At 72.7% G+C, this 53,130-nt stretch carries 60 protein-coding genes (2 of these 60 cut by a window edge); 24 read left to right on the top strand and 36 right to left on the bottom strand.

Annotated elements, in window-relative coordinates:
- The 7 genes from ACP7BI_RS10230 to ACP7BI_RS10200 form a co-directional block, all read right to left on the bottom strand.
- A protein-coding gene (locus ACP7BI_RS10230) for an ABC transporter permease (protein WP_425845833.1) crosses the window boundary here: on the bottom strand, positions 1-578 show its 5' portion. Its footprint begins 358 nt before the window's first position; only the first 578 of its 936 coding nucleotides appear in the window; the start codon lies at positions 576-578; its stop codon lies beyond the left edge, outside the window.
- 4 nt (positions 579-582) lie between these two features.
- Complete coding sequence (locus ACP7BI_RS10225) at positions 583-2,232, bottom strand: TIGR04028 family ABC transporter substrate-binding protein (protein ID WP_425846044.1); 1,650 nt, start codon at positions 2,230-2,232, stop codon at positions 583-585.
- A gap of 93 nt (positions 2,233-2,325) precedes the next feature.
- On the bottom strand, positions 2,326-3,609 hold the full coding sequence (locus ACP7BI_RS10220) for an O-acetylhomoserine aminocarboxypropyltransferase/cysteine synthase family protein (protein ID WP_425845831.1): 1,284 nt from the start codon (positions 3,607-3,609) through the stop codon (positions 2,326-2,328).
- A complete protein-coding gene (locus tag ACP7BI_RS10215) occupies positions 3,606-4,787 on the bottom strand; it encodes a MalY/PatB family protein (protein WP_425845830.1) in 1,182 nt (393 codons plus the stop codon). The genes ACP7BI_RS10220 and ACP7BI_RS10215 overlap by 4 nt, the downstream gene beginning before the upstream one ends.
- A 424-nt stretch (positions 4,788-5,211) precedes the next feature.
- Positions 5,212-5,739, bottom strand: coding sequence for a DUF6328 family protein (locus ACP7BI_RS10210; RefSeq protein ID WP_425845827.1), 528 nt, complete (start codon positions 5,737-5,739; stop codon positions 5,212-5,214).
- Positions 5,740-5,766: 27 nt separating this feature from the next.
- Positions 5,767-6,024: a DUF7218 family protein gene (locus ACP7BI_RS10205; protein WP_425845824.1), complete on the bottom strand. Its 258-nt coding sequence runs from the start codon at positions 6,022-6,024 to the stop codon at positions 5,767-5,769.
- A gap of 54 nt (positions 6,025-6,078) precedes the next feature.
- Positions 6,079-7,017 (bottom strand): DMT family transporter, encoded by a 939-nt coding sequence (locus tag ACP7BI_RS10200; protein ID WP_425845821.1) that lies wholly within the window; start codon positions 7,015-7,017, stop codon positions 6,079-6,081.
- Between the two features lie 47 nt (positions 7,018-7,064).
- On the opposite strand from ACP7BI_RS10200, the gene ACP7BI_RS10195 reads away from it, so the two are divergent.
- Genes ACP7BI_RS10195 through ACP7BI_RS10180 form a run of 4 tightly spaced genes read left to right on the top strand, consistent with a single transcriptional unit; the run spans position 7,065 to position 11,101 of the window.
- On the top strand, positions 7,065-7,841 hold the full coding sequence (locus ACP7BI_RS10195; RefSeq protein ID WP_425845819.1) for an EI24 domain-containing protein: 777 nt from the start codon (positions 7,065-7,067) through the stop codon (positions 7,839-7,841).
- A gap of 29 nt (positions 7,842-7,870) precedes the next feature.
- Positions 7,871-8,959, top strand: coding sequence for a lipid II:glycine glycyltransferase FemX (locus tag ACP7BI_RS10190; protein ID WP_425845817.1), 1,089 nt, complete (start codon positions 7,871-7,873; stop codon positions 8,957-8,959).
- The gene (locus ACP7BI_RS10185; RefSeq protein ID WP_425845814.1) at positions 8,956-10,008 is read left to right on the top strand and encodes a lipid II:glycine glycyltransferase FemX; all 1,053 of its coding nucleotides are present in this window, start codon (positions 8,956-8,958) and stop codon (positions 10,006-10,008) included. Before ACP7BI_RS10190 ends, ACP7BI_RS10185 begins: the two co-directional genes overlap by 4 nt.
- A 25-nt stretch (positions 10,009-10,033) precedes the next feature.
- On the top strand, positions 10,034-11,101 hold the full coding sequence (locus ACP7BI_RS10180) for a lipid II:glycine glycyltransferase FemX (RefSeq protein ID WP_425845812.1): 1,068 nt from the start codon (positions 10,034-10,036) through the stop codon (positions 11,099-11,101).
- A gap of 15 nt (positions 11,102-11,116) precedes the next feature.
- Here the strand turns inward: ACP7BI_RS10180 and ACP7BI_RS10175 are convergent, their stop codons facing one another.
- A complete protein-coding gene (locus tag ACP7BI_RS10175; protein ID WP_425845810.1) occupies positions 11,117-11,581 on the bottom strand; it encodes a hypothetical protein in 465 nt (154 codons plus the stop codon).
- Between the two features lie 34 nt (positions 11,582-11,615).
- Here ACP7BI_RS10175 and ACP7BI_RS10170 point away from each other — a divergent pair, with 34 nt between their 5' ends.
- Positions 11,616-12,131, top strand: a complete 516-nt coding sequence (locus ACP7BI_RS10170; protein ID WP_425845808.1) for a hypothetical protein — start codon at positions 11,616-11,618, stop codon at positions 12,129-12,131.
- Here ACP7BI_RS10170 and ACP7BI_RS10165 read toward each other — a convergent pair.
- A complete protein-coding gene (locus ACP7BI_RS10165; protein WP_425845805.1) occupies positions 12,089-13,141 on the bottom strand; it encodes an FUSC family protein in 1,053 nt (350 codons plus the stop codon). The genes ACP7BI_RS10170 and ACP7BI_RS10165 overlap by 43 nt on opposite strands.
- A gap of 59 nt (positions 13,142-13,200) precedes the next feature.
- Between ACP7BI_RS10165 and ACP7BI_RS10160 the strand changes: the two genes are divergently transcribed.
- Positions 13,201-14,382, top strand: coding sequence for a phosphotransferase family protein (locus tag ACP7BI_RS10160; protein WP_425845802.1), 1,182 nt, complete (start codon positions 13,201-13,203; stop codon positions 14,380-14,382).
- On the opposite strand, the gene ACP7BI_RS10155 is transcribed toward ACP7BI_RS10160, so the two are convergent.
- Genes ACP7BI_RS10155 through ACP7BI_RS10135 form a run of 5 tightly spaced genes read right to left on the bottom strand, consistent with a single transcriptional unit; the run spans position 14,379 to position 19,674 of the window.
- Positions 14,379-15,416, bottom strand: a complete 1,038-nt coding sequence (locus ACP7BI_RS10155) for an LLM class flavin-dependent oxidoreductase (protein ID WP_425845800.1) — start codon at positions 15,414-15,416, stop codon at positions 14,379-14,381. The two genes, ACP7BI_RS10160 and ACP7BI_RS10155, sit on opposite strands and share 4 nt — an antisense overlap.
- Before the next feature lie 58 nt (positions 15,417-15,474).
- Positions 15,475-17,067: a cytochrome b gene (locus ACP7BI_RS10150; RefSeq protein ID WP_425845797.1), complete on the bottom strand. Its 1,593-nt coding sequence runs from the start codon at positions 17,065-17,067 to the stop codon at positions 15,475-15,477.
- Entirely contained in the window at positions 17,064-18,176 is a 1,113-nt protein-coding gene (locus tag ACP7BI_RS10145) for a Rieske 2Fe-2S domain-containing protein (protein ID WP_425845794.1), read from the bottom strand. Before ACP7BI_RS10145 ends, ACP7BI_RS10150 begins: the two co-directional genes overlap by 4 nt.
- A gap of 30 nt (positions 18,177-18,206) precedes the next feature.
- Positions 18,207-19,022, bottom strand: coding sequence for a c-type cytochrome (locus tag ACP7BI_RS10140; protein WP_425845791.1), 816 nt, complete (start codon positions 19,020-19,022; stop codon positions 18,207-18,209).
- Positions 19,023-19,029: 7 nt separating this feature from the next.
- Positions 19,030-19,674 carry a cytochrome c oxidase subunit 3 gene (locus ACP7BI_RS10135; protein ID WP_425845788.1) on the bottom strand — a complete coding sequence of 215 codons (645 nt, stop codon included), beginning with the start codon at positions 19,672-19,674 and terminating at the stop codon, positions 19,030-19,032.
- Positions 19,675-19,743: 69 nt separating this feature from the next.
- Here ACP7BI_RS10135 and trpD point away from each other — a divergent pair, with 69 nt between their 5' ends.
- Positions 19,744-20,799, top strand: coding sequence for an anthranilate phosphoribosyltransferase (gene trpD, locus ACP7BI_RS10130; protein WP_425845785.1), 1,056 nt, complete (start codon positions 19,744-19,746; stop codon positions 20,797-20,799).
- Positions 20,800-20,806: 7 nt separating this feature from the next.
- Positions 20,807-21,748 carry a hypothetical protein gene (locus ACP7BI_RS10125; protein WP_425845782.1) on the top strand — a complete coding sequence of 314 codons (942 nt, stop codon included), beginning with the start codon at positions 20,807-20,809 and terminating at the stop codon, positions 21,746-21,748.
- 60 nt (positions 21,749-21,808) lie between these two features.
- Here the strand turns inward: ACP7BI_RS10125 and glpK are convergent, their stop codons facing one another.
- Positions 21,809-23,320: a glycerol kinase GlpK gene (gene glpK, locus ACP7BI_RS10120; RefSeq protein ID WP_425845779.1), complete on the bottom strand. Its 1,512-nt coding sequence runs from the start codon at positions 23,318-23,320 to the stop codon at positions 21,809-21,811.
- 76 nt (positions 23,321-23,396) lie between these two features.
- On the bottom strand, positions 23,397-24,128 hold the full coding sequence (locus tag ACP7BI_RS10115) for an MIP/aquaporin family protein (RefSeq protein WP_425846042.1): 732 nt from the start codon (positions 24,126-24,128) through the stop codon (positions 23,397-23,399).
- 222 nt (positions 24,129-24,350) lie between these two features.
- Between ACP7BI_RS10115 and dhaK the strand changes: the two genes are divergently transcribed.
- The 3 genes from dhaK to dhaM are packed head-to-tail and all read left to right on the top strand — an operon-like array spanning position 24,351 to position 26,682.
- Positions 24,351-25,355 carry a dihydroxyacetone kinase subunit DhaK gene (dhaK, locus tag ACP7BI_RS10110; protein ID WP_425845776.1) on the top strand — a complete coding sequence of 335 codons (1,005 nt, stop codon included), beginning with the start codon at positions 24,351-24,353 and terminating at the stop codon, positions 25,353-25,355.
- Positions 25,356-25,369: 14 nt separating this feature from the next.
- Complete coding sequence (dhaL, locus tag ACP7BI_RS10105) at positions 25,370-25,990, top strand: dihydroxyacetone kinase subunit DhaL (protein WP_425846041.1); 621 nt, start codon at positions 25,370-25,372, stop codon at positions 25,988-25,990.
- On the top strand, positions 25,987-26,682 hold the full coding sequence (dhaM, locus tag ACP7BI_RS10100; protein ID WP_425845773.1) for a dihydroxyacetone kinase phosphoryl donor subunit DhaM: 696 nt from the start codon (positions 25,987-25,989) through the stop codon (positions 26,680-26,682). The genes dhaL and dhaM overlap by 4 nt, the downstream gene beginning before the upstream one ends.
- Positions 26,683-26,685: 3 nt before the next feature.
- On the opposite strand, the gene ACP7BI_RS10095 is transcribed toward dhaM, so the two are convergent.
- Entirely contained in the window at positions 26,686-26,967 is a 282-nt protein-coding gene (locus tag ACP7BI_RS10095) for a GNAT family N-acetyltransferase (RefSeq protein WP_425845770.1), read from the bottom strand.
- Positions 26,968-27,031: 64 nt separating this feature from the next.
- On the opposite strand from ACP7BI_RS10095, the gene ACP7BI_RS10090 reads away from it, so the two are divergent.
- Positions 27,032-27,925: a LysR family transcriptional regulator gene (locus ACP7BI_RS10090; protein ID WP_211449276.1), complete on the top strand. Its 894-nt coding sequence runs from the start codon at positions 27,032-27,034 to the stop codon at positions 27,923-27,925.
- A 2-nt stretch (positions 27,926-27,927) separates the two neighbouring features.
- On the opposite strand, the gene ACP7BI_RS10085 is transcribed toward ACP7BI_RS10090, so the two are convergent.
- Positions 27,928-28,620: a lysoplasmalogenase family protein gene (locus tag ACP7BI_RS10085; protein ID WP_425845766.1), complete on the bottom strand. Its 693-nt coding sequence runs from the start codon at positions 28,618-28,620 to the stop codon at positions 27,928-27,930.
- Positions 28,621-28,909: 289 nt separating this feature from the next.
- Between ACP7BI_RS10085 and ACP7BI_RS10080 the strand changes: the two genes are divergently transcribed.
- Positions 28,910-30,625: a thiamine pyrophosphate-binding protein gene (locus tag ACP7BI_RS10080; RefSeq protein WP_425845763.1), complete on the top strand. Its 1,716-nt coding sequence runs from the start codon at positions 28,910-28,912 to the stop codon at positions 30,623-30,625.
- Positions 30,626-30,629: 4 nt separating this feature from the next.
- Here the strand turns inward: ACP7BI_RS10080 and ACP7BI_RS10075 are convergent, their stop codons facing one another.
- Both ACP7BI_RS10075 and ACP7BI_RS10070 read right to left on the bottom strand, forming a co-directional pair.
- Positions 30,630-32,837, bottom strand: a complete 2,208-nt coding sequence (locus ACP7BI_RS10075) for a protealysin inhibitor emfourin (protein WP_425845760.1) — start codon at positions 32,835-32,837, stop codon at positions 30,630-30,632.
- Positions 32,838-32,901: 64 nt separating this feature from the next.
- Complete coding sequence (locus tag ACP7BI_RS10070) at positions 32,902-33,189, bottom strand: DUF1905 domain-containing protein (RefSeq protein WP_425845757.1); 288 nt, start codon at positions 33,187-33,189, stop codon at positions 32,902-32,904.
- Positions 33,190-33,250: 61 nt separating this feature from the next.
- Here ACP7BI_RS10070 and ACP7BI_RS10065 point away from each other — a divergent pair, with 61 nt between their 5' ends.
- Positions 33,251-33,913, top strand: coding sequence for a DsbA family protein (locus ACP7BI_RS10065; RefSeq protein ID WP_425845754.1), 663 nt, complete (start codon positions 33,251-33,253; stop codon positions 33,911-33,913).
- 27 nt (positions 33,914-33,940) lie between these two features.
- On the opposite strand, the gene ACP7BI_RS10060 is transcribed toward ACP7BI_RS10065, so the two are convergent.
- Positions 33,941-34,309 carry a DUF2255 family protein gene (locus tag ACP7BI_RS10060; RefSeq protein WP_425845752.1) on the bottom strand — a complete coding sequence of 123 codons (369 nt, stop codon included), beginning with the start codon at positions 34,307-34,309 and terminating at the stop codon, positions 33,941-33,943.
- Positions 34,310-34,343: 34 nt separating this feature from the next.
- Here ACP7BI_RS10060 and ACP7BI_RS10055 point away from each other — a divergent pair, with 34 nt between their 5' ends.
- Entirely contained in the window at positions 34,344-35,216 is an 873-nt protein-coding gene (locus ACP7BI_RS10055; RefSeq protein WP_425845749.1) for a hypothetical protein, read from the top strand.
- 12 nt (positions 35,217-35,228) lie between these two features.
- Here the strand turns inward: ACP7BI_RS10055 and ACP7BI_RS10050 are convergent, their stop codons facing one another.
- The 3 genes from ACP7BI_RS10050 to ACP7BI_RS10040 form a co-directional block, all read right to left on the bottom strand.
- The gene (locus ACP7BI_RS10050; RefSeq protein WP_425845746.1) at positions 35,229-36,725 is read right to left on the bottom strand and encodes an alanine/glycine:cation symporter family protein; all 1,497 of its coding nucleotides are present in this window, start codon (positions 36,723-36,725) and stop codon (positions 35,229-35,231) included.
- Positions 36,726-36,819: 94 nt separating this feature from the next.
- On the bottom strand, positions 36,820-37,617 hold the full coding sequence (locus ACP7BI_RS10045; protein ID WP_425845743.1) for a thioesterase family protein: 798 nt from the start codon (positions 37,615-37,617) through the stop codon (positions 36,820-36,822).
- A gap of 17 nt (positions 37,618-37,634) precedes the next feature.
- Positions 37,635-38,153 (bottom strand): hypothetical protein, encoded by a 519-nt coding sequence (locus tag ACP7BI_RS10040; protein ID WP_425845741.1) that lies wholly within the window; start codon positions 38,151-38,153, stop codon positions 37,635-37,637.
- Between the two features lie 40 nt (positions 38,154-38,193).
- Between ACP7BI_RS10040 and ACP7BI_RS10035 the strand changes: the two genes are divergently transcribed.
- Positions 38,194-38,727: an ASCH domain-containing protein gene (locus ACP7BI_RS10035; protein WP_425845738.1), complete on the top strand. Its 534-nt coding sequence runs from the start codon at positions 38,194-38,196 to the stop codon at positions 38,725-38,727.
- Positions 38,728-38,915: 188 nt separating this feature from the next.
- Here the strand turns inward: ACP7BI_RS10035 and ACP7BI_RS10030 are convergent, their stop codons facing one another.
- Complete coding sequence (locus ACP7BI_RS10030; RefSeq protein WP_425845735.1) at positions 38,916-39,398, bottom strand: pyridoxamine 5'-phosphate oxidase family protein; 483 nt, start codon at positions 39,396-39,398, stop codon at positions 38,916-38,918.
- Between the two features lie 65 nt (positions 39,399-39,463).
- On the opposite strand from ACP7BI_RS10030, the gene ACP7BI_RS10025 reads away from it, so the two are divergent.
- Together ACP7BI_RS10025 and ACP7BI_RS10020 are read left to right on the top strand one after the other, a co-directional pair.
- Positions 39,464-39,880 carry a GNAT family N-acetyltransferase gene (locus ACP7BI_RS10025; protein WP_425845732.1) on the top strand — a complete coding sequence of 139 codons (417 nt, stop codon included), beginning with the start codon at positions 39,464-39,466 and terminating at the stop codon, positions 39,878-39,880.
- A complete protein-coding gene (locus ACP7BI_RS10020; RefSeq protein ID WP_425845729.1) occupies positions 39,877-40,626 on the top strand; it encodes an alpha/beta fold hydrolase in 750 nt (249 codons plus the stop codon). Before ACP7BI_RS10025 ends, ACP7BI_RS10020 begins: the two co-directional genes overlap by 4 nt.
- 140 nt (positions 40,627-40,766) lie before the next feature.
- Here the strand turns inward: ACP7BI_RS10020 and ACP7BI_RS10015 are convergent, their stop codons facing one another.
- From ACP7BI_RS10015 to ACP7BI_RS09985, 7 genes are all read right to left on the bottom strand, one after another.
- Positions 40,767-42,266 (bottom strand): serine/threonine-protein kinase, encoded by a 1,500-nt coding sequence (locus ACP7BI_RS10015; RefSeq protein WP_425845726.1) that lies wholly within the window; start codon positions 42,264-42,266, stop codon positions 40,767-40,769.
- Positions 42,267-42,322: 56 nt separating this feature from the next.
- A complete protein-coding gene (locus ACP7BI_RS10010) occupies positions 42,323-42,841 on the bottom strand; it encodes a metallophosphoesterase family protein (protein WP_425845723.1) in 519 nt (172 codons plus the stop codon).
- Positions 42,842-42,876: 35 nt separating this feature from the next.
- A complete protein-coding gene (locus ACP7BI_RS10005; protein WP_425845720.1) occupies positions 42,877-43,362 on the bottom strand; it encodes a cupredoxin domain-containing protein in 486 nt (161 codons plus the stop codon).
- 72 nt (positions 43,363-43,434) lie between these two features.
- On the bottom strand, positions 43,435-44,253 hold the full coding sequence (locus tag ACP7BI_RS10000) for a nitroreductase family protein (RefSeq protein WP_425845717.1): 819 nt from the start codon (positions 44,251-44,253) through the stop codon (positions 43,435-43,437).
- A gap of 7 nt (positions 44,254-44,260) precedes the next feature.
- The gene (locus ACP7BI_RS09995; RefSeq protein WP_425845714.1) at positions 44,261-44,593 is read right to left on the bottom strand and encodes a hypothetical protein; all 333 of its coding nucleotides are present in this window, start codon (positions 44,591-44,593) and stop codon (positions 44,261-44,263) included.
- Complete coding sequence (locus tag ACP7BI_RS09990) at positions 44,590-45,507, bottom strand: oxygenase MpaB family protein (protein WP_425845711.1); 918 nt, start codon at positions 45,505-45,507, stop codon at positions 44,590-44,592. Before ACP7BI_RS09990 ends, ACP7BI_RS09995 begins: the two co-directional genes overlap by 4 nt.
- Positions 45,508-45,553: 46 nt before the next feature.
- Positions 45,554-45,715, bottom strand: a complete 162-nt coding sequence (locus ACP7BI_RS09985) for a hypothetical protein (RefSeq protein ID WP_425845709.1) — start codon at positions 45,713-45,715, stop codon at positions 45,554-45,556.
- A gap of 65 nt (positions 45,716-45,780) precedes the next feature.
- Here ACP7BI_RS09985 and ACP7BI_RS09980 point away from each other — a divergent pair, with 65 nt between their 5' ends.
- The 3 genes from ACP7BI_RS09980 (at position 45,781) to ACP7BI_RS09970 (ending at position 47,287) form a co-directional block, all read left to right on the top strand.
- Positions 45,781-46,020, top strand: a complete 240-nt coding sequence (locus ACP7BI_RS09980; protein WP_425845707.1) for a type II toxin-antitoxin system Phd/YefM family antitoxin — start codon at positions 45,781-45,783, stop codon at positions 46,018-46,020.
- Entirely contained in the window at positions 46,017-46,421 is a 405-nt protein-coding gene (locus ACP7BI_RS09975) for a type II toxin-antitoxin system VapC family toxin (protein WP_425845704.1), read from the top strand. Before ACP7BI_RS09980 ends, ACP7BI_RS09975 begins: the two co-directional genes overlap by 4 nt.
- A 167-nt stretch (positions 46,422-46,588) precedes the next feature.
- Entirely contained in the window at positions 46,589-47,287 is a 699-nt protein-coding gene (locus tag ACP7BI_RS09970) for a hypothetical protein (protein WP_425845702.1), read from the top strand.
- Positions 47,288-47,353: 66 nt separating this feature from the next.
- Here ACP7BI_RS09970 and ACP7BI_RS09965 read toward each other — a convergent pair whose 3' ends face one another.
- Positions 47,354-49,048: a DUF222 domain-containing protein gene (locus ACP7BI_RS09965; RefSeq protein WP_425845699.1), complete on the bottom strand. Its 1,695-nt coding sequence runs from the start codon at positions 49,046-49,048 to the stop codon at positions 47,354-47,356.
- Between the two features lie 139 nt (positions 49,049-49,187).
- On the opposite strand from ACP7BI_RS09965, the gene ACP7BI_RS09960 reads away from it, so the two are divergent.
- Both ACP7BI_RS09960 and ACP7BI_RS09955 read left to right on the top strand, forming a co-directional pair.
- Entirely contained in the window at positions 49,188-49,280 is a 93-nt protein-coding gene (locus ACP7BI_RS09960; protein ID WP_425845696.1) for a type II toxin-antitoxin system Phd/YefM family antitoxin, read from the top strand.
- Between the two features lie 156 nt (positions 49,281-49,436).
- Positions 49,437-49,835 carry a type II toxin-antitoxin system VapC family toxin gene (locus ACP7BI_RS09955; protein WP_425845693.1) on the top strand — a complete coding sequence of 133 codons (399 nt, stop codon included), beginning with the start codon at positions 49,437-49,439 and terminating at the stop codon, positions 49,833-49,835.
- 171 nt (positions 49,836-50,006) lie between these two features.
- Here ACP7BI_RS09955 and ACP7BI_RS09950 read toward each other — a convergent pair whose 3' ends face one another.
- Positions 50,007-50,396: a heavy metal-responsive transcriptional regulator gene (locus ACP7BI_RS09950; protein ID WP_092919343.1), complete on the bottom strand. Its 390-nt coding sequence runs from the start codon at positions 50,394-50,396 to the stop codon at positions 50,007-50,009.
- Between the two features lie 93 nt (positions 50,397-50,489).
- Between ACP7BI_RS09950 and merA the strand changes: the two genes are divergently transcribed.
- Entirely contained in the window at positions 50,490-51,881 is a 1,392-nt protein-coding gene (gene merA / locus ACP7BI_RS09945; RefSeq protein WP_208063073.1) for a mercury(II) reductase, read from the top strand.
- A gap of 273 nt (positions 51,882-52,154) precedes the next feature.
- Here merA and ACP7BI_RS09940 read toward each other — a convergent pair whose 3' ends face one another.
- Together ACP7BI_RS09940 and ACP7BI_RS09935 are read right to left on the bottom strand one after the other, a co-directional pair.
- Positions 52,155-52,616, bottom strand: a complete 462-nt coding sequence (locus ACP7BI_RS09940) for a signal peptidase II (RefSeq protein WP_177220388.1) — start codon at positions 52,614-52,616, stop codon at positions 52,155-52,157.
- Positions 52,617-52,714: 98 nt separating this feature from the next.
- Positions 52,715-53,130 carry the 3' portion of a cadmium resistance transporter gene (locus ACP7BI_RS09935; RefSeq protein WP_425845689.1) on the bottom strand. 193 nt of this gene lie beyond the right edge of the window, so only the last 416 of its 609 coding nucleotides appear in the window; its start codon lies beyond the right edge, outside the window — the gene reads right to left on this strand; it ends in the stop codon at positions 52,715-52,717.

The raw sequence follows: 53,130 nt of genomic DNA, 5'->3' as shown, positions 1-53,130 counted from the left end.
ACTTGCGCGAGCGGCGCGGCGATGGGCACCGCGATCGTGAGCACCGGCAGCACGAGCGCCTGGGCGGGGCTCGCGTTGATGACGGGGATGAGCCCGAGCTGGAAGGAGAGCACCTGCAGCAGCACGATGCCGAGCCAGAAGACCGGGATCGAGACGAACAGGGGCGGCAGCGAGCGGAACGCGCGGCGCAGCCACTCGGCTCGGCCGAAGGTCGCGACCGCGGCGATCGCGACCGCGAGCGCGATCGCGGCGAGGAAGCCGAGCGCGGCGAGCGTGAGCGTCGACGGCAGCGCGGTCGCGAGCAGCGTCTCGACCGCCGCGCCGCTCTGCAGCGACGTGCCGAGGTCGCCGGTGAGGAAGCCGGTGGCGGAGGTCCACAGCTGCTCCCACACCGGCCGGTCGGTGCCGTAGACCGTGCGGAGCTCGTCGAGCTGCGCGTCGGTGAGGCCGAGCTCGGGGCTCGCGTACCGGGCGACGATCGCGTCGCCCGGCAGCGCCTGCAGGAGGAGGAACGCGACGACGAACGTCGCGACCACCACGAGCCCGGCCTGTGCGGTGCGTCGGAGGGCGTACGGCACAGGCTCAGCCCTCGAGCGAGACGCCCGAGAACTCGGGGCGGCCGACCGACTCGGTCGCGAAGCCGTCGACGCCCGGCCGCACGCCGTAGACCTGCGGCTCCTCGAAGAACGGCAGCACGTACGCGTGCTCCGTCAGGTGCGCCTGCACGGCTGCGGATGCCGCGGCGCGCCCCTCGGTCGTCGGCTCCGATGCGACGCGCTGCAGCAGCGCCTCGAGCTCTGCGTCGATGGGCGCGCCGCTCTCGTCGTCGTTCTGCAGGGTGTTGCGGTTGGCGATCGAGAACTGGCTCTTGATGACGTCGAAGTCGGCTCGCCCGACCATCGAGTGGTAGATCTGGATCTGGTCGATGTCGGCGGACGCCGCGGTCTGCGCCGCCTGGTCGCCCTGGAAGAGCTCGAGCTCGACGCCGATCTCGCGCAGCTGCTGCGCGATGAGGGTGATGACGTCGCGGGAGCGCGGCTGGGGGAGCGCCTCGTTCACGACCAGGCGCAGCCGCTCCCCATCCCGCGTGCGGATGCCGTCGGCGCCGACCTGCCACCCGGCCTCGTCGAGCAGGCGGTTGGCGAGCGCCGGGTCGTGCGCGTACGCGTCGGCCTGCTCGGCGTACCCGAGCGCCGTGCGGCTGAGCGACGAGGTCGCGAGCGGGTAGCCCTCGGAGAAGATCGACGAGACGAGCTCCTCGCGGTCGATGCCGGCGATGAGCGCGCGCCGCACCGCGATGTCGGCGAGCAGCGGGTGGCCGAAGCGGAAGCTCAAGCCGTTGTTGACGCCGTTCGTCTGCGCCGCGACGATCTCGAGACCCGCGGCGGCGACCTGCGCCTCGTGCTGCGGCTCGACCTGCCGCGCGATGTCGGCCTGGCCGGCGACGAGCGAGCCGATGCGCACGCTGTCCTCGGGGGCGATCACGATGTCGACGGCGTCGAGGTGCGGGCGCCCCTGCACGGCCGCCGACGGCGGCGCCCACGCGTAGTCCTCGCGCGCGGCGAGGCGGATCGAGGTGCCGACCTGCTCGGACTCGACCACGAACGGGCCCGCGCCGATGATCTCGGCCGCGTTCCCCGGGCCGAAGCCCTCCGAGTCCCGCTCGAGCGTCGCATCCGCCAGCAGTCCGGAGTTGATCGTCGACACCGCTTGCGCGAACCCGGGGGCGGGGGCGCTGAAGTGGAAGCGCACGGTGTCGTCGTCGACGACCTCGCCGCGCTCGTAGTTGTTGATCGCCTCCGAGACGATGAGCGCCCGCGAGGGGTCGCCGAGGCCGAACAGGTCGAAGTTGGCGACCACGTTCTCGGCCGTGACGGGGGTGCCGTCGGAGTAGGTGACGTCGGTGCGCAGGTCGAAGGTGTACTCGGTCGCGTCCTCGTTCACCTCGGGCAGCGCTGCGGCGACCCAGGGCTCGAGCTCGAGCGTCGCGGGGTCCTGGTGCAGCAGGCGAGCGGTCACGTTGTTGACGAGCGCGCCGTTGGGGTAGAAGCCGGCCGCCGGCGGGTAGAGCGAGGTGTACGCCTGGTGCTCGAGATAGGTCAGCGTGCCGCCCGTCGCGGCGCCGCCGTCGGATTCATCGGGCGAGGCGGCGCTCGCGGAGCACGCGCTGAGCGCGATGGCGGACGCGGTGGTGACGGCGACGACGGCGCCGGCGCGGGAGCGGGTGCGGATCACGGATGACCTCCATAAGCGGTGCTTGGGTGTGATCAAGGTAGAGCCGATCACCGCTCCCGACGCACGGCGCGACGACACACGCCGTCACAATCAGGGCTCGAGACCCCCGAGCGCCTGCTGCAGATCCGCGACGATGTCGTCCGCGCGCTCGATGCCCACCGAGATCCGCACGAGCCCCGGGGTGATGCCGAGCGCGAGCCGTTCGTGCTCCTCGAGCTTCCCGTGGATGGTGCTGCCCGTGTGGATCGCGAGCGAGCGCACGTCGCCGATGTGCGTCATCTGGCTCACGAGGCGGAGCCGGCCGAGGAACGCGCGCGCGGCGTCGCGCCCGCCGTGGAGCTCGATCGAGACGATCGAGCCGGCCCCGCGGGGGAGCATCCGCTGCGCGACGTCGGCGCGCGCATCGCCCACCGCGCCCGGGTAGTGCACGCGCGCGACGGCGGGATGCGGCTCGAGCGCGGCGAGCACCGCGTGCGCGTTCGCGACGTGCCGCTCCATGCGCAGCGACAGCGTCTCGATGCCGTGGAGCAGCAGGAACGCGCTCGTGGGCGGGAACGTCGGACCGTGCTCGAGCACCGTCACGGCGCGCAGGTGAGCGCCATAGGCGGAGCCCCCGAATCGCGCCGCGAAGGAGGGCGCACCGTGCGGTCGCGGCTCGTGCAGGTGCGGGAAGCGCTCGGGCGCCCAGGCGAAGCCGTCGCCCCAGACGATCGCGCCGCCGATGACGGAGCCGTGGCCGCCGAGCCACTTCGAGGTCGAGTGGATGACCACGGCCGCGCCATGCTCGAGGGGGCGGCACAAGTAGGGGGTCGCGACGGTGTTGTCGACGACGAGCGGCACCCCGGTGCGCGCGGCGACGCGACCGAGGAGCGCGAGGTCGGCCACTTCGCCGAGCGGGTTCGCGATCGACTCGGCGTAGATCGCGCGGGTGGTCGGCCGCACGGCCGCGACCCAGCGCTCCTCATCGGCGTCGATCGGCAGCGCCTCGAACTCGAGCCCCGCGCGAGCGAGCGAGCCGCGCACCATCTCGCGCGTCCCCTCGTAGAGCCGATCGGTCGTCAGCACGTGGTCACCCGCGCGGGCGAGCGCCTGCAGCGCCGCGGCGATCGCTGCTTGGCCGCTCGCGACGAGCACGCCGTCGACGCCGCCCTCGAGGTCGGCGATGCGCCGTGCCGCGACGACGTTCGTGGGGTTGTCGTTGCGCGAGTACGCGCGCTGCGCGCTCTGGCCGGCGAAGCGGAGGGCGCCGTCGTCGAAGCTCTCGAACACGTAGCCCGCGCTCTGGTAGATCGGCGTGACCCGCGCGCCGGCCTCGCTGTCGATCACCGCGCCGGCGTGCACCTGCCTGGTCTCGAAGCCCCAGCCCGCGCTCATCGCGCGCGCACCGTGGCGACCGGCCGCACCGCTGCCGCGATGCGGTCGACGGCCTCTTCGAGCACCGGCGCGGGGGTCGCGAAGACGAGCCGCACGTGGTCGTCGAAGCCCGAGCCGCACAGCGCGCCGTCGGTGAGGGTCACGCTCGCGCGCTCGCGGAGTGCTGCTGCCGGCGAGCCCGGCAGGCCGAGCGCGCCGACGTCGAGCCACGCGAGGTACGTCGCCTCCGGAGGGCTCCAGCGCACCTCGGGCAACCGCTCGGCGAGCAGCTGCGCGAGGAGGTCGCGATTGCGCTGCAGGTAGGCGTTCGCCTCCGCGAGCCACGCCGAGCCGTCGCGGTAGGCGGCCGTCGAGGCGATGACGCCGAGCGTCGACGCGCCGTGCGCGACGGCGAACCCGAAGCGGCGGTAGCGCTCCTCGTCGGCGTCGTTCGAGGTGATGAGCTGAGCCGCCTTGAGCCCGGCGATGTTCCACGCCTTCGACGCGCTCGTGCCCGTGATCGTGTGCGCCGCGGCCGCGGCGCTGACGGATGCGTAGGGCACGTGCGCGCGCCCGTCGAAGCGGATGGGCGCGTGGATCTCGTCGGCGAACACGCGCCCGCCGTGCCGCTCGACGATGCGCGCGATCGCCTCGAGCTCGCCGCGCGGGACGACGGTGCCGGTCGGGTTGTGCGGATTGCAGAGCACGAGCGTTCCGGCGCCGGCGGCGAACGCGCGATCGATCCCCTCGAGGTCATGGCGCCAGCGGCCGCGATCGACGACGCCGGGCACCTGGAGCACCTCGCGGCCGAGCGTCGCGAGGTAGGTGTGGAACGGCATGTACGAGGGCGTCGGCACGATGACGGGGGAACCCTCCGCGGAGTACTCGGTCACGGCGACGCCGAGCGCCGCCATGACGTCGGAGACCGCGTGCACGCGCTCGGGGTCGACCCTCCAACCGTGCTCGCGCGCCTGGAACGCCGCCGTCGCCTCGCCGAGCTCCGCTGCCGTCGCCGGCGCGAGGTAGCCGAGCACGTCGTCGCGCACCGCGCGCTCGAGCGCGGCGCGCACGGGCGGCGCCGTGCCGAAGTCCATCTCCGCCACCCACGCGCCGATCGTGCCCGGGTGCAGGCTCCACTTGCGGCTCGAGGGCCGCTCGAGCGCCGCCCTGCTGATCCCGTCCCATGCCTGCGCGCCCATCGCCGCCTCCTCCGTGCCGAATGGACGCCACCCTCGCAGTGGCCGAGCCGCGCCGACCACTCCGCCGAGTAACACGGCGAAACGCACTCGTCGATCGCTCGCTCGATCCCGGCGGGCAGCACCCCGAGGTGAACGGGCGGCAGCGCCGGACGCCGTCAGACGCGCGTGTCGCCGTCGTCGTCCGCGTCGTCGGAGGATGCCGGGGCAGCTCGCGCGGCGCGACCGTCGCGGGCGGGATGCGCGGCGTGAGCACCGAGGCCGCGTCGGTGGCGATCCCGTAGTGGAACATCGTCCACACGACCGACTCGCCCGCGGCCGCCGTCGTCATGCCCTCGCCCGACGGCGGGTCGAGGTACTCGGCTGCTCTTCGCCGCGCAGGGTCGTCGCTCGACCTCCCGCGGTACGCCACTCGCGGCGGGCCCGATCACCCGTCGGCCGCCGATCCGTCGGCGCCGCTGCGCGCCGACTCGCGCCGCACCGCCCACGCGAGGATCCAGAGCGCCACGACGACGACGCCGCTGAGCATCGACGCCCACAGTCCGGCCGTCGGCGAGACGACCACTTCGAAGATGAAGCTCGTCACCGCCACGACGAGCAGGGACACGACGACGAGCGTGATGATGAGCAGCACGTTGCCGAAGCGGACGATCTGCTCCTTCATGCGCTGCCGGAAGTGCAGGCGGTGCACGAGCACGGGCGTGAGGCCGAGCAGCGTCGCGAGCCCCGCGAGTGCGACGAGCACGAGGTAGTGCTGCACCTCGTCGGCGTCGAGGTCGCGGAAGCCCGACTGGAAGGCGACCGCGAGCAGGAAGCCGGAGATGAGCTGCGTGCCCGTCATGACGACGCGCAGCTCTTGGAGGATGTCGGCGAAGTTCCGATCGGCGCGCTCCTCGCGCGTCTCATCGCGCCCGCGCCGACCGTCCCTGGCCGGTGCTCCCGCGCCGCCGTCCATGGTCGGCATCCTGCCACCGGCTCTGCGTCAGTGGTTGCGGAGCCGGTCGATGAGCTCGGCCTTCTTGAGCTTCGAGGTGCCCTCGACACCGAGCTCCTTCGCGCGGTCGCGCAGCTCGTCGACCGTGCGGTCCTCGTAGCGCTCCGCGTCGCCGCCGCGCTCGCCGAGCTGCTCGCGCCCGTCGCGCGCTGCAGCGTTCGCGATCCTGGCAGCCTTCTCGGACGAGTTCCCCTCGTCCTTGAGCTTCCGGTACAGCTCCTCGTCCTTGATGCTCGGGTTCGGCATCCGATCCTCCTCGCGCTGCGTGCCCACCGATCCGGGCGCCGGTGGGCGGCGATGCTACGCCGGTCGGCTGGACGAGCGCGGAGAGGGGAGCGCGAGCAGCGCGATGCCCGCCGCGACGACCGCGAGCCCCACCCAACCGACCGCGCTCGGCCGCTCGCCGACGACCACCACCGCGAGCACCGTCGCCACGACCGGCTCGGCGAGCGCGAGCGTCGTCGCGCTCGAGGATGTGAGCGCCCGCAGCGCGTAGCCGAAGAGCAGGTAGGCGAGCGCCATCGGCACGAGCGCGAGGTACGCGACGGTGAGGATGCCCGCGGGCGCGACGAGTGGGCCGAGCCCGACGATCGCGAGCCAGCCGAGGCACACGGCACCGCCGACGAGGAAGAGCGCGCCCATCGCCCCCGACGCCGGCTCGCCGCGACCGATGATGCGGGCGCCGGCGAACGCGTAGAGCGCGTAGCCGAAGCCGGCGGCGAGCGCGAGGCCGACTCCGGCGAGCGCGGCCGACGCATCGGCCGCGGCGACGCCGCCGTGCCCGCCGACCGCGAGCAGCACGATGCCGACGAGCGCGAGCGCGGTCGCGAGGCTCCAGCGGCGATCGGGCCGACGGCGATCGACCGCCCACTCGAGCAGCGCCGCGAAGATCGGGCCGGAGCCGAGGGCGACGACGTTGCCGACCGCGACGCCCGCGAGCGCCATCGACGGGTAGTACGCGGTCGGGTAGAGCACGACGCCCGCCGCGCCCGCGAGCACCCACCAGAGGTGCGCGCGCTGCCGCAGCACGCCGAGCACGCGGCGCGCCGAGACGAGCGCGAGCACCACGCCGCCGATGCCGAAGGTCGCGAGGCCGATCGCGAGCGGCGACGAGCCGGCGGGCGCGAAGTGCGCGACCGTGCCGGTCGTGCCCCACAGCACCGCCGCGAGCAGCACGGCGATCGCGTGGGATGCGCCCGGCACGCCGATCGCGCGGGGCGGGGAGGCGGGCTCGGGCACCCTCGATCCTAAGCACGAGCGGGGCAGCCCCGTGCGAGCATGGCGGCATGGGCAACCGCATCTCCGAGCTGCTCGCCGGCGCCGGCCTGCTGCTGCGCGGCTTCGGCACCTGGGCGCGCGACCCGCGGCTCATGCTGCTCGGCGCCGTGCCGGCGCTCATCGTCGGCGCGCTCATGCTCGCCGTCGTGATCGTCGTGAGCTTCCAGGTGGGCGGTTGGGCGACGTGGCTCACCCCCTTCGCCGACGGCTGGGATCCGGGCTGGGCGGGCGCGCTCCGCGTCGCCCTCGCACTCGGGCTCATGGTCGGCGTCATCGTGCTGTGCGTGCTGACCTTCGCCGCCATCACGCTCGCCGTCGGCGATCCCTTCTACGAGCGCATCTCGCGCGAGATCGACGAGCGGCTCGGCCGCGTGGGCGAGGCGCCCGATGCGGGCTTCTGGCGCTCGGCGGCGAAGGGGCTGCGCGACGCGGTCGTGCTCATCGGCATGGCGATCGGCACGGCGCTCGTGGTCTTCCTCGTCGGGCTCATCCCGCTCGTCGGCACGGTGCTCGGCCTCGTCGTCGGCGCGGTGCTCGGCGGCCGGGCGCTCGCGCGCGAGCTCACGGGCTACGCAGGCGATGCCCGCGGGCTGAGCCTCGAGGAGCGCCGCGCGCTGCTCGCCGCGCACCGCTGGCGCTCGACCGGCTTCGGCATGGTCGCGTACCTGCTGCTGCTCGTGCCGGGCGTCGCGGTCGTCGCGACCCCCGTCGCGGTCGTCGGCGCGACCCTGCTCGTGCGCGACCTGCGCGGCGAGCCGACGACCGCCCCCTCGCCCTCGTCGTAGGCTGGGGGATCCCCCGACCGAGAGGTTCCATGCCCGCTGCAGCTGTCGTCCGTCGCGCGACCCCCGGCGAGATCGCCGAGTGGGATGCGCTCATCGAGGCGAACCCCGACGGCGGCCACATGGTGCAGTCGAGCGCGTTCGCGGCGACGAAGCGCTTCGACGGGCTTGAGCCCGTGCACCTCGTCATCGATGCCCCGCTGCCCGCCAGCACGCCGACCGGGGAGCCGACCGAGCGCATCCACGCCCTCGCGCTCGAGGGGAAGGTGTCGCTCGGCCGCTACTGGTACCTGCCGATGGGGCCGACGGCGACCGACATGGCACCCGTCGTCGAGGGGCTCCGCGAGTTCGCGAAGGCCGAGCCGGGGCTGCTCGTGGTGAAGATCGAGCCGCACCTCGAGCGGAGCCCCGAGCGCATCAACGAGCTCGTCGCGCTCGGCCTCGAGCGGAGCCGCGACATGCAGGTCATGACGCACACGGTCGTGCTCGACCTCTCGCAGGGCGAGGAGGCGCTCTTCGCCTCGTTCTCGCAGATGATCCGTCGGCAGGTGCGCGGAGCGCTCAAGAAGGGCTACCGCGTCGAGCGGCCCGAGCCGACGCAGGAGACGTTCGACCGCATGCACGCGATGATGCTGACCGTCGCGGGCGGCAAGGGCATGGCGGGCATGCGCGAGCGGGCCTACTACGACCGCTTCTGGGGCGAGTTCGCGAAGGCCGGCACCGGCCGCTTCTACTTCGGCTACGACGACGACTCGGGCGAGCCGCAAGCCGGCATCTTCGTCACGACCGCCGGTCGCACCGCGGTCTACAAGGACGGCGGCTCGCGGCCCGACCGCAAGATCAACGGCGGTTCGGCGCTGCTGCTGTGGACGGCGATGCAGGACTGCATGGCCGAGGGCAAGCTCGCCTTCGACCTCGCCGGCACGCCGCCGCCCGAGCGCGCCGACGACCCGACGCATCCGTTCCACGGCCTCGCGCAGTTCAAGCTGCGCTTCGGGCCGATCTCGAGCTTCCTGCCGTCGTTCGACCTCGTGCTGCACCCCGCGCGCCACCGCGTGTGGGAGAGCGTCGTGCGGCGCGTCGAGTGGCGCATCAAGAAGGGCCCGGACACGCTGCGATGACCGACATGCGACTGCGACGGGCGACCGAGGCGGAGCTGCGCGACTGGGACGAGCTCGTGCTCTCGAACCCCGACGGCGGCCAGTTCACCCAGACGCTCGCGTTCGCCGAGCTCAAGCGCTGGGACGGCTTCGAGACCCACCACCTCGTCTTCGACGCGGAGCAGCCCGTCTTCGCGCTCGCGCTCGAGCGGAACGCCTGGATCGGCCGCTTCTGGTACTTCCCGAGCGCGCCCTTCCACCCCGACATGGCCGCGGTCGTGCGCGCGACGCGCGAGTTCGTCGAGCGCGAGCACCCACGGCTGATCTCGGTCAAGCTCGAGCCGAGGCTCCCGCGCGACGCGGCGTCGCTCTCGATGCTCGCGGATGCCGGGCTCGCGCAGGCAGAGGACGTGCAGCTCCACACGCACACGGTGATCATCGACCTCGAGCGCAGCGAGGAGGAGATCCTCGCCTCGTTCTCGAAGACGGCGCGGAAGCTCATCCGCCGCGCGGAGCGCGACGGCTTCACGGTCGAGCGCGTCGAGGGCGACGAGGCGCTCTTCGACCTCGCGTGGCAGCGGATGCAGACGATCCGCGGCGGGCAGGGCCTCGAGGGCATGCGCGGCGAGGACTACTACAAGACGATCTGGCGCGCGTTCACGAAGCGCGGGCAAGCGGACTGGTGGCTCGGCCGCGACGGCGGCGACGGGCCGCAGACGGTGACCTTCACGATCCCGTTCGGCCGCATCGCGATCGACAAGGACGAGGGCTCGCGGCCCGACCGCCTCATCGAGGGCGGCGCGCACCTCGGCCGCTGGACGCGCGTCAAGCACTACCGCGAGCGGGGCTTCGCGGGCCTCGACATGATGGGCGCACCGCCGACGTGGGCGAAGGACGACCCGGACCACTGGATGGCGGGGCTCAGCCGCTTCAAGCAGCAGTTCGGCGAGGTGGTCGACTTCGCGCCCAGCCACGACCTCGTGCTGCGGCCCGGTGCGCAGCAGGTGTGGCGGAAGTACGTGCGGCCCGTCGAGTGGCGAGTGAAGAAGCGGTACACGGGTGTCTGGTGATGGTGCGGCTGGTGATGGAGGAATGATGCAGGGGTCGGGCTTCGCGCTCCGCGACGCGACCGCGGCGGAGATCGCCGATTGGGACGCACTCGTGCTGACGAACCCGGACGGCGGACAGTGGACGCAGTCGAGCGCCTACGCGATCGTCAAGCGCACCGAGCGCCTCCACCCGCGGCACCTCGTGCTCGAGGGCCCCGAGACCGTCTACGCGCTCGCGCTCGAGCACCGCTCGCTCGCGGGCCGATTCTGGTACTTCGCGACCGGGCCCGGTGCATCGTTCGAGCACTTCGGCGCGATCGCCCAGGCGATCCGCGCGGCGAAGGACGGCGCGGCGAAGGGCGTCTACGCCGTCAAGGTCGAGCCGTTCGAGGTCGACACCCGCGAGCGTCGACAGGCGCTCGCGGCGAGCGGCTACCGCGCGGCGAACCCCGTGCAGCAGAACACCTACACCGTGCTCGTCGACCTCACCCGCCCGGTCGACGAGATCTTCGCCGGGTTCAAGAAGAGCCTGCGCAACCACATCCGCTACGCCGAGCGCAACGGCTACCGCGTCGAGAAGGTCGAGCCAGGCGAGGAGACGTACCGCACGATGTACGCGCTCATGCAGACCGTCTCGGGCGGCAAGGGCGTCGAGGGCATGAAGCCCTTCGAGTACTACCGCACGATGTGGAGCGCTGCCGTCGCGCAGGGGAGCGGCCACTTCTGGTTCGGGTACGACGGCGCGCACGACGGGCCCCAGGCATCCGCCTTCATGATCCGCTTCGGACGCTTCGCACTCGCGAAGGACGGCGGCTCGGTGCCCGATCGCGCGATCCGCGGCGGGGCGCACCTGATCCGCTGGACGGCGATGCAGTGGTTCAAGGCGCAGGGCGCGGAGGTCTACGACGCCTACGCGACGCCGCCCTCGTGGCAAGCGGACGACACGTCGCACCGACTGCACGGGCCGGGCGTCTTCAAGCGCGTCTTCGGGCCGATCGTCGACCACCTGCCGACGCACGACCTCGTGCTCGACGCGCGCCGCTACCGGCTCTTCCTGCGCCTGCTGCTGCCGATCGAGCGCCGGGTGCGCCGCCGCCCGTGGGGCATCTGGTAGCCGGAGCCCGCGGGCTCAGCTGACCTCGCGGCCGCAGATCTCGTCGAGCGTCGTGCCGAGCAGCTCGGCCGAGCGCCGGTACTTCCGCAGCATCTTCTCGCGCGTCGCCGCGTCGGGCATCGAGTCGAGGCGCCACTGCTGCGCGTTGTCGCGGAGGTCGGCGCGCTTGACCTCGAGCGCGAGCTCGTCGCCCTGGATGCGCGCCATCCAGGTCTTCAGCGGCTCCTCGTCGCGGCGCGTCATCGCATCGATCGCGCGCATGACGCGCGGCGGGAACCGCTCGCCGACGAGCTGCTGGGCGGTGATCGAGCCCCACTCGAGCACGTCGTGGAGGATCGCGACCGTGCGCGCCTCGTCGCCCTCGACGTCGAGCATCACGCGCATCGCGTGGGCGACGTATGGCTCGCCCTGCCGGTCGGTACGGCCGTCGTAGGCGCGCGCGGCCACCGAGATCGCGTGCAGCAGGTCACCGTCCACCATGCTCTCGAGGGTATCCGGCGGCTATCCTGATCGCATGTCACGCGTCGCCGACCCCGCAGAGCTCGCTCGCCTGCTGCGCGGCACGTGGGCGATCCGGGCGACGACCTTCCCGTACTGGACGCACACGGAGCGCAAGAACCCGCGAGTGACGTTCGAGCTCGTGCAGAGCTCGCCGCTGCAGCTGCGCGAGGTCTACGAGTACCACCGGCCCGACAAGGGTGACCGCGAGGTGATCGCCGAGGCGCTCTGGGCAGGCCGCCACTTCTCGTGGCGCATGCTCGGCCGGTCGCGGCTGCTCTCGAGCGCGTACGTCGTCTCCGACACGCCCGCGACGCCCGACATCGTCGCGATCCACTACGGCAAGTCGTCGCTGCTGGGGCAGAGCGCAGTCTCGATCCTCGCGCGCGCCCACCTCGACCCCGACGCGGTGCGGCGAGCGGTCGCGATCGACACGCACTCGTTCGAGCTGACCGCCGAGGAGTTCTGGCGACTGCAGTGGCTGACGCCCTACGCGCCCTCCGCCCCGGCCTCGAGCGACTCGCGCGCCTGACGCACATCCTCGAGCAGGGCGCCGATGAGCACCCAGTGCTGCGGGTGCGGCCGCGGCACGGCGATGGGCGCGGTGAAGCCCGGCCCCTCGATCGCCGGGAGCGTCGTCGTGCGCCCGTCGTCGAGCGCCTGCCGATCGACGAGCGTGCGCACCTCGCTCGCGATCCGGCGCGACTCGCCCGCGATCCGGCGCACGCTCGCGTCGTCGACGAGGGATGCGTCGAAGCGGTCGACGATCGTGCGCGACATCCCGATCGCGCGGTTGACGAGCACCGTGAGGGTGAGCAGCAGCCGCTCGTCGCGCTCGATGCGGGCGCTGAGCCGCCGCGCCCTGGGGTTGAGGCGAGTCGAGTCCTCGAGCGCGTCCATCGCCGCGCGCGTGCGCTTGATGTCGGCGCGCAGCTCGCGAGCAGCGGCGAGCATCGCCTCGCCGCGCTCCGCGTCGGCGTCGGTGAGGGCGCGGGCGATGCGCTCGAAGGCGTCGGCGACCGCGTGGGCGAGCTCGCGCATCGATCGCTCGGCCGGCTCGTGGTGCACGGGAGCCACGACGACGAGGTTGATGACGAGCGCGACGACGGCGCCGATGATCGTCTCGACGACGCGCTCGAAGCCGAAGAGCGGACCGGTGCCGGCCCCGAGCGCGAGCAGCACCATGGCGCTGATCGGCAGCTGGTTCGCCGCCATCGGCGCGAGCCGCAGCAGCCGCGCGAGCACGATGCCCAGGAGCGCGACGGAGAGCACGACGGGGCCGTTGGTCGGCAGCACGAGGGTCGCGAGCCACGCGAGCAGCACGCCGCCGATGACGCCGACCGAGCGCCCGATGCCCTTGCCGAGCGACTGGTTGACGCTCGGCGCGACGACGAGCAGCGCGGCGATCGCCGCGAAGATCGGCAGCTCCATGCCGAGCAGCAGCCAGCTGGCGATCCAGGCGACGACGATCGCGACCGCGACCTTGAGCACCTGGAGCCATGAGTCCTGCTCGCCGGTCGTGAACCGCTCGAGCCACCGCATGCCACCACGATACGCATCTCTCGGCGCACGCCAGGGCGCCGGGGTGTTGGATGGGGCTCATGCTCGACAATCCCGCCGGAGTGCTCTCGCGACTCGTCGCCGAGAGCGGCCGCGAGCTCGTCGACTTCCAGCAGAAGGATGTCGAGCCCGTGAGCGAGGGCTTCGTCGTGGGCTACGCGTGCGGTGTGCGCACGCGGGAGGATGCGATCGAGCGGTTGACGATCTACGTCAACACGTCGCCGAGCGCCCCGGTCGACGAGCACACCGTTGAGCTGCTCGACGCCGCAGGCCGACGGCTCACCGCGTGGGTCTACCCGCAGGATCCCTCGCTGCCGTCGCTGCCCGCCGTCTCCTACCCGGAGGCCGCGGGCGTCGTGCTCGCGAAGTTCGGCATCGCCGCCGAGGGCGCGACGCTCCGGATGGAGGCGTACCGTCCCGGCAAGCGCGCCGTGCTGCAGGTCGCGACGGCGACCGAGCGCTGGTTCGCCAAGGTCGTGCATCCGTCGCTCGCCGCGACCATCCACGACCTGCACGAGCGCTTCCGCGCCGCGGGCGTGCCGGTGCCGCGCTCGATCGGCTTCTCCGACGCCGGTCTCGTGCTGCTCGGCGAGCTGCCCGGGACGCCCGCGATCGACGTGTTCGAGCGCATCGATCGAGCGCGCTTCGCGCGCGGCCTCGACGAGCTCACCCAGCACATCGCGCAAGTGCCGGTGACGGTCGGCGCGCGCGAGTCGCTCGCGCGACGCGTCGACTGGTACGCCGAGCGGATGGAGGAGACGGCCCCCGTCTTCGCGCGCCAGACCTCGAGGCTTGCCGCGATCGTCGCCGAGCGCTACGCCGCGACGAGCGTGCCGCGCCCCGTGACGATCCACGGCGACCTGCACCTCGGCCAGGTCTTCGTCGCTGACGACGACCCGTCGCGCATCACCGGCATCCTCGACATCGACACCGCTGGCCTCGGCGACCCCGCCGACGATCGCGGGGCGCTCTTCGGCCACGTCGTCGTCTCGTCGGTCGAGCGCGACGCGGGCTCGCCCTCGGTGGGTGCGCTCGCAGCCTTCGCCGACGAGCTCCAGGCGGGCTGGCGCGGCGACGTGCGCGTGGCCGCGATCGCCGCGACGCACCTGCTGGGCCACGCGCTCGCCAACGCCGGCCGCGGCGACGACCGCGGGGCCGCCGCGGCGCAGCGCCTGCTCGAGCGCGCCGAGTCGGTGCTCGGCGCGGCGGCCCCCTCGGCCTAGCGGTCGAGCAGCGCGCGCACGCGCGGCACGACCTCGCTGCCGAACAGCTCGATCGAGCGCAGGTTGTCCTCGTGCGACGTGCCGGAGTCGTACTTGAGGTCGAAGCGCTCGACGCCGAGCGTCTCGACCGCCCAGACGATCTTCTGCGCGACCGTCTCGGGGCTGCCGACGAAGTTGGCCCCGTGCTCGGCGGCACTCGCCTCGAACTCGCGCTCGGTCGCGTCGCCCCAGCCGCGCTCGCGCCCGATGCGGTTGCGGTAGACCATCCACTGCGGCATGAGGATGCGCTTGGCCTCCTCGTCCGTCTCGGCGACGAGCCCGGGGGAATGCATGCCGACTCGCCCGCCCTGGTGGCCGAACTGCTCCATCGCGCGCCGGTAGAGCCCCGAGAACGGCGCGAACTGCGCCGGGCTGCCGCCGATGATCGCGAGCATCATGTCGAAGCCGTGGCGGGCAGTGCGGATGACCGAGTCGGGGGTGCCGCCGACGCCGACCCAGACGGGGATGCGCTCGCCGCGCTCCGCCGCGTGCGAGCGCGGGTGCACGCGCTGGCCGGTCAGCGGGGAGCGCAGCCGGCCCGACCACGTGACCGGCTCCTCCCGCACGAGCTCCGCGAGCAGCTCGAGCCGCTCGTCGAAGAGCGCCTCGTAGTCCTCGAGCCGGTAGCCGAACAGCGGGAACGACTCGACGAACGAGCCGCGGCCGACGATCATCTCGGCGCGGCCGCTCGAGATGCCGTCGAGGGTGGAGAACTGCTCGAAGACGCGCACCGGGTCGTTCGACGAGAGCACGGTGACGGCGGTGCCGAGCCGGATGCGCTCGGTCGCGGTCGCGAGCCCGCCCAGCACGATCTCGGGCGCGCTCGCCGCGAAGTCGGCGCGGTGGTGCTCGCCGACGCCGAAGAACGCCAGACCCGCGCGATCGGCGGCGACGCCCTCCGCGACCACGTCGCGGAGCACTTGCGAGTGGGGGACAGGCGCACCGTCCTGCTCCGGGACGGCGGCGAACGTGTGGACTCCGAACTCGAGGGGCATGCCCGGGACAACGACGGAGGGCCCGGGAATCATCCCGGGCCCTCCTGCAGTCGTCGACCTAGTGGTCGTCGTGCCGCTTCGCGATCTCGAGCTCGCGCGGCGTCACGGGGCTCACGCGGTCCTCGAAGAACCAGCGCGTGAGCGCGGCACGGACGTGCGTCGCCGGCGTGATCCGGCCCTTCGCGTTCGGGCGGACCATGACCGGGGCGTACGACTCGTAGGCCTTGAGCTTCCACGCCTCGTACTCGTCGAGCGGCTGGTGCACCTCGACGAACTCGCCGCCGGGACGGCGCACGATGCGGCCGGTCTCGTAGCCGTGCAGCAGGATCTCGCGATCCTTCTTCTGCAGGCCGAGGGCGATGCGCTTCGTGAGCCAGTACACGACGACCGTTCCGAGGATGAGCAGCGCCTGCAGCCCGTAGGTGACGTGGAACACGTTGAGGCGGAAGTGCGTCGCGATGAGGTCGGACGAGGCGCCCGCCCACAGGATCGCGTAGAACCAGACGCCGGCGGCGCCGATGGCCGTGCGCGTCGGGTTGTTGCGGGGACGCTCGGCGATGTGGTGCTCGCGCTTGTCGCCCGTGATCCACTGCTCGATGAAGGGGTAGACCATGACGAGCACGATGAACAGCCCCAGCACCGCGATCGGGATCAGGATGTTCCACGAGATCGTCCAGCGGAAGATCTCGGTCTCCCAGCCCGGCATCAGGCGCAGGGCGCCGTCGGCGAAGCCGATGTACCAGTCGGGCTGCGTGCCGGCGGAGACGGGGGACGGGTCGTAGGGCCCGTACTCCCACAGCGGCAGGATCGTGAATGTCGAGGCGATCGCGACGAGCACACCGAACACGATGAAGAAGAACGACCCGGCCTTCGCCGCGAACAGCGGCATGATCGGCGCGCCCACGACGTTGTCGTTGGTCTTGCCCGGGCCGGCGAACTGCGTGTGCTTGTTGATGACCATCAGCACGAGGTGGATGCCGATGAACGCGATCACGAGCGCTGGCAGCAGCATGATGTGCAGCACGAAGAGCCTCGGCACGATGTCATCGCCCGGGAACACGCCGCCGAAGAGCAGGTACGAGATCCAGGTGCCGACGATCGGGATGCCCTTGACCATGCCGTTGATGATCGCGAGGCCGTTGCCCGAGAGCAGGTCGTCGGGGAGCGAGTAGCCCGTGAAGCCCTCGGCGAGCGCGAGGATGAACAGGACGAAGCCGACCACCCAGTTGATCTCGCGCGGCTTGCGGAACGCGCCCGTGAAGAACACGCGCAGCATGTGCAGGCCGATCGCCGCGATGAACAGCAGCGCAGCCCAGTGGTGCAGCTGGCGCATGAGCAGGCCGCCGCGCACGTCGAACGAGAGGTCGAGCGCCGAGGCGTACGCCGCCGACATCGCGACGCCCTTGAGCGGCACGTAGGAGCCCTCGTAGTGCACCTCGGTCATCGAGGGCTCGAAGAAGAACGTCAGGAACGTGCCGGAGAGCAGGATCGCGACGAACGAGTAGAGGATGACCTCACCGAGCATGAACGACCAGTGGTCCGGGAAGACCTTCCGGCCGAGGGTGGCCACGAGGGTCGAGATGCTGGTGCGCTCGTCGAGGTAGTTCGACGCCTGCGCGGTGAGGCTGGGGCGCGTGGCGGTCGCGGTCATGCGCGGGTCTCCGTCTCAGCAGCCGACACCGGCACGTGGTCCGGGTCGATGTGGTTCAGGCGCTCCCAGAACGACGGGCCGATGGGCTCGGTGAAGTCGCGCTGGGCGATGAGGTAGCCCTCCGCGTCGACCGTGATCGGCAGCTGCGGCAGCGGCCGCTTCGCGGGACCGAAGACGACCTTCGCGTGCTCGGTGACGTCGAACGTCGACTGGTGGCACGGGCAGAGGAGGTGGTGCGTCTGCTGCTCGTAGAGGGCCACGGGGCACCCGACGTGCGTGCAGATCTTGGAGTACGCGACGATGCCGTCGTACGACCAGCCCTCGCGGCCGGGCGCCTCCTTGAGGCGGTCGACCGGGAGCCGGACGAGCAGCACGGCGGCGAGCGCCTTCTGGTCGAGGTAGCCCTCGTTGTGGCCGAGGTCCTTGAGCGACTCGGGGATGACGTGGAACGCCGAGCCGATCGTGACGTCGTCCGCGCGGATCGGGGTCCCGGTCGGGTCGAGCGCGAGGCGCTCGCCCTCGGTCCACATCGTGTGCGCGATCGCCTCGACGGCGTCCTGGGCGGGCGCGAGGTCGCGGAACAGCACGATCGCGGGCAGCGGCATGAGCGCGACAGCGCCGATGAGGGTGTTGCGGATGAGCGTGCGGCGCGAGAAGCCCGACTCCTGGTCGCCGAGCTCGAAGATCTCGACGGCGCGGGCGCGGCTCTTCTCGGAGCCGCGCGACAGGTGGCGCTCCTCGACGACCTCGTGGCTGCTCATGAGCTGGCGCGCCCAGTGCATGCCGCCGATGCCGACGGAGAGGAGCGCGAGCGCGATCGCGAGGCCGAGGTAGAGGTTGTTCGCCCGGACGCTCGCCATGTTGCCCGGCTCGATCGGCAGGGCGATGTACGCGACGATCGCGAGCACCGACCCGAGCATCGAGAGCAGGAACCACGCGACGACCTGGCGCTCGGCGCGGCGCTCCTTCTCGGGGTGGAGGTCGGTCTGGCGCGGGCGGTGCGGCGGCAGCCCCGGGTTCTTGAACCCGTCCGACTGCTCGATCGCTGCACCGCGGTCGTAGGCGACGACGCCCTGCTCGCTGGGAGCCGACTGGTCTTCAGCCGACATGCTGTTCCTCTCGTTGTCGTTCGCCATGGATCAGTTCGGCCTCGAGGTGAGCCACACGGACACGGCGACGAGGCCGCCGAGGCCGAAGATCCAGATGAACAGGCCCTCCGACACCGGGCCGAGGCTACCGAGGTCGAAACCGCCGACCGACGGGTTCTCATCGAGGTAGGAGAGGTACGCGATGATCTCGCGCTTCTGCTCGGGGCTGATGTTCGCGTCGTTGAAGACGGGCATGTTCTGCGGGCCCGTGAGCATCGCCTGGTAGACGTGCACGGGGGCGATGTCGCGCAGGTGCGGGGCCCACTTGCCCTCGGTGAGCGCGCCGCCGGCGCCGGCGACGTTGTGGCACATCGCGCAGTTGATGCGGAAGAGCTCGCCGCCGCGGGCGATGCCCTCGTCGTCGACCTGGCTGACGTCGAGCCACTCGGCGTCGGGCACGTCGGGGCCGGGCGCGAGCGCGGCGATGTACTCGCCCATGGCGTCGGACTGCTCCTGCGTGAACTGCGGGTCGCGCTGCTCGGCCTGCGGGCCCTGGAAGGCCATCGGCATGCGCCCGGTCATGACCTGGAAGTCGACGGATGCGGCGCCCACGCCGATGAGGCTCGGCCCGGCCTCGGTGCCCTCGGCCTCGAGGCCGTGGCACGAGGCGCAGTTCGCGCGGAAGAGCAGCTCGCCGTCCTCGGCGGTCAGCTGCTGCGCGTGCGGTGCGACGGCGGGCTCAGCGTTCGCGACGCTGCTCACCGCGACCGACGCGCCACCGGCGACGACGAGCCCGATCATGAGCAGGGCGGCGCTGGCGAGCGGGTGCCTGCGTCCGGTCTTCTTGCGTGCTGTCAAGATCCTCACCCAACCGTTACTTGAGCCAGTAGATGACGAGGTACAGGCCGATCCAGACCACGTCGACGAAGTGCCAGTAGTAGGAGATGACGTGCGCGCTCGTCGCCTCCTTGTGCCCGAATCGCTTGACCGCGTAGGCGCGGCCGATCACGAAGAGGAAGGCGAAGAGCCCGCCAGTCACGTGCAGGCCGTGGAAGCCGGTCGTGAGGTAGAACGCCGAGGCGTACGAGTTCGACTCGATCGCGACGCCGTGGTGCACGAGCTCCACGTACTCGAAGACCTGGAGCATGATGAAGATCGCTCCCATGGCGTAGGTCAGGTAGAACCACTCGACCATGCCCCACTTGGAGAACTGCAGCGCTCGCCCGGTGCGGAACGCCTGGTGGTGCTCGGCGGCGTTCGCGCCCGCCTGGCACGTGAAGCTCGACAGCAGCAGGATCGTCGTGTTGACCGTGGCGAAGAGCACGTTGAGCTTCTCGGCCTCGGTCGCGAACAGATCGCCCGACATGGACCGGAGCGTGAAGTAGATCGCGAAGAGGCCGGCGAAGAACATGACTTCGCTGCCCAGCCAGACGATGGTGCCGACCGCCACGGTGTTCGGCCGGCGGATCATCGGCGCTGAGGGCGACGAGGAGAGCGCAGTAGTGGACACGATGTCCATCCTAGTGACAGTTCTACGGGCCGTAGTGACCGGACGAGCCAGTCGAGCGCAAAAAGATAGGCTCGAGCCATGGATCGCCTCTTGACCTGGCCATGCGTGCTCGAGACCCTGCTCGACGGCGACGACCTGGCGATCCGGCAGGCCGAGTGGGCGATGGCCGAAGTGGTCGCCGGGCGCGCCTCCGAGGCCCAGATCGCGGGCTTCCTCATCGCGCTGCGCGCGAAGGGCGTGGTCGCCGAGGAGCTCGTCGGCTTCCGCGACGCGATCCTCGAGGCGGCGGTGCCGCTCCCGGGCGACACGCGCGTCGTCGACATCGTCGGCACTGGCGGCGATCGCCAGCACACCGTCAACATCTCGACGACCGCGAGCATCGTCGTCGCGGCCTCGGGCGTGCCGGTGCTCAAGCACGGCAATCGCGCCGTCTCCTCATCCTCGGGCGCGTCGGACGTGCTCGAGGCGCTCGGCCTCGTGCCGGTCGACGACGACCCGGCCGCGGTGCGCCGCATCCTCGAGCGCGCCGGGATCTCGTTCGCGTGGGCGACTCGCTTCCACCCGGGGTTCCGCCACGCGGGGCCGGTGCGCGCGGCGCTCGGGGTGCCGACCGTCTTCAACTACCTCGGCCCGCTGGTGAACCCCGCGCGGCCGGAGGTCTCGCTCGTCGGCGTCGCCGACAAGCACATCGTCGAGCAGTTCGTGGGCGTGTTCGCCACTCGCGGTGCGACCGCGCTCGTCGTGCGTGGCGAGGACGGCCTCGACGAGCTCACGACCACGGGCCACTCCGAGCTCTGGGAGGTCGCTCGCGGTGACGTCGTCGAGCACGACATCGACCCGCGGGAGCTCGGCATCCGCCGCGCGTCGCTCGACGACCTGCGCGGCGGCGCCGCGGAGCACAACGCCGACGTGCTGCGCCGCACGCTCGCGGGGGATCCGGGCCCGGTGCGAGACATCGTGCTGCTCAACGCCGCCGCCGCGCTCGTCGCGTGGCGGCTCGACGGCGACCCGCGGCAGAAGGACCGCCCGCTCGTCGAGCGGATGCGCGAGGAGCTCGAGATCGCCGCCGGCGCGATCGACTCCGGGGCCGCGACGCGCACGCTCGAAGCGTGGCGCGCCGCCGCTGCAGCATGATGCCGAGATGAGCCGGGTGATCGAGCGCGCCGATCGGCAGTCGACGTGGTCGCGCGCCGAGGTGTGGCACGCGTGGCCGCTCGCGTGGGCGGACCGCACGTCGCGCTCGCTGCTGCTCGTCGCGCTCGCCGTCGCCGGGCTGCTGTCGTGCTACGGGCTCACGCTGCTGCTGCATCGACCGCCGGAGCTCGCCCCGTCGCTCACGCTGCGCGGCATCAGCGTGCTGCTGCTCGTGCTCGCGACGATCGTCGCGCCGGCCTCGCGCAGCTACCGGCTCGGCGCGCTGTACTGCGTCGTGCTCTTCGCGTGCACGCAAGCGGCCGTGCTGCTGCTGCAGTCGACGTCGCTCATCGGCGCCTCGACCTACGGCGCGCTCGACGCGATCAGCTTCGCCTCCTTCGGCACGCTCCTCGTCGCGTGGATGCTCGTGCGCATGCGGCACCCGCTCACGATCCTCGTCGTCGTGACGGGCTTCGCGATGGCCGGCGCCGCCTTCTTCGCGCGGGCGCTGCCCGCGATCCGCGCGCGGCTCTTCGAGCACCCGTGGCAGGAGGCGGGGAGCTCGATCGACGAGGCGGTGGGGCGCGCGGCCGCGCTGCTCCTCGTGCTGAGCCTCGTGCTGCTCGCGTGGTGGCTCGACGGCTGGATGCGCGCGCTGCTGCCGGTCGCGAACGTCGCCGAGCCGCACGGCTCCGGTCGCCCGCACCGCACCGGCGAGCGCCCGCGCGTGCGCGTCGCGGTCGTCGCGATGCTGTGCTGCCTCGACCTGCTCGCACTCGCCGTCGCCATCTCCGCGAAGCAGCCGACGTCGCGCGGACGGCTCTCGGAGGCCGACGACTGGTGGTGCTCCGTCGTCATCGCCGTCTCCACGGCCCGCACGGCACTCGTCATCCTGGCGATCGCCGGTGCCGTCATCTGGCTGAGCGACCCGGCGCAGCGCGCGGTCTGACTCGCGCGCAGACGCGAGGGCGGGGCGGCTCTCGCCGCCCCGCCCTCGCTCGCTGCGGCGCTACTCGACGTCCTCGTCGACCCAGTCGAGCGTCTTCTGCACCGCCTTCTTCCAATTGCGGTACGTGCGGTCGCGCGCGTCCTGGTCCATCTGCGGCTCCCAGCGGCGGTCCTCCTGCCACTGCTGGCGCAGCTCGTCGAGCGAGCCCCAGAAGCCGACCGCGAGCCCGGCGGCGTACGCGGCGCCGAGCGCCGTCGTCTCTGCGACGACCGGCCGGACGACCGGCACCCGCAGGACGTCGGCCTGGAACTGCATGAGGGTGTCGTTCGCGATCATCCCGCCGTCGACCTTGAGCTCGGTGAGGTCGACGCCCGAGTCGGCGTTCACCGCGTCGACGACCTCGGCGGTCTGGAACGCGGTCGCCTCGAGGGCCGCGCGCGCGATGTGGCCCTTGTTGACGTAGCGGGTGAGACCCACGAGCGCACCGCGCGCATCCGGTCGCCAGTAGGGCGCGAAGAGGCCCGAGAACGCCGGCACGAAGTACGCGCCGCCATTGTCGTCGACGCTCTTCGCGAGCTGCTCGACCGCCGGTGCGTCGGGGATGAGGCCAAGGTTGTCGCGCAGCCACTGGATGAGCGAGCCCGTCACCGCGATCGACCCCTCGAGCGCGTAGTGGGTCGGCTCGTCGCCGATCTTGTAGCCGACCGTCGTCAGCAGCCCGTTCTTGGAGTGGACGATCTCCTCGCCGGTGTTGAAGATGAGGAAGTTGCCGGTGCCGTACGTGTTCTTGGCTTCGCCCTTGTCGAACGCGGCCTGGCCGAACGTCGCGGCCTGCTGGTCGCCGAGGATGCCGGTGATCGGCGTCTCGCGCAGCAGCGACTCCGACGCCGCGACGCCGAACTCGCCCGACGACGGCTTGATCTCGGGCAGCATCGAGCGCGGCACCCCGAAGTCGGCGAGGATCTCGTCGTCCCACTCGAGGGTCTCGAGGTCCATGAAGAGCGTGCGGGACGCGTTCGTGACGTCGGTCGCGTGCACGCCGCCGTTCACGCCGCCCGTGAGGTTCCACAGCACCCACGAGTCGGTCGTGCCGAAGAGCAGCTCGCCCGCCTCGGCGGCCGCGCGCGCGCCCTCGACGTTCTCGAGGATCCAGACGATCTTCGTGCCCGAGAAGTAGGTCGCGAGCGGCAGGCCGACCTTCTGCTTGTAGCGGTCGGTGTCGCCGTCCGCGAGGCGATCGACGATCTTCTGCGTGCGGGTGTCCTGCCACACGATCGCGTTGTAGACGGGCTCGCCCGTCGTCCTGTTCCACACCACCGCGGTCTCGCGCTGGTTGGTGATGCCGATCGCCTTGACGTTGTGGCGGGTGACGTTGGCCTTCGAGAGGGCCTGGCCGATCACCTCGCGGGTGTTGTTCCAGATCTCCTTCGGGTCGTGCTCGACCCAACCGGCGTGCGGGAAGATCTGCTCGTGCTCGAGCTGGCCGGTCGAGACGATGCTCCCGGCGTGGTCGAAGAGGATCGCGCGGGTCGAGGTCGTGCCCTGGTCGATCGCGATGACGTAATCGGTCATCAGTGCTCCTTGGTTCGGTGACGGTTGCGGTGGTCGAGGGGGAGGAGGGAGCCCGGCGGGCCCCCTCCTCGTGCCTTCAGGCTGTGAAGCCGGCGACGCCGGCGATCATCGTGGGCGCGAGCAGGCCTGCGAGCACGCCGCCGATGACGGGGCCGACGATCGGGATCCACGAGTAGCCCCAGTCGCTCGATCCCTTGCCGCGGATGGGCAGCACCGCGTGGGCGATGCGCGGGCCGAGGTCGCGCGCCGGGTTGATGGCGTACCCCGTCGGGCCACCGAGCGAGGCGCCGATGCCGACGACGAGGAGCGCGACGGGGAGCGCGCCGAGCGAGGCGAGGCCGGCCGGCACCGACGCATCCGCGTCGCCGTTCTGCGCACCGAAGGCGATCACGACGAAGACGAGCACGAACGTGCCGATGATCTCGGTGACGAGGTTCCAGCCGGTCGAGCGCATCGCCGGGCCGGTCGAGAAGGTGCCGAGCTTCGCGCCCGGGTCCTCCTCGACGTCGAAGTGCTGCTTGTAGGCCAGCCAGCACAGCACCGCGCCGAGGAACGCGCCGAGGAACTGCGCGCCGAGGTAGATCGGCAGCAGCGCCCAGTTGTAGTCCGTGCCCTTCGCGAGGTCCTGCGCGAGCAGTCCGAGGGTGACGGCCGGATTGATGTGGGCGCCCGAGTAGATCGACACGATGACGCCCGCGAAGACCGCGAAGCCCCAGCCGAAGTTGATCATGAGGAAGCCGCCGCCGAAGCCCTTCGTGCCCTTCAGCACGACGTTCGCGACGACGCCGCAGCCGAGCAGCACGAGCATCGCGGTGCCCACGAGCTCCGAGAGGAATACCAGACCGGGGTTCAGATCCACAGGTCCCTGCTTTCTCTTCCACGAGCATCATCGCTCGTACCGCTCGCTCGAGCGGTAGCCACACTGTAACCGTCAGGATCGTCGACCGGAACCGGTTGTGATTCCTGCTCGACTCGCGGATCCTCCCGGCGTAGCGTGAGGAGCGCCGCAGACTTCGAAGGAGAGGCTCAAGTGAAGAAGCTCATCAACGATCCAGGCAAGACGGTCGACGAGGGGCTCGCGGGATTCGCCGCGGCGCACCCCGACCTCGTGCGCGTCGTCGTCGACCCGCCGTTCGCGGTCGTGCGCGCCGATGCGCCGCTCAACGGGAAGGTCGGCCTCGTCTCGGGCGGCGGCTCGGGCCACGAGCCGCTCCACGCCGGCTTCGTCGGCTTCGGCATGCTCGACGCTGCCGTGCCGGGGGCGATGTTCACCTCCCCGACGCCCGACCCGATCCTCGAGGCGACCCGGCAGGTGAGCGGGGGCGCCGGCGTGCTGCACATCGTCAAGAACTACACGGGCGACGTGCTGAACTTCGAGACCGCGGCCGAGCTCGCGCTCGCGGAGGGCATCGAGGTCCAGTCGGTCATCGTCGACGACGACGTCGCGGTCAAGGACTCCCTCTACACCGCGGGGCGCCGCGGCGTCGCCGGCACGATGCTCGTCGAGAAGCTCGCGGGTGCGGCCGCCGAGCGCGGCGACAGCCTCGACCAGGTGGCCGAGATCGCTCGCGCCGTCAACGGCAGGACGCGCTCGATGGGCATGGCGCTCGCCCCGTGCACGGTGCCGCACGCGGGCGAGCCGAGCTTCGAGCTCGCCGAGGACGAGGTCGAGATCGGCATCGGCATCCACGGCGAGCCCGGCAGGGAGCGCATCGCGCTCGAGCCCGCCGACCGCATCGTCGATCGCCTGATGGAGCCGATCCTCGAGGACCTGCCCTTCCAGCAGGGCGATCGCGTCGTGCTGCTCGTCAACGGCATGGGCGGCACACCGCAGTCGGAGCTCTACATCGTCTTCCGTCGCGCGGCGGAGGTGCTCGCCGACCGCGGCATCGTGCTCGCGCGCTCGCTCGTCGGCTCCTTCGTGACGAGCCTCGAGATGCAGGGCGTGTCGATCACCCTCCTGCAGGTCGACGACGACCTGCTCGAGCTCTACGACGCCCCGGTGCAGACGGCGGCGCTGCGGTGGGGCCGTTGAGCGGCGACGGATCGGTGACGCTCGACGGCGCCTGGACGCGCCGCTGGATCGAGGCGGTCGCCGCCGAGGTCTCGCGCCGCAAGGCCGAGCTGACGGCGCTCGACCGCGCGATCGGCGACGCCGACCACGGCGAGAACCTCGACCGCGGGTTCCAGGCGGTGCTCGGCAGGTTCGACGCGCTCGACGACGGCGCGACGCCCGGCGCGGTGCTCAAGCTCGTCGCGACGACGCTCATCTCGACCGTCGGCGGTGCCGCGGGCCCGCTCTACGGCACCGCGTTCCTCAAGGCGGCGATGGCGGCGGGCGACCGCGACGAGCTCGACGCCGCTGCGCTCGTCGAGGTGCTCACGGCGGCGCGCGACGGCATCGTCGCGCGCGGCAAGGCCGAGTCGGGCGACAAGACGATGGTGGATGCGTGGACGCCGGCCGTCGAGGCGGCCTCGGCGGCCGGCGACGACGTGCGCGCGACGCTCTCGGCCGCCGCCGCCGCGGCCGCGGAAGGAGCGCTCGCGACCGAGCCGCTCGTGGCGCACAAGGGGCGAGCCTCCTACCTCGGCGAGCGTGCCATCGGACACCGGGATCCCGGCGCGGAGTCGACCTCGCTCATCCTCGCTGCGGCCGCGGAGACGGCGTGACCGTCGGGCTCGTGATCGTCTCGCACTCGGCGCGCATCGCCGAGGGGGTCGTCGAGCTCGCCGCCCAGATGGCGCCGAGCGTCGTGCTCGCCGCGGCCGGCGGCACCGACGACGGCTCGCTCGGCACGAGCTTCGACCGCGTGCAGGCCGCGATCGGCGAGGCCGACTCGGGCGACGGGGTCGTCGTGCTGTGCGACCTGGGCTCGGCGGTGCTGACCGCCCAGACCGCGCTCGACTTCGCCGACGCGCCCGAGCGCATCCGCATCGCCGACGCGCCGCTCGTCGAGGGCGCGGTCGCCGCGGCGGTCGCAGCCGAGGGCGGCGCGGGCCTCGACCAGGTCGTGGCCGCTGCCGAGTCGGGGCCGCAAGCGGCGCGATCGGAGCCGACCGGTGCACCGGCCGCCGGAGGCGGGGCGGTCGTCGCGCCGGAGGACGGCGCCGCGGTGCTCGAGCTCCAGCTCGCGAACGAGCACGGGCTGCACGCGCGGCCGGCATCGCTGCTCGTGCGCACGGCGAGCGGCTTCGATGCCGAGGTGACCGTGAACGGCGTGGACGCCTCGAGCCTGCTGCGCGTGCTGGCGCTCGGCCTCGATCGCGGCGCGATCGCGCGGTTCGAGGCGACCGGGCCGCAGGCGAGCGAGGCGATCGCGGCGATCCGCGAGCTCGCGGACGGCGGCTTCGGGGAGGGCTAGCGCCTAGGCGCGGTGCGAGGCGAACTCGTCGAGCGCCGCGCGCGCCACGACGAACGAGCACTGCGGCCGGATGCGCTTGCCGTCGGCGATCGTCGCGCGGAGCGCCTCGTCGACGAGCCGCGAGCCGATGCCGCGCCCGCCGAAGGACGGGTCGACCTCCGTGTGGGGGAAGGCGCGCACGTCGTCGGCGTCGCGGTAGTCGGCGAAGCCGGCGAGAGCGCCGTCGACGCGCGCCTCGAAGCGCCGCGAAGTCGGATTGTCGACGATCTCGATCTGCTCGTCCATGGCCGCGAGCGTAGCCCGCGAGCCTGGGTGCGCCATGGACGGCGCGGTGCGGCATGCTGGAGCCATGCAGCTGGATCCGCGACGCATCCTGATCTTCCGCACCGTCGCGCGCGAGGGCTCCGTCTCGGGCGGGGCGCGGGTGCTCGGGTGGACGCAGCCGGCCGTGAGCCAGCACATCCGCCTGCTCGAGGAGGAGGTGGGCCAGGCGCTGCTGCTGCGCTCGTCGACCGGCGTCACGCTCACCGAGGCAGGGGAGCGGCTGCTGCGCCACGCCGACGGCATCGCCGGGCTGCTCGGCTCGGCGGAGGCCGAGCTCGCGTCGCTCGCCGAGGGCGCCGGGAGCGTCACGATCGCTGCGTTCCCCTCGGCGCTCGCCGACTTCGTGCCGCGCTCGATCGCGGCGGCGCGGCTCGCCGTGCCGGGGCTCACCGCGCGCGTCATCGAGCTCGAGCCGCCGGAGGCGATCGACGCCGTGCTCGCCGGCGACGCCGACGTCGCGGTCGCCTTCGAGTACGACGAGCTGCACGACGACGTGCAGCTCGCGCGCATCGAGCTCGGCCCCGACCCCTCGCGCATCGTGCTGCCCGCCTCGCACGAGCTCGCGAGCGGCGCGCCGGTCGACCTCGCGGCGCTCGCCGGCGCCGAGTGGGTCGGCGGCTGCGAGCGGTGCCGCTCCCACCTCGAGGCGCTCGCGACCGACGCGGGCTTCGCCCCGCGCATCCACTTCGAGACCGACGACTTCGTCGCCGCGCAGTCGTTCGTCGCCGCGACCGGATCGGTCACCCTGCTGCCCGACATGGCGCTGCGGGTGCTCACGCGCGACGACGTCGTCGTGGCGCCGCTCGCCGACGGCTCGGGCCGCACCGTCTCGCTCCGGCACCGGCACGGCGCCGAGCGGGTGCCGGCGGTGCTGACCGTGCTCGAGGCGATGCAGCGGCTCTGGGCCGAGGGCCGCTGACGTCAGGCGCGCTCGGGGAGCGCGCGAGCGAGGCCGAGCCGCTGCTGGAGGCTCACCGCGAGCAGCGCTTGCCCGAGGACGTACAGGACGAGCACCGCGAAGGCGCGCAGCGCATCCGGGATCTCGATCAGGAACAGGCCGATGCCGAGCACGAGCACGCCCGCGAGCATGAGCAGCCCGCCGAGCAGGCCGGCCGTGTCGATCGCCGCGAACGCCGCGACGGCGGCGATGAGGAGCGCGTAGAGCAGCACCGGCACCGCGAGCGGGCCGGCGCCGATCGCGATGACGCCGCCCGAGATGGCGCCGACGATGCCGTAGCCGATCGCGGCCCACCCCCACGCGAGCGAGCGGCGCCGCGACGGCCACAGCGCGGCGAGGAACGCGACGGCGGCGGGCGGGAACAGCCCGAGCAGCACGACCGTCTCGCCCGTGAGCGAGCCGAGCCCGTCGCCGAGCCAGCACAGCAGCACCGCCGCGACGTGGCAGATGCCCGCCGCGTGCCGCCACGCGCCCATGACGAGGAGCGCGATCGCGATCGGCAGCGCGAGCAGCCACATCGTCACGTCGCGAGCGAGCGTCAGGAGCGCCGGATCGCCGAGCTCGAGGTCGAGCAGCACCGCCGCGACCAGGTTGACCGCGAGCGCCGTGCCCGAGACCGCGAACCCCACGCGAAGGGCTCGGGGCAGCGGGGGCATGCCAGCCATGCAACCACGCGCCCGGCGCTCGGGCGCGGCGGCGGGCGCGTGTCGGCGCCGAGAGCGAATGGCTCGGCGTGCCCGCTCGACGACGCGCGACTCGCGCCGCCGACCGCCGCGCGAGCGGCGTTCCGCGACGGGGCGGCGCTCGGCTAGCATCATGCGTGTCAGGCGCCCACGGCGCCGGTCACGACAAAGGCGACCACGCGCTCCGCGCGCGACACACATGGATCCTTCACTCGAGGCTCCGTGCGTGCCGCGCGAGCCTCCGGACTTCCTGGAGCTCACCGTGTCAGACACCGCCACCTCGACCGCCGACCTCGACGCCGCGACGGCGACCACCGTCTCCGCCGCGATCGCCGCCGAGCTCGAGCGCCACGCATCCGTCGTGTTCGCGCTCATGGGCAACGGGAACGCGTGGTTCCTCGACGCCGTCGTGCGCCGCGGGGCCATGGCCGTGACGACCGTGCGCCACGAGGCGGCGACCGTCGCCGCCGCCGACGCGCACCACCGGGCGAGCGGCGCGCTCGCCATCGCCACGACGACCTACGGCCCGGGCTACACGAACGCCATCACGCCCCTCGCCGAGGCCGCGATCGCGCGCGTGCCGCTCGTGCTCGTCGTCGGCGACCAGCCGACGGCCGGCCCGCGGCCGTGGGACATCGACCAGCAGGCGGTCGCGACCGCCGTCGGGGCGCCCACGATCGTCGCGACGCGCGCCGGCGCCGCCTCGGCCGCCCGCCGCGCGGCCGAGACCGCCCTCGTCGAGCGGCGGCCGGTCGTGCTCGCCGTCCCGTACGACATCGCGCACCTCGAGGTCGAGGAGGGCGCGAGCGAGCCCGACGTCGCCGCGCCCGCCGAGCCGTTCCTCTCGATCGATGCCGAGCAGCTCGCGGGCGTGGCGGAGCAGCTCCTCGAGGCGCGGCGGCCGCTCGTGCTCGCGGGCCGCGGCGCGCACCTCGCCGGCGCCGCCGAGCCGCTGCGCGCCCTCGCCGCGGCGCTCGGCGCCCGCACCGCCTCGAGCGTGCTCGGCAGCGGCATCTTCGCGGACGACCACCGGCACCTCGGCATCTCCGGCGGCTTCGCCTCCGAGCGCGCGGCGGGCGCGATCGAGCGCGCCGACGTCGTGCTCGTCATGGGCGCGGGCCTCAACCAGTTCCAGACCCGCTTCGGCGACGCGTTCGCGCCCGACGCGCGCATCGTGCAGGTCGACGTGCTCGAGGCGGCGACCAACCCGCGCGTCGACGAGCACGTGCGCGGCGACGCGCGGCTCGTCGCCGACGCGCTCGTCGCGCTCGTCGGCACCGAGGCGACGGTTGCGCCGGGCGACGCCGGGTGGGCGGAGGCCGGCTTCGGCGACGTCACGGGTGCGCAGCGGGATCGCGAGCCGGGCGAGGCGCTCGCGCCCGACGGCCGGCTCGACCCCCGCAGCCTCTTCCACGCGCTCGAGCGCATCCTGCCGGAGGACCGCGTGATCGTCTCGGACGGCGGCCACTTCATCGGCTGGGCGCCCACGCACCTCTCGGTCGCCGACCCCGAGCGGCTGCTGCTCGTCGGCACCGCGTTCCAGACGATCGGGCTCGGCTTCCCGAGCACGGTCGGCGCGGGCGTCGCGCGACCCGAGTCGACGATCGTGCTCGTCTCGGGCGACGGCGGCGCGCTCATGGGCATCGCCGACCTCGACTCGGTCGTGCGCTCCGTGCGGCACGGCGTCATCGTGCTCGTGAACGACGCCGCCTACGGCGCCGAGATCCACCAGTACGCGGTGCGCGGCGTCGCCGAGGAGCCGATGCTCATCGAGCAGGTCGACTTCGCGGCGGTCGCGCGCGGCTTCGGCGCCGAAGCCGCGGTGATCGAGTCGCTCGACGACCTGCGCCACCTCGAGTCGTGGCTCGCGAGCGGGGCGGAGGGCGTCTTCCTCGCCGACTGCCGCGTGAGCCGCGAGGTCGTCGCCCCCTACATGGTCGAGGTCGTCGAGGCGGCGAAGCGCGCGTCGAGGCGCTGAGGCGTCAGCGCTCGTCGAGCTCGAGCAGCCGGCGGAAGAGCGAGAGCACCTCGTCGGGCAGGAGGGGCTCGGCGACCGTGACGTCGCAGCGCGTCTCGATCGTCACGCGCCACAGCGGCGCGTCGGGCAGCACCTGCCCGTCGAGCTCGGCGAGCACGCCCGAGGCGACGAGGGTGTCGAGCCGATCGCGATCCTCGCCCGGGATGATCTCGAGCTCGAGGGTCGCGGCGCGCGTGCGGCCGAGCATCCCGCCCGTGCGCGCGACGCGCACCGCGTCCTCGATCGGCGCGTCCGGCGCCGCGCCCTCGGTCACGCCGACCTCGCGCCACGCCGCGCGCACCGCCTCGGTCTCGCGCGCACCCGCCCCGAACCTCGCCTCGGCGGCCGCCTCGGTCGCCCGTGCGAACGCGACGAAGTCGGCCTCGGCCGAGAGGCCGCCCGTGAGCGCGTCGAACCAGATCCGGCCCGGCGCCTCCCACGCGGGGCCGCCGATCGCGGTGGCGACGAGGTGGAACGCGCGGTTGGGGATGCCGGAGTTGATGTGCACGCCGCCGAGGTCGTCGCGCGTGACGACGAAGTCGCGCATGTGGCCCGGCTGCGGGTCCTTGCCGAGCACGGGGTCGTCGAAGGCGGTGCCGGGCGCGGCCATCGAGCGCAGCGCGACGCCCTGCACGCGATCGGTGAAGACGCCCGCGCCGATGAGCCAATCCGCCTCGACGGCGTCCTGGCCGAGCGAGTGCTGCTTCACGAGCGAGCCGAGCACGTCGGCGATCGACTCGTTGAGCGCGCCGGGCTGGTCGCGGTAGACGAGGTCGGCGGTCGCCGCGATGACGCCGTGCCCGAGCTCGTGCCCGATGACGTCGATCGCGCCGGTGAACCCGGCGAACACCTCGCCGTCGCCGTCGCCGAACACCATGCGCTCGCCGTCCCAGAAGGCGTTGTCGTAGCGCTTCCCGTAGTGCACGGTCGCGCGCAGCGGCATGCCCCGACCGTCGAGCGAGTCGCGCCCGAACGCCTCGAGCAGCATGCGCCAGGCGGCGCCGAGCCCGTCGTAGGCCTCGTCGGCAGCCGTGTCGCCCGTCGCGGGGCCGCCCTCCGTGCGCACCTCGTCGCCGGGGAGGGTCGTCGTGCCGCGCGCATCGCTGATCACGCGGTCCGGCGCCGGCTCGCCGGGGATGCGCGCGGGCACCGGGAGCCCCAGTCCCCGTCGCGTGCGGCCGGCGGCCCGCTCGACGCGCACGCCGTGGTCGACCCCGAGCGTGCGGGCGGCGACGCGGGCGGCGGGCACGTCGGCAGCGGCGAGCCGCTCGAGCAGGTAGGGCGGCACGATGCCGCGGCGCACGGTCGCCGGGTCGTCGGCGGCGGGCGCGGGCGCGCGCGCCTCGAGCGCGTCGTGGATCGCCGGCGCGATGAGCCCGGCCCACAGCGCGTAGCCCGCGGCGGAGGGGTGGAAGCCGTCGGGGGCGTGCCACCGGGGCTCGAGGATCGCGGGCGTCGGCAGGTGGATGGCGTCGGGTGCCGCGGCGGCGATGCGCTGCAGCGCGTCGTCGAGGCTCCGCGCGTGGCCGCCGAGCAGCGAGCGGATCGGCTGCGGCAGCCACTCGAAGGTGTCGATCTGGGGCGCGCCGGCGACGCCGAGCACCCCGGTCGGCCGCAGGTGCCGGCGGAGCCCGTCGAGGAGCGATCGCACGGTCGCCGAGAACGCGCCGCGGCGCACGAGCTGGAGCGCGTCGTTCGCGCCGACGAGCAGAAGGATGACGTCGAACGGCTCGTGCGCCTGCTCGTCGAGGACCGCGAGATGCCGCTCGAGCACCGCCGCGGCGGTCGAGCCCTCCTGGCCCTCGATGCGCCACGCGACGCTCCGGTCGGCGAGGGTGGAGAGCTGCTCGGCGAGCCGCACCGCGAGCGCGTCCTCGAGCCGCTCGGTACCGACGCCCGTCGCGGTGGAGTCGCCGACGAGGAGCAGTCGCAGGGGCTCGCCGCCACGCGCCTCGCCGCCACGCATCTCGCCGACAGTGCCCCAGCGGCGGCCCCGCGGCTCCGGCAGCCAGACGAGCGCGGACTGGAGCTGCTTGCCCTGCCGCAGCAGCAGCGGAGCGAGCGCGAGCGTCGCCGGCCTCGCGAGCCGGTGGATGCCGCGCTCGGCCCGGCGGATCGTCGTCGCGCCGAGCGCGCCGAGCCCTGCCGCGAACCCTCGTCCAGCGATCTCCATGGCGCCCCCTCCTCGATCGCCGCGATGCTACTCCGGCCCGCTGACGACCGACCTGCCGGGTCGCCTACCGGCCCAGGCGCATCCGCACCGCGACCTCGTCGCCGAGCCCGATGCCCTCCGCCCGCTGCACCGCGACCTTGAGCGGCAGCAGGTAGCGGCCATCGCGCGGGAAGAGCGAGGTCGTGAAGGATGTCGCGCCGATCGTCGCCTCGACCGGGATGGCGCCCCAGCCGTAGGTGAGCTCGCGCGCGCTCTGCTGGATGAGCTCCGACTCGTCGGGCGGGAGGGGAGCGAAGAGGAAGGGCGCGGGGCCGCGCCACTCGATCGTGGTCGCCGAGAACTCGAGCTCCATGGGGGCACGCTAGCGCCGGCGGCCGACGAGGGGAGCCGAGCCCGCCGGTAGCCTGGTTGCCATGCCCAGAAGCGCCGCCGTCTCCATCGCTGCCGTCGTCGGCGCCCTCGTGCTCATCGTCGCGGTCGCCCTGCTCGTCGTGCGGCCGTGGGAGTCGCCGACCGCGGCGCCCGCGCCCGGCGCGAGCACCGCATCCGCCGAGCTCGTCGACGAGTCGACGCACCTGCTCTCGGATGCCGGCCCGGGCGCGCCGGTCGTCGTCGAGTTCTTCGACTACGAGTGCCCCGCGTGCGGGCAGTTCGCGCCCATCGTCGACGACCTCGTCGAGCGGCACGGCGACGAGGTGACGTTCGCGGTGCGCTACTTCCCGCTCCCGAGCCACCCGAACGCGATCCCCGCGGCCGTCGCTGCCGAGGCCGCCGCGCAGCAGGGCGCGTTCGCCGAGATGCACGCGCTGCTGCTCGAGCGGCAGTCGGACTGGGCGGGCGCCGACGGCGCGGAGGAGACCTTCCGCGGCTACGCGGAGGAGCTGGGTCTCGACCTCGCGGCGTTCGACCAGGCGGTCGCGGCCGACGCGACCCTCGATCGCGTCGCGCTCGACGCGAACGCCGGCATCGCGCTCGGCGTCCCCTCGACGCCGACGTTCTACGTCGACGGCGAGCAGCTGCAGCTGCGCGACTTCGGCGACCTCGAGGCCGCGATCGAGGCGGCGCTCGCCGAGTAGCGAGCCTCGGAGTCCGCGGCCGCCGGGTCAGGCGGGCCGCAGGCGCAGCGTGTGCGCGTGCCCGACGACCGTCGAGACGATCGGCGGCTCGAACCGCGCGTACTTCCGCCGGTACTCGTCGTCGATCGCGCGCTGGTCGAGGCCCGAGCCGTCGACGATCTCGACGTCGTGCTCGATGTCGCCGCAGCGGATGCGGCCCGCGCCGCGCTCGAGCGCCCGGCGGTACCAGCCGTTCCGCTCGCCGTAGGCGGATCGCACGACGACCTCGCCGCCCACCGCGACCGCCCAGATCGTGATCGCGGGGCTCAGGCTGCCGTCGGGGCGCCGGGAGGAGAGGTGCAGCTCCTCGGTCAAGCCGATGACGGCGAGGTCCTCCGGATCCCACGGCGCGCTCATGCCGCCATCCTGGCCCAGTGGCAGGATGAGCGCCATGCTGCAGCGGCGAGGCGCGGCGACGGCCCTGGGGCTCGTCGTGCTGCTCGCGAGCGCGGGCTGCGCTGCATCACCGGACGCCCCGCCGAGCACGATGCCCGCGAGCGATGCGGATGCGGTGCTCGAGATCGTGCAGCTGCGCGGCGACGTCGCGAGCGGCCACATCGAGCTGCGCGTGACGAACGAGGGCGCTGCCGCGCTCGAGGTCGCGCGCGCCGCCTACGAGTCGAACCGCTGGAGCGCGCGGATGGAGCGCGCGGAGGGCGACGCCGTCCCCGCCGGAGCCTCGCGCAACCTGCGGCTGCAGCTGCCGCCGCCGACGTGCGACGAGGGACCGCTCGAGCACCGCGCCGTGCTCGAGCTCGCCGACGGCCGGGTCGTCGCGGGCGTCCCCGGCGACCCGCTCGGGCAGCTCGAGGCGATCGACGACGCGGCGTGCGCGCTGCGGTCCTTCGAGCGCGACGTCGCGGCGGTGCGGTGGCTCGACCCGGCCATCCCGGCGGATGGGTCGGGTGCGGCGATCGTGCGGCTCGAGGTCGTGCCCGTGGCGGGGGAGGGCGCCGCGGGCGGGAGCGTCGACGAGGTCGGCGCGACGGTCCTGCTCGCGCCCGTGGACGCATCCGGGAACCGCATCGAGTCGCTGCCTGTCGGCCTCGCGATCGAGCCGGGCGGCGAGCCCGCGGTCGTCGAGGTGCCGCTCACGCCCGGGCGGTGCGACGCGCACGCCATCGCGGAGGACAAGCAGGGCACGCTGTTCCGCATCCGGGTGACGAGCGCGGGCGAGCCGGCCGAGCTCGTGCTGCCGAGCCCCAACCCGCAGCGCGACGCGCTGCTCGCGTGGGTCGTCGCGCGCTGCGCCGCGCTGCCGTGAGGCGTCCGCGCGTCAGCGTCGCGCTCGGCGGACGTCGATGCGCGAGGTGCCGATCTCGTCACCCGCCTTCCAGTCGGCCCAGCCCGGCTGGTCGGCCATGAACGCCTCGATCTCGTCCTTCGACGCCTCCAGCCGCGGGTCGTGCCGCAAGTAGTGTCGCGTCTCGCGCGCGACGAGTCCCGAGAGGATGAGCAGGCCGATGAGGTTCGGCAGCGCCATGAGGCCGTTCGCGATGTCGGAGAACGTCCAGACGAGCGAGAGCTCGGTCGTGCAGCCGACGAAGACGACGAGCGAGAACAGCACCCGGAAGGGCATGACGAGCCGGCGGCCGAAGAGCCGCTCGACGTTGCGCTCGCCGTAGTACGACCAGCCGAGGATCGTCGAGTAGGCGAACATCACGAGCCCGATCGTCACGACCCAGTGGCCCCAGTCGCCCGGCAGGCCGGTCGAGAACGCCTCGCCGGTCATGAGCGCGGCGCTGATCTGCTCGCCCGCCTCGTCGACGTCGTCCCACACGCCCGTCACGACGATCGTGAGGCCCGTGATGCTGACCACGATGAGGGTGTCGATGAAGGTCTGTGTCATCGAGACGAGGCCCTGCCGCACCGGGTGCGTCGTGCGCGCGGCGGCCGCGGCGATCGCGGCGGAGCCGAGGCCCGACTCGTTCGAGAAGAGGCCGCGCGCGACGCCCATCTGCACCGCGATGATGAGGGCGGAACCCGCGAAGCCGCCGATCGCGGCCGTGCCGGTGAACGCATCCGTGAACACCTGGGCGAGCGCCGCGGGCAGCGCCGTGACGTTCGCGCCGAGGATCCAGAGGCCGCCGAGCACGTAGAAGACGATCATGACGGGCACGAAGCCGGCCGTGACGCGGCCGATCGACTTGATGCCGCCGACGAGCACGACGAGCGTGAGCGCCGCGAGCACGATGCCCGTCATCCACGTCGGCACGCCCCAGCTGAACTCGACGTTCGAGGCGATCGAGTTGCCCTGCGTCATGTTGCCGATGCCGAAGCACGCGATGACGGTGAAGATCGCGAACGAGACGGCGAGCACGCGGCCGAGCGGCCCGGGGATGCCGCGCCGCAAGTAGTGCTGCGGGCCGCCCGACTTCTCGCCCGCCTCGTCGGTCGTGCGGAAGCGCACGGCGAGGTACGACTCGGTGTACTTCGACGCCATGCCGACGAGGCCCGTGATCCACATCCAGAAGAGGGCGCCGGGGCCGCCGATGCCGATCGCCGTCGCGACGCCGACGATGTTGCCCGTGCCGACGGTCGCGGCGAGCGCGGTGGTGAGCGCCTGGAACTGCGAGATGTCGCCCTCGGCCCCGTCATCCTTGCGGCGCAGCAGCCCGAGCCGCAGGCCCGCGCCGAGCTTCAGGAACTGCAGGCCGCCGAGCCGGATCGTGAGGTAGAGGCCGGTGCCCACCAGGAGCGGGATGAGGAGGAACGGCCCCCAGATGATGCCGCTCAGGCTGTCGAGCACGGCTTGCAGCGGCGTCAGGTCCATCGGCGTGGGTCTCCTCGCGGTCGGGGTCGCGGTCGTGCGTCGGGTGCAAACCTACCGGCGCGCGGGCCCGGCCTCGCGCATCCGCCGGAGTGAGTCAGCGTGCGGGGATCGGGCGCACGGTGAGGGTCTGCGAGGCGTGGCCGACGTGGCCGCGCTCGTCGTGCAGGGCCGTGTGCGTCTCGCCCTGGCCGGTGGGGCCGAAGGCGACGCGCGTGTCGAAGCCGACCCACGCGCCCTCGGGCTCGCGGTGGAGGTGGATCGTCAGGTCGAGGTTCGGGAACATCCACGAATCGGGCCGCTCGCGCACCGCGATGCCGTTCGCGCCGTCGACGAGGCCGATCCAGCGGGCGAGGGCGCTCGCCTGCTCGCCCTCGATGAGCGGATGCGCGGTGCGCTTCCACGCGCGGTTCCGGCCGGGCGTGCCGTCACCCGCGACGCGCAGCTCGACCGAGCGCACGTAGCCGCCGCCCCACTCGGCCGCGAACGCCGACTCGCGCATCGCATCGGGCGCCGGGAGCGGCTCGGCCGCGCCGCCCGCGACGGCGCTCGTGTCGACCTCGACGCTGTGCCACGCGCGCGCGATCGCGACGTCGCGACCGGCGATGGATGCGGTGGCCTCGGTGAGCTCGATCGTGCGGCCCGGGCGGCGGGTCTCGACCCGCAGCGCGACGTCGTCGAGCGCGAGGAAGCCGAGGATGTCGAAGGCGATGCGACCGAGTCGCAGCGGCGCGGCGCCGGTCTCGGCGCGGTGGCGCTCGATCGCGTGCGTCAGGATGCCCGCGAGCGGCGCGAAGTGGATCTCGCCGTCCTGCCATGCGCCGACAGCGTGCTCGGTGGGTCGGTAGCGGCCGTCGCCGAGCGCGACGAAGTAGGCATCGGGCGTGGAGCGCATGGTCTCGACGCTAGCCGCTACGCGCCCTGGGGCGGGTGCAGCAGCAGGTCGGCGAGGTCGTCGAGGTAGCGCTCGAGCGGCACGGGCGCGTCGGTGCCCCAGCGCACGAGCGCCGCCCCGCCCTCGACGACGAGCGGGCTGGGGCCGCCGACGAGCGACTCGTCGAGCGGGATGGGCCGGACGCCGTGGTTGACCGTCTCGCCCATCGGGAAGCGGCCCTGGAGCGCGGCCGCGCGGTAGGCGCGGCGCTGCTCGACGGATGCGGAGTGGAACTGGGGGCGGCCGGGCTCGGTCACGCGCGTCGAGATGCCCGTCTGCCACACCGAGCCGTCGCGCGCGAGGAGCAGCGCGCCGAGCCGCCACGCGCGGCCGAGCGAGCGCATGGTCGGCCGCCGCGGGATGCCGAGGAACGGCTTCGGCACGACGTGCTCGGCGAGCGCCTCGTCGCGAGCGCCCGCTTCGCCGAGCCGGTCGGCCATCGCCTGCAGGAGCGCGCGAGCGCGCTCCACGGCGGCGAGGTCGGCGTCGGTCGGCACGCGGGCATCGTACGGGGTCGCGGCTGGCACGATGGAGGGCATGAGCATCGACAGCGCCCGCGTGCCCGCAGCTGCCCCCGATCGCGAGGCCGCGGCCGAGATGTGGGCGGCCTACGCGCAGGCGCACCCCGAAGCGGTCGCCGGCACGCCCGAGCACACGGTCGAGGGGTTCGGCGACTCGGCGGAGCTCGCCGACGCCCTGCTCGCCCTCGTGCTCGAGGGCGGCAAGCGCGCGACCTCAGAGCTCGTCGCCGAGTTCGTCGCGGCGGGGGAGCAGCTGCCCCGGGTCGGCTCGCACTGGATCGCGTGCGACGGGGCCGGCCAGCCGCGCGCGATCCTGCGGAGCGTCGAGCTGCGCATCGGTCCGTTCGCGAGCGCGGATGCCGCCTTCGCGGCCGCCGAGGGCGAGGACGACCGCTCGCTCGAGTCGTGGCGGCGCGAGCACCGCCGCTACTGGAGGCGCACCGCGGCCGCGCGCGGCGCGGCGTGGTCGGAGGACGACGAGATCGTCTTCGAGCGGTTCGCGGTCGTGTGGCCGCCGGAGCACGCCGACCCCGCCCCGTTGGTCGAGTAGCCGGCGCAGCCGGCTCCCCACCCCGTTGGTCGAGTAGCCGGCGCAGCCGGCTCCCCACGCCGTTGGTCGAGTAGCCGGCGCAGCCGCCTCCCCGCCCCGTTGGTCGAGTAGCCGGCGCAGCCGGCGTATCGAGACCGATGATCATCTCGATTCGGCCCTCCGGGCCTCCTCGATGAGCGGGAACGCGCTCAGAGACGCACGACGCCCGAGTCACCCATGTCGGGCTGCGCGTCGCTCACCATGCCCTTCACGAGCTGCACCGCCACCGCGACCGCGCCGGGGGAGTCCCAGTACTCGGCGCTCGAGGCGGTGATGTCGAGCAGGCCGTTCTCCGGGTCCTCCGGCTCGCCCGTCATGAATGCATCCGCCGACGCATCCCACAGCTGCCGCAGCTTCTCGCGGTCGTCGACGAAGCGCGCGGTACCGGCGAGCGACACCCAGCCGCCCTTGCTTGCGTAGTGCACGTTCACGCGCGGTTCGGACGCGATCGCGGCGACCTTCTCGGTCGAGCGCTGGGTGAGGAACCACACGGTGCGCGGGTGCTCGAAGTCCTGGGTGCCCATCGGCGCGGAGACGAGGTCGCCCTGCTGCGAGACGTACGCGAGCGACGCGATCCTCGTCGAGCGCATGATGCCGGTGATGGTCTGGAGCTCTTCGCTGCGGTCGGTCATGGCTCCACGCTCGCATCGGGGCCCGGACGCGGCCTGGATCCAGGCTGGGTGGCTATGGTCGCGGGATGATCACGTTCGAGGACCGCATCCCCACCGCCGCCGAGCAGCGCGCGGTCGCCGAGGCCGTCGGCTGGCTCGACCACTTCGACTGGGCCTCGATCGACCGCTCGCTCGAGCGCTCGCTCCACGGCGTCGTGGCGCGCGACGGCGACCGCGCCGTCGGCGTGGGCAGGCTCGTCGGCGACGGCGTGCGCTACTGGTACGTGCAGGACGTCATGGTCGACCCGGATGCGTCGGAGCAGGGCATCGGCACGCGGATCGTCGAGCGGCTGCTCGAGCACGTGCGCGCCGAGGCACCCGCCGAAGCGGTCGTTGGCCTCTTCTCGAGCCCCGAAGCGGTCTCGGTCTACGAGGACCTCGGCTTCGTGGCCGCGACGAGCGACCCGCTCGGCATGACGCTCGACCTGCCGGCCGGCGCGTGAGGCGCCGGCACGCGCACCGCGTCGACATCGGCGACCTCGCCTTCAGGCTGACGGCGGATGCGTCGGCACCCGACCCGACGCATCCGACGGTCGTGCTCGTGCACGGCATCGGCGTCTCGCGCCGCTACTTCGCGCGCCTGCACGGCGTGCTCGCCACGCAGGCGCGGGTGATCTCGGTCGACCTGCCGGGCTTCGGCGGGCTGCCGAAGCCCGCTCGGGACGTCGACATCGAGACGATGGCGAGAGCGCTCGGCGAGGCGCTCGACTCGCTCGGCACCGGGCCGGTCGTGCTCGTCGGGCACTCGATGGGCTCGCAGTGGGTCGTCGAGCTCGCGCTGCAGCGACCGGAGCTCGTCTCGCTCGTCGTCACGATCGGACCCGTGGCCGACCATCAGCACCGCTCGCCGACCGCGCAGGCGAGGGCGCTGCTCGTCGACTCGCTGCGCGAGCCGCCGAGCGGCAACGTCGTCATCCTGAGCGACTACCTCCGTGCCGGCCCCGCGTGGTACCTCGTGCAGCTGCGCCACATGATCGCGTATCCGCTCGAGCGCGCGGTCGAGCGGCTCGAGATGCCGCTGCTAGTGCTGCGCGGCGAGCGCGACCCGATCGCGGGGCTGCGCTGGAGCCGCGAGCTGCGCGACCGCGCGCCGCGCGCGCGGCTCGTGCACGTGCCCGGCCACCCGCACGCGGTGCAGCACACGGCGCCGCGAGCGGTCGCCTCGGCGATCCTCGCGCACACCGGCTGACGCGCGAACCGCGGCTCGCCACGCCGCGTGTCGAGCAGCGGTCGGACTCGCGATCTGCCGCGAGGAGCGGTCGATCCGCACCGCAGCGGCCGGGATCACCGCCCTTCGCGGCGAGCCGGACGCGGGAGCGATCGGCGGCGCTAGGGGCGGTTGCCGTTCCCGTTGACGTTGCCGTTGTTGCCGCGGTTCCCGTTGCCGCCGTCGCCAGCGTTGCCATTGCCGTTGCCAGCGTTGCCGTTGCCAGCGTTGCCGCTGCCGCTGCCGCTGCCGTTGTCGTCGCCGTTGTCGCCGGCATTGCCGTTGCCGTTGCCGTTGTTGCCGTTGGCATTGCCATCGCCGTTGTTCCCGTTGCTCCCGTCCGCCGGCGTCACCACGACCGCCGGCTCGGGCTCCGCGACCGGCGCCGGCGCCGGTGCCGGCTCGGCGACCTGCTCGGGCTCGGGCTCGGTGATCGCCGGTTCGGCGACGCCCTGGTCGGGCACGAGGCCGGGGAGGTCGGCGAGCTCGATCTCGACGGGTGCCTTCCCGCTCGGTGCCGGCTGCTGCGAGAGCACCGGGATCGCGACGAGCGCCCCCGCGGCGGCGAGCCCCAGGGCGACCGCCAGCCCGCGGGTGCGCCTCGACCGCTGCGGTCGGCTCGCCGCCGTGCGCGCCGTCGTCGCCGAATCGTCGACGGCCAGCGGCCGCGTCGCCTCGAGCGGCGCCGCGAGCGCCGCGGTCGCGCCGATGCTCGTCGCTGCGGTAGCAGCAGCAGCCGCCGCCGCAGCCGTCGTCGCGGCCGTCGCGTCGGCGCCGCCCGCCGGCCGCGAGAGGCGCTCGAGCACGGCGGTCGCCGTCGGCCGCTCCGCCGGGTCGCGCGTCGTCATCGCGGTCAGCAGCGACTTCCAGGGATACCCGAGCTCGCCGGGGATCTCCGGGTCGCGGGCGAGGCGGGCGCTCAACGACTCGACGAGGGAGCCCGGGTACTCGCGTCGGCCCGTGAGGGCCTCGAGCAGCACGAGGCCGAGGGAGTAGATGTCGGAGGACGCTTCGACACGCGCGCCGGTGGCCTGCTCGGGGCTCAAGTACGCCGCGGTGCCGAGCACCGTGCCCGTGGCGGTGAGCCGGTCAGCGCCGATGAGGGCCGCGATGCCGAAGTCGGCGAGCTTCGCGTCGAACGCACTGCGGTGCAGCGGCGCGGGGGCGAGGAGCACGTTGGCCGGCTTCACGTCGCGGTGCACGATGCCGTGCGCGTGGACGACCGCGAGCGCCTCCGCCAGGTCGCGCGCGAGCCGCTCGACCGCGGCCAGCGGCAGCGGTCCCTCCTCGAGCCGCTGCGCGAGGCTCGGTCCCTCGACGAGCTCCATGACGAGGAACGAGACCGGCAGGCCGTCGACGTGCGCCTTGCCGGCGTCGAAGAGCGTCACGAGCGAGCGGTGGTGCACGGACGCGAGCAGCTCGATCTCGGCGCGCTCCCGCCGCTCGGCCGCATCGTCGCCGACGGCTCGTACGAGCGCCTTCACGGCGACCGTCCGCCCGAGCAGCTCGTCCGTCGCGCGGTGCACCGCCGCGGTGCCGCCGGAACCGAGCAGCGGCCCGATGCGGTAGCGCTCGGCGAGCAGCCGCCCCGGCGCGAGCGGATCGGCTCCTGTCGCGATCATCGCGTCCCCCTGTCCGTCGGCGAGGCTACGCGCAGAACCCGAGCATCCCCTCCACGTCAGCGCGGCGTCTCGACCAGCCGCGCATCGCGCAGCTGCCCGTCGTCGGCGATCGCGGTCATGACCGTGCCGACCGGCTGGCGCCGACGATCGGTGGGGGAGCCGGGGTTCAACAGCCGCACGCCGCCGGGCGTCGCCGAGTCCCACGGGATGTGCGAGTGGCCGAAGACGAGCACGTCGCACGGATCGGACGAGGCCGGTCCGAAGCGCTCGTCGCAGCGGCGCTCCCGCCCGGCGGCGTCCCCGGTCTCGTGCACGACCGCGATCCGGACGCCGTCGAGCTCCACGCGCGCCTCGCCGCCGAGCCGCTCCCACAGCCCCGGCCCGTCGTTGTTGCCCGCGACGCCGATGAGCCGCCGAGCCCGCGCCTCCAGCTCGTCGAGGAAGGCCTCCGAGACCCAGTCGCCCGCGTGGATGACGGCATCCGCCTCGTCGACGAGCCGCCACACCTGCTCCTGCAGCGCCTTCGCGCGCTTCGGCAGGTGCGTGTCGCTCATCAGCAGCAGGCTCGTCGTCACGGCGCCAGTCTCGCGCACCGCGCCGAGCGCACCGCTCAGGTCACCTCGATCTCGGCGCGCATCGTGCCCGAGTGCGGATCGCAGACGATCTCGTAGGTGCCGGGCTCGAGCGTGACCTCGACCGTCGACTCGTCGGAGCCGGCGACGTCGGTCGCGACGTCGATGCCGCCGGGGCCGCGCAACCGGAAGTTGTGCATGCGCGAGCGGTCGGCGAAGGTGAGCGCGTAGGTGCCGGCCGGGAGGGACTCGACCGGGGCTCCGGATGCGTCGAGCAGCGCGATCACGTAGGCCTCGGGATCGTCGTCGGTGCCGACGACGCCCGTGAGCGGCGTCGCCTCCTCTGGCGCCTCGCTCGAGGGCTCGGCGGGCGAGGCCTCGGGGCTGGGCGCCGGCGACGAAGCGGAGGGCGCTTCCGCGCTCGGGGTCTCGGCGGCCGGCTCGGCCGTGCCGCTCGCGCAGCCGGCGAGGGCGAGTGCGACCGCGCTCGCGAGTGCGATGACGACGCCGCAGGGATGACGCATCCGGTCTCCGTCCTCGAGCACGGTCTCTCGCGAGGAGCCTGGCACCGCCGAGGCTCGGCGGCAAGGGGCCGATCAGTCGTCGTGGAGCGGGGTGACCTGCGCATCGTCCCAGCCGAGCTGGGGGGTGTCGCACGTGTCGCGGAAGACGATCTCCGAGGGCAGCCGGCGCTCGGAGCTCGTCCAGTCGATGCGGGGACGGCGGCGCTCCTCGGGCACGTAGCCGAGGCGGTAGACGGCCATGAGCTCGAGGTGGTCGGGCACGCGGAAGAGCTCGACGAGCCGCTCCCACTGCCCGGGCACCTCCATGGGGAAGGAGACGAACTGGATGCCCATGCCGAGCTCGACCGTCGTGAGCCAGAGGTTCTCCATCGCCGCGCCCATGCTGAAGAGCGAGTAGAAGGAGGAGAGCTCGCCCGGGCGGTGCTCGGCGCGGTCGAGCATGACGGCGAGCATGAGCGGCGAGCCCGCGACGAGCTTGCGGTTCTCCTCGCCGAGCGTGGCCGGCACGCGCATCGCGTTCATGAGCCGCTGGCCGCCGGAGGTGAACACCTGGCTCGTGAAGGGGCGCAGCGGCGCTGGCAGCCTGTCGAAGAGCATGCCGTCGCGGCGCTCCTCCATCTCGCGCTGCGAGAAGCGGAAGTAGCGCTTGTAGCGCTCGAAGAACGTGCCGTTCGACATCGCCTCGGTCATGCTCTCGCCGCTGATCGCGGCCACCCGCTCGATCGTGCCGCGATCCTCGGTGATGACGAAGCGCCACGGCTGGCTGTTGAGCTGCGAGGGCGCGCGGCCGGCCATCTCGATCAGCAGGCGCTGGTGCTCCTCCTTCACCGGGTCGGGCAGGAACGCGCCGTTCGTCGTGCGGCGGCGGCGGATGGCGTCGATGAGCTCCACGATGCTCCTATCGAGGTCGGCGGGCGATGGCGGCGACGAGCCACGGGGCGGCGGTGAGGGCGACGAGCGGATGCCTGCGCGAGCGGGTCGAGACGCGGGGGAGCGCCGTGAGCGGCACGAGCGCAGCGGCCGCGAGCGCGGCGCGCGTGCCGTCGTGCTCGCGAAGCGCGCTCACGGCGACGGTCGCGGAGGTGAGGGCGACCGCGGCGACGTAGCCGACGTGGTGGACCCAGCGGTTCCGCTCGTTGCGCCACGCGCCGGTCGCGAGGCCGATGCCGAGCATCGCGGTCGAGCCGTAGACGGCGCCCGCGGCGGTCGCGAGCGAGCGGGCGGCGCTCACGCGGCGCGCTCCGCTTCGAGCCTGCGCAGGCGCAGGCGCGCCCAGTCCTGCGCGCGCCTGCCCTCGCCGCTCGCGAGCGCGCGACCCGCGATCGCGAGCACGACGCGCGTGAGCGTGACGACGGGCAGCGGCGAGCGGCGGACGCCGAGCAGCTGGCGGTAGCGGCGGGGGAGCGTCGCGACCGCGCCGGCGAACAGCAGCCGGTAGCCCACGCCCGCGACACTGCCGACGGGCGGGCGGCGGAGGAACGAGACGACCTCGCGCACGCGCTCGTCGCTGCGGAGCTCCCCGCGCTCGAGGTAGCCGTCGATGCGGCGGCGGAGCTCTGCGGCGGTCGTCGGCGGGTCGTCGACGCGCATGAGCCGGCCGGCGGTCGCCCACTCGGCCACGTACGCATCGGGGCCGCCCGGGATCCGGCCGCCGCCGGGCATCCGCTCGCCCCAGGTCTCCTGGCACGTGAGGAACGCGTCGGCGAACGCGAGGTGCACCCAGTCGGCGAGCACGGGGTCGGCGGCGCTGTAGGAGCGCTCGGCGCCGCGGCCGTCGACGTAGGCGCCCTGCACGCGGGAGTGGAAGCGGCCGACGCGCGCGGTCTCGCGCTCGGCCTGCGCGGTGGAGCCGTAGGTGAGGCAGACGACCCAGCGGACGGTGCCGGAGAGCCGGCCGAGCGGGTCCTGCCGGTAGGTCGAGTGGTCGTGCACGCCGGCCATCGCGCCCGGGTGGAGCGCTTGCAGCAGCAGCGCGCGGATGCCGGCGACGAGCGTCGCCATGCTGCCGTGCACGGTCCAGGCGGCACCGTCCTCGGCGAAGTGGCCCGCGTCGTCGCCCTCGGCGAGCTCGCGGATCCACGCGGGGGAGCCCTCGGGGTCGCCGGCGAGCGCCTCGAGCAGTCGCGCGCGCAGCCTCATCGCCATGCCGTCAGCATGTCAGCCGACGCTGTGCGAGCCGCGGGGCTGGGCGTCAGTCGGCGCGGCCCAGCGCGGTCAGGACGAACGCGCCCACGATGCCGACGAACGCGAGCGCCGTCACGAGGCTCGAGGCGATGATGAAGAGGTTCATCGGGTCGTCGAGCGGAATGCCCGCGTCGTGGGCGGCGGCGGAGGCGGCGACGAGGAGTTGCATGGCGCCATCGTAGCCGTGCAGACCGAGGAGTGGTCGCAGATCAGGTCTGCGGCTAGTCTGACTGCATGACGACGATCGGCGCGTACGAGGCGAAGACGCATCTGCCGCGTCTCCTCGCGGAGGTCGAGCGCGGTGCCACGGTCACCATCACGCGGCACGGTCGCCCCGTCGCGCGCCTCGTCCCCGTCAGCAACGCCGGTTCCCAGAGCGTCGAAGAGCTGGTGCGGGAGATGCGGGATGCGAGGGCGGGGCGGACGCTCGGCGGTGGGGGAGCGCGTGACCTGATCGAAGAGGGGCGCCGGTGACGGTCGTCATCGATGCCTCGGTGACGATGTCGTGGTGCTTCGAGGACGAGGCGAGTGACGCGAGCGATGACGTGTTCGCGCGCGTCGTTCGATGGGGCGGCGTGGTCCCAACGCTCTGGCGCTACGAGGTCGCGAACGTGCTGGTGCTCGCCGCTCGCCGGGACCGCATCAGCGCTGCCGCTTCGAAGCGCTTCCTGAGCACGCTCGACCGGCTCGCGCTCGACGTCGTCGATGGAGCAGCCGACCGGCTCGTGGACCTCGCGAGTCGATTCGAGCTCACGGCGTACGACGCCGCCTACTTGGACGCAGCGATGGTCCGCGCAGTGCCGCTCGCGACTCGGGACGCGGCGCTGCGTCGTGCCGCGACGACTGCGGGCGTCGCCCTAGCGCTCGAGGAATGACTCGGCGGACGGAGTCGTCGCCCACGGATCGTCGAGGCTGTTCCATCCACAGACCCGCCGTGACTCGTGACGGGGCGCACCCCCCAAGCGTGACACTGCCCGTCATGCGACGCAATGACTCCGAGGCTCGCGGCCTGGCTCGAATCCACTTGCCCGCCACTGACGCGATGCATCGGCAGGTGGTCGTCGCGACGATCGATCGGATGCGCGACGCGCTGCCTGAGTTCTCCGTGACGTTCAGCAGCCGCCATGTCGCCGCGGTCCGGTCGCTCGAGATCCCGTTGCGCGGCGAGGTCTTCGCGGCGGGGCTTCCCGCGGTGGAGACGTGCCTCGACGACGAACCGTGCGACGTCGGTGCGGAGCTCCTGGGTCAGCTCGCATTCTTCTCCGTGCTACCCGGAATGCCGCAGCTGATCGGCCTGCAGATCGCCTTCGGATGGGCCTTCGCCGAATCGCACATCGACGAGATGGCCGCCATGGCCGGCGGGCTCTACCAGCGCGGGCTGCCCGGCGCAGACCTCGTCGACGCCTTCGTCGCGATCGGGGATGCGACGGACGCACGGCTCGCGCGGTCGTTCCGAGGCGAGGCGCCGCAGAGCGCCGATCCATCGCGCGTCGCTCGCGGCATCGTGCTGCTGCGACGAACGGCAGCGCACGCGCCGGAGGGCATCGTGCCCTTCCTGCTGTGCATCATCGCCTGGCTGCTCTGGGTGATCGGCAAGCGAGCACATGCCCGCGCGTACCTCGCCGACGCATCGCGTCGCGACGCGCACCTCCTCCTGGTGCGCGCGGTCGACGCGCTCGTCGACGCCGGGCGTCCAAGCTGGACGCCGTTCGAGCCGACCGCCGAGGTCGCCGGGCACTAGAGGGATCGGGAGCCAGGTGCGCGGAGAGCGTGCGGGCGTGCAGTCGCGTGCGGGATGCGATGGCGATCAGCGGCGCAGCACGATCCCCGGTCTCGGCAGCACGTCGGCGCGGGCGCTGTGCTCTCGAGCACGGCCGTGCCGCTCGAGCAGTGCGCGGAGTCGCCGCTCGGTGACGATGCTCGGCTGCCGGTGCCGCCGCGGTCGCCGAATGGATCCCTCGACCCGTCCGGTCGCATCCGGGGCAGCGGGCTCGGCGGGGATCGCGTGGCGCGGTTCGCCGCCGAGCTCGGGGAGCTCGGGCAGCTTCATCGCGAGCGATGCTGTCGCGGCTGCTTCGAGGCTCCGCGGCAGCTCGGGCGGTGTCTGCAGGCCCGCGAACGCGGCGACGGCGGTGCGGGTGCGGGCGGGCTGGAGCTCGGCGGCGATCCGCCACTGGCCCGGCCCCGGGCCGGCCTTCTCGACTCGCAGTCGGCCGGCGTGGATCTCGTGGTGATGAAAGCTGCAGACGAGGATGCCGTTGTCGATGTCGGTCTTGCCGCCGAGCTGCCAGGGCACGATGTGGTGCGCTTCGCACCAGGCGGCCGGCATGCCGCAGCCGGGCACGCGGCAGCCCTTGTCGCGCTTCGCGAGCGCGCGCCGCTGCGCGCGGTTGAAGATGCGCTTGGTGCGGCCGAGCCACAGCGGGTGGCCGTGCTCGTCGACGATCAGCTGCTCGATCGCGGCGTGGCAGAGGAGCTGATCGACGCCCTCGATCGGGAGCAGGCAGCCGGTGTGCTCGATCGTGAGGGTCCGCTCGGGGTGGGACAGGCCCCGCACGTGGGCGTCGTACGCGTCGATGGTGCCGACGAAGGTGAGCACGGGCGGCTCGCCGCCGGCGACCGGCGCGTCGCCGGAGCCGGCGTGCGCGGTGACCATGGCGATGAACGCGTCGTGCATCTTCTGCTCGGGCGTGCGGTCGTCGAGCGAGGCCTCGCCGTCGCAGGCCTTGCCGTCGCAGCCGCCGCTGGCGCACTTGTCGTCGTGGAAGGCGACCTTCACGCGCGGACCGCCCCACGCATCCGCCATCGCCTTGAGCTTGGAGCCCTCCTCGGCGGGCGAGCGCATGGTCGTCAGCCACGACCCGTCGGGCTGCTGCCGGACGCGCAAGTACCGCATCGCCCGCTGCCGCTCATCGTTCGGCAGCACCCCGTCCGGGTCGAGCAGCGCTACGCAGCGGCGGGCGAGCACCGTCAGCTGCTCCGGCGGCAGCGGCATGCCCGGGTCGGTCGCGTGACCGACGAGCGACTGCTCCGCGACGCGAAGCTGCTCGACGTCGGCGCGCGGCGCTGCCGGCCCCAAGGTCGAGACGATCGCCTGCGCCTGCGCGAACGAGAGGTCACCCGTCGCGAGCCCAGCCGCGACCGCCGGGTACTTCGCCGGGATGTCGGCGCCGGTGATCCCGATCGACGGGGACGTCGCCCGCGCCATGAGCAGCAGGTCCAGCGCGCGGCCAGGCCGGATGCCGAACGCCCGCCCGAGCGCTTCCTTCGGATGCCGGGCACCGAGCAGCAGGCACAGCGGCTCGTCGACAGGGCACTGCGAGCGCTCCTCGACCTCGTGCGCGAGCCGCACCTGCAAGGCGTCGGCGACCCGGGCGAGCTCAGCGACGCAACCCAGCAGCTCGACGACGTCACGACTAGACGCGCGGGAGAACGCCGGAGCGTCCGCGAGCAGCGCGCGAGCGGCCTCGACCGCCGCTCTGCCCTGCTCGGTGCTCGACATCGCTGCCTCCCTTGCGAGGAGAGTAGATGGGGCCACCCACATCCACTCCCGACCTCGCTTGCGAGCAGGGTAGGGGAGGCCACCCACACGCCGCGCGACCCGCTGGCCAAGATGTAGATCGTTGACCTGCAATCGCGCCATGAAGACCGTCTCCGTCCGAGAGCTCCGCCAGAATCCCGCGCAGATGCTGCGGGACGTCGAGTCGGGGGAGAGCTACACGATCACGTCCTAACCACCGACCGATCGCCCGCGTGGAGCCGGTCGCGTCGTCGACCCAGGTCATCCCACCGAAGCGCACGGGTCGCCCAAACCTCGCGTCCCCGCCTCGGCATGAGCTGCGGACAGCCGTATCGATCGACGAGCTGCTGGACGACCTGCGAGGAGAGGGATGACGACCTTCTACGTCGACACGTCCATCGCCGGCCGTGCGATGCTGCGGCACTCACCGAGGGCGGTCTCGTGGTTCGAGGACGCGGCGGAGTCGGACGAGCTCGTCTCATCCCGGTTGCTCGAGACGGAGCTCACGCGCCTCGCGCGGCGCGAGGGCGTCCCGTTCGCCGAGCGCGACGAGGTGCTCGACTTCATCGGCGTGATCCCGATGGACCATGCCGTGCTGATCGACGCCGAGGCGATCGTGCCGCACGTGCGCCCCCTCGACGCGATCCACCTCGGCACCGCTCTGCGCTCCGGCATCGAAGACCTCGTGGTCGTCTCGCATGACGCCCGGATGCTCGAGGTCGCTTCCGAGATGGGCCTCGCGACGCTCGATCCCTGCGCAGGCGAGTGAGTCGAGCCGGCGCTCGAGGTGCATGCTGAGGGGAGACGACAGCGCTACGGCAGCCAACGGACTGGATATCGGGGATATCAACCCAGGTCGTGAACCTGAGCACAGAGTCGCCTTGAGCAGTCCGCACCGGTCGTCATGCGCTACCGCCGCGGCCTTATGGCCACGAAGGGCTCACAGGTATCGGCATACGTCCTTGGACTGGCATTCGGAGGGGTTGGCTTGTGCGGCGTCGTCTCGGAGGTGGGCGACGTTGGTGCGGAGCGCTTGTAGGTCGGCGATCTGCTGGTCGAGGGCAGTGAGGCGGATGTCGAGGAGCTCCTTGACGTGGTGGCACGGGGCGGTCCCGGCATCTCGAATATCGAGCACCTCGCGGACCTGAGCGAGTGTGAGTCCGGTGGCGCGCCCTCGCCGGATGAAATCCAGCCTGGCGATGGCATCCTGGTCGTAGTCGCGGTATCCGCTGACGGTCCGTTCGGGGGGCGGCAGCAGTCCGCTGTCCTCGTAGAACCGCAGGGTCTTGGTGGTCGTGCCAGTGGCCTCGGCGAGTTCACCGATTCGCATGGCGGTCTCCGCTCTCGGTACTTGACCTTCTACTGCACTGGAAGGTCCATGGTGGGTGATGGATGGGCGAATACCAAACCGGAGGAGCTTGAGATGAGCGCGGAGTACGACGTTGACCTGGCCGTAATCGGGTCGGGAGGAGCCGCGATGGCAGCAGGTATCGCGGCCCGCAAGGCGGGCGCCGAGGTCGTACTGATCGAGCGCGGCGCTCTGGGCGGGACCTGTGTCAACGTCGGCTGTATTCCGTCCAAGACCCTGCTGGCCGCTGCCGGGACACGGCACAGTGCGCTAACCAACCCGTTCGACGGCGTTCCCACCTCCGCGGACGGCGTGGACCTGGACGCCCTGGTGGCGCAGAAAGCTGAGTTGATCGACCGACTCAAGCAGCACAAGTACACCGAGGTCGCTGACGCGTGGGGGTTCCCGCTGATCTCAGGTGAGGCTCGCTTCGCCGACAAGGACACGGTGGAGGTCGACGGGAAGCCGCTGCGGGCACGGTCCTACGTGATCGCGACCGGTTCGCAGCCCACGGTGCGCGGCATCGACGGGATCGAGGATGTGGAGTACTTGACGTCGACGACTGCGATGGAACTGACCGAGGTGCCCGAGTCGCTGGTGATCATCGGTGGCGGCTATGTCGGGATGGAGCAGGCCCAGCTGTTCGCGCACCTCGGCGCTCGCGTGACTGTGATCGGGCGCCTGGCGTCGCGCGCAGAGCCGGAGTTGCGCGAGGTCATGGCCGGTGTGTTCGCCGATGACGGTATCGCCGTGATCGCCGAACACGCGACCGGTGTCGAGACCGCCGAGGAAGGCGGCGTCAGAGTGATCACCGCGTCCGGGAACCAGGTGACTGCGGAGCGACTGTTGGTGGCGACCGGCAGGCACTCCGACACCATCGCGTTGGATCTCGCGGCAGCGGGCGTCGACACCGACGCCCGGGGCTTCGTCGTGATCGACGAACACCAGGCCACGTCCAACCCGCGGGTGTATGCAGCGGGCGACGTTGCGGGCACTCCGCAGTATGTGTACGTCGCCGCCGCCTCTGGACGGGTCGCTGCCGTCAACGCACTCGGCGACGGTGGGGCAAAGCGTGAGACGGTGGACTACACCGGCCTGCCGGCGGTGATGTTCACCCGCCCACAGTTGGCCTCGGCAGGGCTCACTGAGAAAGAAGCGCTTGAGCAAGGCCACCCGTGTGCCTGCCGCACTTTGGCGTTGGAGGACGTGCCGAGAGCACTGGTGAACCGCGACACTCGCGGCGCGCTGAAACTGGTCGCCGACGCACGCACCGGCAAGGTCCTAGGCGTCCACGCGGTCGCTGACGGAGCGGGCGAGATCATGCTCGCCGCCACTTACGCGATCAAGGCCGAGATGACCGTCGACGACCTCGCCGACACCTGGGCTCCCTACTTGACCATGGCCGAGAGCCTGCGGATCGCCGCCGGGCTGTTCCGCAACGAACTACCCACCTCCTGCTGTGCCTGACCCGACCCGGGCCGCACCGGCCGGGCCGCAGGACGCCGGGTTGGTGCATTGTCTGCATCACCTATGAGCGGTGAGCGCTCGTTAAGAGTTCACCACGCACGGAAAACGCCCGGTCAGGCGCGAGTTTCCGCCAGGGCGCGTCGTGGGCGTGAAGTGATACCAACGTGCGAGTGGGGGTACTGCCCACCTTGACTGGATATCGGGGATATCGACTCACGTCGTGAGCTGCCGCGCTCGGACTCGGCCGAGCGCGGCACAGCCAGGTCCTGAGGATTAGGACCGCATGGGTTTGCCCTTGAAGGCGAGGGCGATGCAGAGCGTCAGGCCGCCGAACACGAACACGTCTGCGACGTTTCCGATGAACCAATCGGCGTAGGCGATGAAGTCCACCACGTGGCCTCGGCCGGGACCGGGGTGCCGTACCAGGCGGTCGATGACGTTCCCGAGGCCACCGCCGAGGATGAGGCCAAGGCTCAGCGCCCAGGGTAGCGACGTGGTTCTCCAGGTGAGCCAAGCCGCGAATAGAGTGCCCGCAGCTGCGAGGGCGGTGATGAGCGGTGTCGCGCTGGCGCCGAGCGAGAGTGCCGCACCCGGGTTATAGGTGAGTTGCGTTGCGAGCATGTCGCCCAGCAGTGGATGACGCTCGCCCACAGCGAGGGTCGCCTCTGCCCAGATCTTGCTGAGTTGATCGATCGCCACGGCGGCGAGCGCAGCGAGGTAGCCGAGCAGGGTCACCCTCCACAATCGAGGTGTCGTGTGTGGCGGGGAGGCGCCTCCCGCGGCGACTGCCGGTGCTGCCGCGGGACTTGGCGAGCTGTTGCCAGTCGTCGACATTAGGCCAGTGCCTCGAAGAGGCGGGGGACGACGCCGGATTTGATCAGGATGAACAGGCCGAGGCCGATGAACACGGCGGGCACGAGCCAGTGCTCGATGCGCTCGAGAGTCTCGGTGACGGCCTTGTGCGTGCCGATGACCTTACCGAAGAGGCACCAGACGCTCACCAGAGCGAGGAACACGACGATGGTGATCGTGGTGTCTGCGGGCGAGATGGTTCGGAACACCGGCGTGTAGAGGCTGATGTTGTCCGCCCCATTCGCGATGGTGATCCCGGCGATGCCGAGCAGGCCGAGGCCCTTCATCGTTGACTCGTCAGGATCTGCATCGTCGCGCTCGCGCAGTCCCCGGATGAGTCCGATTACACCGATCAGCAGGGGGAGGAGGCCAAGGAAGCCGACCCACTCGTCCGGGA

The sequence above is a fragment of the Agrococcus sp. TSP3-2-1 genome, assembly GCF_049897585.1.
In the GTDB taxonomy this organism is placed as follows: Bacteria; Actinomycetota; Actinomycetes; order Actinomycetales; family Microbacteriaceae; genus Agrococcus.
Note: the sequence above shows the minus strand (reverse complement) of the source record. Positions and strands in the feature narration are given on the sequence as shown.

Excerpts from the sequence above, each read along its gene's own strand:
- ACP7BI_RS10135 (WP_425845788.1), bottom strand. The coding sequence starts at position 19,674 with ATGGACATCGTGTCCACTACTGCGCTCTCCTCGTCGCCCTCAGCGCCG.
- ACP7BI_RS10195 (WP_425845819.1), top strand. The coding sequence starts at position 7,065 with ATGGGCAACCGCATCTCCGAGCTGCTCGCCGGCGCCGGCCTGCTGCTG.
- ACP7BI_RS10115 (WP_425846042.1), bottom strand. The coding sequence starts at position 24,128 with ATGCTCGTGCTGCTCGGCTGCGGCGTCGTCGCGAACGTCGTGCTGAAG.
- ACP7BI_RS10150 (WP_425845797.1), bottom strand. The coding sequence starts at position 17,067 with ATGACCGCGACCGCCACGCGCCCCAGCCTCACCGCGCAGGCGTCGAAC.
- ACP7BI_RS10175 (WP_425845810.1), bottom strand. The coding sequence starts at position 11,581 with ATGGTGGACGGTGACCTGCTGCACGCGATCTCGGTGGCCGCGCGCGCC.
- ACP7BI_RS10005 (WP_425845720.1), bottom strand. The coding sequence starts at position 43,362 with ATGCGTCATCCCTGCGGCGTCGTCATCGCACTCGCGAGCGCGGTCGCA.
- ACP7BI_RS10035 (WP_425845738.1), top strand. The coding sequence starts at position 38,194 with ATGAGCATCGACAGCGCCCGCGTGCCCGCAGCTGCCCCCGATCGCGAG.
- ACP7BI_RS09980 (WP_425845707.1), top strand. The coding sequence starts at position 45,781 with ATGACGACGATCGGCGCGTACGAGGCGAAGACGCATCTGCCGCGTCTC.
- ACP7BI_RS10015 (WP_425845726.1), bottom strand. The coding sequence starts at position 42,266 with ATGATCGCGACAGGAGCCGATCCGCTCGCGCCGGGGCGGCTGCTCGCC.
- ACP7BI_RS10155 (WP_425845800.1), bottom strand. The coding sequence starts at position 15,416 with ATGCCCCTCGAGTTCGGAGTCCACACGTTCGCCGCCGTCCCGGAGCAG.
- ACP7BI_RS09960 (WP_425845696.1), top strand. The coding sequence starts at position 49,188 with ATGAAGACCGTCTCCGTCCGAGAGCTCCGCCAGAATCCCGCGCAGATG.
- ACP7BI_RS09985 (WP_425845709.1), bottom strand. The coding sequence starts at position 45,715 with ATGCAACTCCTCGTCGCCGCCTCCGCCGCCGCCCACGACGCGGGCATT.
- ACP7BI_RS10220 (WP_425845831.1), bottom strand. The coding sequence starts at position 3,609 with ATGAGCGCGGGCTGGGGCTTCGAGACCAGGCAGGTGCACGCCGGCGCG.
- ACP7BI_RS10060 (WP_425845752.1), bottom strand. The coding sequence starts at position 34,309 with ATGAGCGCGCCGTGGGATCCGGAGGACCTCGCCGTCATCGGCTTGACC.
- ACP7BI_RS10075 (WP_425845760.1), bottom strand. The coding sequence starts at position 32,837 with ATGGAGATCGCTGGACGAGGGTTCGCGGCAGGGCTCGGCGCGCTCGGC.
- ACP7BI_RS09970 (WP_425845702.1), top strand. The coding sequence starts at position 46,589 with ATGCATCGGCAGGTGGTCGTCGCGACGATCGATCGGATGCGCGACGCG.
- ACP7BI_RS09990 (WP_425845711.1), bottom strand. The coding sequence starts at position 45,507 with ATGGCGATGAGGCTGCGCGCGCGACTGCTCGAGGCGCTCGCCGGCGAC.
- ACP7BI_RS10090 (WP_211449276.1), top strand. The coding sequence starts at position 27,032 with ATGCAGCTGGATCCGCGACGCATCCTGATCTTCCGCACCGTCGCGCGC.
- ACP7BI_RS10190 (WP_425845817.1), top strand. The coding sequence starts at position 7,871 with ATGCCCGCTGCAGCTGTCGTCCGTCGCGCGACCCCCGGCGAGATCGCC.
- ACP7BI_RS10085 (WP_425845766.1), bottom strand. The coding sequence starts at position 28,620 with ATGCCCCCGCTGCCCCGAGCCCTTCGCGTGGGGTTCGCGGTCTCGGGC.
- ACP7BI_RS10065 (WP_425845754.1), top strand. The coding sequence starts at position 33,251 with ATGCCCAGAAGCGCCGCCGTCTCCATCGCTGCCGTCGTCGGCGCCCTC.
- glpK (WP_425845779.1), bottom strand. The coding sequence starts at position 23,320 with ATGACCGATTACGTCATCGCGATCGACCAGGGCACGACCTCGACCCGC.
- ACP7BI_RS09965 (WP_425845699.1), bottom strand. The coding sequence starts at position 49,048 with ATGTCGAGCACCGAGCAGGGCAGAGCGGCGGTCGAGGCCGCTCGCGCG.
- ACP7BI_RS10165 (WP_425845805.1), bottom strand. The coding sequence starts at position 13,141 with ATGCGGTGGCTCGAGCGGTTCACGACCGGCGAGCAGGACTCATGGCTC.
- ACP7BI_RS10210 (WP_425845827.1), bottom strand. The coding sequence starts at position 5,739 with ATGGACGGCGGCGCGGGAGCACCGGCCAGGGACGGTCGGCGCGGGCGC.
- ACP7BI_RS10170 (WP_425845808.1), top strand. The coding sequence starts at position 11,616 with ATGTCACGCGTCGCCGACCCCGCAGAGCTCGCTCGCCTGCTGCGCGGC.
- ACP7BI_RS10025 (WP_425845732.1), top strand. The coding sequence starts at position 39,464 with ATGATCACGTTCGAGGACCGCATCCCCACCGCCGCCGAGCAGCGCGCG.
- ACP7BI_RS10215 (WP_425845830.1), bottom strand. The coding sequence starts at position 4,787 with ATGGGCGCGCAGGCATGGGACGGGATCAGCAGGGCGGCGCTCGAGCGG.
- ACP7BI_RS09950 (WP_092919343.1), bottom strand. The coding sequence starts at position 50,396 with ATGCGAATCGGTGAACTCGCCGAGGCCACTGGCACGACCACCAAGACC.
- ACP7BI_RS10185 (WP_425845814.1), top strand. The coding sequence starts at position 8,956 with ATGACCGACATGCGACTGCGACGGGCGACCGAGGCGGAGCTGCGCGAC.
- ACP7BI_RS10095 (WP_425845770.1), bottom strand. The coding sequence starts at position 26,967 with ATGGACGAGCAGATCGAGATCGTCGACAATCCGACTTCGCGGCGCTTC.
- ACP7BI_RS10045 (WP_425845743.1), bottom strand. The coding sequence starts at position 37,617 with ATGCGCTCCACGCCCGATGCCTACTTCGTCGCGCTCGGCGACGGCCGC.
- ACP7BI_RS09955 (WP_425845693.1), top strand. The coding sequence starts at position 49,437 with ATGACGACCTTCTACGTCGACACGTCCATCGCCGGCCGTGCGATGCTG.
- trpD (WP_425845785.1), top strand. The coding sequence starts at position 19,744 with ATGGATCGCCTCTTGACCTGGCCATGCGTGCTCGAGACCCTGCTCGAC.
- ACP7BI_RS10030 (WP_425845735.1), bottom strand. The coding sequence starts at position 39,398 with ATGACCGACCGCAGCGAAGAGCTCCAGACCATCACCGGCATCATGCGC.
- ACP7BI_RS10205 (WP_425845824.1), bottom strand. The coding sequence starts at position 6,024 with ATGCCGAACCCGAGCATCAAGGACGAGGAGCTGTACCGGAAGCTCAAG.
- ACP7BI_RS10055 (WP_425845749.1), top strand. The coding sequence starts at position 34,344 with ATGCTGCAGCGGCGAGGCGCGGCGACGGCCCTGGGGCTCGTCGTGCTG.
- merA (WP_208063073.1), top strand. The coding sequence starts at position 50,490 with ATGAGCGCGGAGTACGACGTTGACCTGGCCGTAATCGGGTCGGGAGGA.
- ACP7BI_RS10050 (WP_425845746.1), bottom strand. The coding sequence starts at position 36,725 with ATGGACCTGACGCCGCTGCAAGCCGTGCTCGACAGCCTGAGCGGCATC.
- ACP7BI_RS10180 (WP_425845812.1), top strand. The coding sequence starts at position 10,034 with ATGCAGGGGTCGGGCTTCGCGCTCCGCGACGCGACCGCGGCGGAGATC.
- ACP7BI_RS10070 (WP_425845757.1), bottom strand. The coding sequence starts at position 33,189 with ATGGAGCTCGAGTTCTCGGCGACCACGATCGAGTGGCGCGGCCCCGCG.
- ACP7BI_RS10160 (WP_425845802.1), top strand. The coding sequence starts at position 13,201 with ATGCTCGACAATCCCGCCGGAGTGCTCTCGCGACTCGTCGCCGAGAGC.
- ACP7BI_RS10145 (WP_425845794.1), bottom strand. The coding sequence starts at position 18,176 with ATGTCGGCTGAAGACCAGTCGGCTCCCAGCGAGCAGGGCGTCGTCGCC.
- ACP7BI_RS10125 (WP_425845782.1), top strand. The coding sequence starts at position 20,807 with ATGAGCCGGGTGATCGAGCGCGCCGATCGGCAGTCGACGTGGTCGCGC.